This is a genomic window from Amphritea sp., assembly GCF_048266285.1.
In the GTDB taxonomy this organism is placed as follows: domain Bacteria; phylum Pseudomonadota; class Gammaproteobacteria; order Pseudomonadales; family Balneatricaceae; genus Amphritea.
Map to the genome: position 1 here is coordinate 57,672 of NZ_JBLWZV010000013.1, position 44,986 is coordinate 102,657.

A 44,986-nucleotide genomic window follows, 5' to 3' on the forward strand; every position below is an offset into this window, starting at 1 on the left:
CCGTTACGGTTAGTCAGCGATATTAACATGCCATACTTAGTAGCCTTTCAGATGATCAATATATTCCGGTAGGAACAGTGATATCTGCGGCACATAGGTAATCAGCATCAAGAACATCAGTAGCAGGCATAACCATGGCAGACAAGCCTTGATCACCCAGATCATATTCTTCCCGGTGATACCCGCCGTAACAAACAGGTTGAGCCCCACCGGCGGTGTCAGCATCCCGATCTCCATATTCACCACCATGATGATACCTAGGTGGATGGGATCGATACCCAGCTTCATGGCGATAGGGAACAAAATAGGTGCCATGATCAACAAGATCGCAGACGGCTCCATAAAGTTACCGGCGATCAACAGCAGAATATTCACCACGATCAAGAAGCCCCACGCAGGTAAGCCCCACTGTACAATCGTTTCAGCGATATGGTGTGGAATCCGCTCAGTGGTCAACACATGCGCAAACAACATAGCATTAGCGATAATGAACAGCAGCATCAGCGATACTTTTGAGGCATCCAGCAAAACTTTGCGCACTTCTGGGTGACGAACCGATTTTGGAATCGCCCACAGCATCTGCAAAGTATTCCGAATAGCAGCCGCACCAAAGGATTCATCATCATTGCGCCAGGCAACCCCTTTCATCGGACCGATATCGCGATAACCTAACACCGACACCATATAGGCATACACCGCGGCGACCGCAGCAGCTTCAGTAGGGCTGGCAATACCACCATAGATCGAACCCAGTACGATGATGATCAACATCAACCCACCCAGCGCAATCAGAAAGGATTTACCCAGTTTAGCAACACCGGGGAACGGTTCTGCTGGCAGTTTCATAATCCGCGCCGCGATATAAATCGCGATCATCAGAATACCACCCATCATCAACCCGGGAATAAAACCGGCCATGAACATCCGTGATGCAGACACTTCAGTAGCCGCCGCATACACCAACATAACGATGGAAGGCGGAATCAAAATACCCAGCGTACCGGCATTGGCGATAACACCGGCAGCAAACGATTCGGGATAACCAGAACGCACCATGCCGGCAATAACGATCGTACCAATCGCTGCCACCGTTGCCGGTGAAGAGCCCGATACCGCGGCGAACAACATACACGCCAGTACTGACGCCATCGCCAGACCGCCACGAATATGCCCGACACTATCAACCGCAAAGTTGATTAGACGCTTGGCCACGCCCCCGGTTGAGAGGAATGCAGACGATAGAATGAAGAACGGAATCGCCAACAGGGTGTAATGTTCCGAGGTGGCTTCAAACAACTTCAAAGAAATAGAGGCTAATGAATCGTTAGAAAACATCAGGATCGTTGCCACACTCGACAGACCCAGCGCTATCGCAATCGGCATGCCCATAAACATACAGGCAAACAGGATGATAAATAATGCAGCAATAGTCATGGCCGCGTCTCCTTGTTACGTGTATCGGCATCGGCACTCGCCGCTTTCGATTCGAGTTCTTGAATCTCCTTAGCGATCTCCATGCTGTCCTCAGCTTCATCACTGAAGTGAAAACCATCGATCTCTTTCGTGACCACCTTCCAGCCTAGCTGTAAAAAGCGCACGATCAGCATGACAAAACCGATCACCAAAATACTCATCGCCAGCCATTTCGGCACCGGCATATCTTCCAGTTCGATACCGATCATCTTCATTTTGCTGAGATAGATCCATGAACCGTACAGAAACAGACCACAATAAATCAGGCAAAGCACAATCGCCAAAAGCGTAAAAAACCGCTGTGCTTTGGTCGGCAATAGCTTAACGAACACATCAACGCCGATATGTGAACCGACTTTGACACCGTAAGATGCGCCATAGAGAACAAACCAGGCTGCCATCAAAAGCGTCAGCTCTTGCGCCCAGTGGATTCCGGAATTAAAGCCAAAGCGCATAACAACCTCGGCGAACACCAGCAGCGTCATCGCTACCAGCAGCAAGGAAAGAAACGCTTCTTCCAGTTGTGTGACTAGATTACGAACCATAACGGCCCCCTTAAAACAGCAGAGACAATGAATATCGCTCTGCAATTTTTCAGTATGTGTGCTTCACAGGACAACCTTGCAGCTATTCAGCAAGACTCGCCGAGCCATCGTGACTCTCCTGTGTAACCCCACAGACAGTATTTAATCAATCGAGAGATACGGCGGCGCGAATAGTGTCCGCCGTAGCATAAGAACCTGACCCTCATTAAGGGTCAGTGATGCAGATTACTGATTAGATGCTTCAGCCGCTTCAATCAGGTCAGCACCGATATCATCGGCAAACTGAGCCCATACTGGCTTCATAGCACTTACCCACAAGGCGCGTTCTGCGGCTGTAATTTCCAGCACTTCAGAGCGTTTAGAATCAATGATCGCCTGACGATCGCTATTAGCTTTTTCAGCCGCGATGTTGTTACCAAAGGCAATCGCTTCATCCAATGCAGTTTTCAGCTCAGAACGGACATCAGCATCTAAGCCATTCCAGAACTCAGCAGAGGTAACCACCATGTAATCGAGCAAACCGTGATTAGATGCAGTGATGTAAGGCTGAACTTCGTAGAATTTCTTCGAAAAGATGTTAGACCAAGTATTTTCCTGACCATCAATGGCTTTCGTTTGCAGCAGGGTAAACACTTCTGAGAAAGGCTTTTTCAGCGGTACGGCATTAACGGCTTCAAACTGCGCCTGCAGTACATCAGAGGTCATGATGCGGAATTTTTTACCATCGACATCAGCAGGGACTTTAATTGGGTTGCTGGCAGACAACTGCTTCATACCATTGTGCAAATAGCCCAGACCAACAAGTCCTTTAGATTCCAGAGAGGTCAGCATTTTTTGACCTTCAGGCCCTTTCTGGAAACGCTCTACCGCTTCCATATCCTTAAACAGGAACGGCAGGTCAAACAGCTGCAAACTTTTAGTATATTTCTGGAACTTAGACAGCGCCGGTGCTGCCATCTGCACATCACCTAGCAGCATCGCTTCGAGCACTTTGTTATCGCCAAACAGCTGTGAGCTTGGGAAGACATTAACTTCAACCTTACCGCCTAAACGCTCGGCAACCAGCTCTGCAAATTTGTTGGCCATCTGGCCTTTTGGGGTATTTTCAGCGACGACGTGTGAGAATTTAATTTCAATCGGTGCAGCCATAGCAGACGTTGCACCAAAGGTAAGAGCCATTGCCGTAACGGCAGCAGATAAAAGACGCATATTGCTTCTCCAGTTTTGTAATTATTCAGGCGCTTTTTCGGGTCTAACAGCAGAACCCACGCTCAGTTATTAACTCAACTAGATAAAAGCAAACTTCAGGCCAATGGGTAAAAATCAAATAATTATTTTTTAAATCCCTAAAAAACAGTAGCTTAAAAAATACACCATCATTAACCAATACAGGTGAACCCGCCATAATGGATGGATTCTCACCCGTTACAATGAACACTAACGGGTGGATTTCCACTCATTTAACAAAAGGTACCGTCAATAACGATTCAATTTAATACTCAAAATGCTGACATAGGCAGTCGCTCCACTCATCACAGCAAGGTATATTAGGAACAAATCAGAGACGATAACCATCCGGATAATAAAACATGGCGATTCAAACAAAAGTAAACCTCAGCCTAGCATTTGTTTTTTTAATCGTGCTCATCACATCAGTATCTGTTATCTATCAAAGCGAAACGAATCTATCCTCCGATATTGCTCTGCAAAACACCCAAAACACCGCCGACGCCTATTTTGACAGCATCAACATCATGATGCTCAGCGGCGCGATGGCCAACCGACAAACACTGCAAACAAAAATTCTCAGCAATCCTGAACTCACCGAAGCGCGTATTATTCGCGGTGAGCCGGTGGCATCTATGTACGGTGAAGGCACCCCAGACTCACATATTCAGGATGACTTAGATAAACGCGCCATGGCTGGCGAGGCGATCGCCATTGAATTGGATGACGATCAAGGCCATCGAATGACTGTCGTGCGCCCAATGCGCGCCAGTTCAAACTATAAAGGCACCAACTGCCTGACCTGCCACCCGGTTGAAGAGGGCACCATTCTCGGCGCAGTGCGAGTCACCTATAGCTTCGACAAGATTGATCAGCATATATTCACCAATATTCGTAATATTGCCCTAGTCGAATTGGCACTATTTATTGCCGCACTCCTTCTGGTTGGCTGGATGATTCACCGGATCGTGCTTAAACCGATCAACAACATGAACCAGACTATCCGGGATATCGAACAAAATTCCGACCTCACTCAGCAACTACAGATTAACTCAAATGACGAGATCGGCCAGATGTCCGCCTCGTTCAACAGCATGCTTAGAACCTTCCATGACAGTATCAGCCATGTGGTGCATTCGATTGATATGCTAGGCCAATGCAGTCAGCAAGTCTGCGACGTTTCTCAACTGGCCAACGCGGGCACCGCAAAACAGATCAGCCGTGCCGAAGCCGTCACTAATGCCATGGTAGCGATGGATGGTGCGACACAAAATATTTCCGCCATCGCCGACGTCACCACTAAAGCCTCAGACCAAGCCTTGCAGGAAACCCGTGCTGGGGTCGACATCACCACCGGGACGGTGAAGAAGATTGAAGCGTTACAAAAAGAGATCCAACATGCCACCGATGTTATCGTTCAGCTAGAACAGCAAAGCTATAATATTGATGCGGTATTAAGCGTTATTCAAGATATCGCTGAACAAACCAACCTATTGGCACTCAATGCCGCCATTGAAGCCGCCCGAGCGGGCGAACAGGGCCGAGGATTCGCCGTCGTTGCGGATGAGGTTCGCACCCTTTCCTTACGCAGCCAGAACGCCACTATCGAGATCAATAATATTATTGCTTCGCTACAGCAGAATGCGAAAGGGGCTGCTCAGGTGATGGGGCAAGCGAGCATCGAAACCGAATCGAATGTTAAAGAGATACAGGAAACCTCAAAAGTTCTCTTCAATATTCAAAAAGAGATGGAGTCGATTGCCGAAACTAACCACAGCATCTCCGAATCCGTCAAACAGAGCGGTGTCGCCACACTCGAGATCGAAGGCGCGGTGAGTGAAATCAACGCTGGTAGCGAGCAAGCAAAAGAACGAGTGCTGCGCCTATCTTCCATCTCAACACAGATCAACACTCTGGCCGATGAACTCGAAAAGCGCGCTCGACAGTTTAAACTCTAAACGACTTGCCTCTCGGGTAACCACAGAACGCAAACGGCGGCCAATTGGCCGCCGTTTACTATTAGGCTCCGAGCAAAGCGCTTATTTGAAGTCGTCTTTACTCAACTCGTATTTCTTCATTTTGTCGTACAGCGTCTTACGCGGTAACCCTAACTTTTCCTGAGTCAGTTTGAGCGAGCCATTATTGCGCGACAACTCCTCCTCCAACACCAGCTTTTCAAATCGCTCCACCTGCTCCGGCAAGGTCATCTGCTTGGTCGACATCCGCTCACCCGCATCTCCCACGGCAAAATTGTACGCGGGCCCAAGCAGCACATAACGCTCAGCAATATTGCGCAATTCCCGCACATTACCCGGCCAGTGATGCGCCACTAACGCACTGAGCTTATCAACACTTAATTGAGGCACCTCTTTCTGATATTGAACCGATGCAATCAAGGCAAAATGTTGAAACAACATAGGAATATCCTCACGCCGCTCTCGTAGCGGCGGAATCTCAAGACTGACAACATTAAGGCGATAATAAAGATCGGCCCGGTAGTCACCCTGTTCACTCAAATCCTTCAGATCAACCTTGGTGGCGGCGACAATACGAATATCCAGTGGAATCAACTCATTAGAACCCAAGCGCTCGATCTGCCGCTCTTCCAGCACCCGCAGCAGCTTAACCTGCAATGATAACGGCATGCTCTCAATTTCATCGAGAAACAGCGTACCGCCATTGGCGTGCTCAAACTTACCGATACGACGGCTCTTGGCATCGGTAAAGGCGCCTTTCTCATGGCCGAACAACTCACTCTCGATTAGATGCTCTGGCACCGCACCGCAGTTAATCGCAACAAAATTTTTGTCCCGTCGGTTGCTGTGCTCATGGATATAACGCGCCACCAAATCTTTACCGGAGCCGGTTTCCGCCTGAATCAGAATATCTGCCGGGGTATCGGCAATATGTTGAATCATCGAGCGCAACTGCTGGATGCCGGGCGAGTTACCGATAATCCGCGGGCCGATACCACCCTGCTGCTCCAGCGCCTTACGCAGCACGCGGTTTTCTAGGGTTAATCGACGTTTCTCCGCGGCTCGGCGCACCACATCATTTAATAGCTCAGATGAAAATGGCTTTTCTATAAAGTCATAAGCGCCATCACGCATGGCACTCACCGCCATCGAGATATCCCCATGCCCGGTAATGAGAATAACCGGCAGATCTGCGTCGATGCTCATAATCCGCTGCATCAACTCTAAGCCATCGATCCCCGGCATATTGATATCACTCACCACCACCCCGGGCCAATCCCGATCCAACAGACTCAGAGCTTTCTCGGCACAGTCGGCGGTGACGACATCATAACCGGCCAGCTCGAGGGTTTGCCCTGCAGCCAAACGGATATGTTTTTCATCATCTACCAGGAGAATCTGATGAGGCTGTAGCACCTCAACCGGAGTATTCGCATTCATCGGCGGTTCGTTTTCCTGTCTAGTTTTAATTATTCTAACCCGACGACCGAAGCGGACGCATCCGCTGCCGGCAAATTAATGGTAAACACAGCACCACCGAGCGGGTGATTACTGACATTTAACTGCCCTCCCATCGATTCAATAATTCGATGGGAGATTGACAGCCCCAGCCCCAATCCCTGACCGGCTTTCTTGGTGGTATAGAAAGGTTCAAACACTTTACCTAGCTCAGACGCTGGAATACCCGGCCCATGATCCCGAAAAGCGATGAGTAAACGCTCCCCCTGACGCGCAATGCTGATCTCGATCCATTTCTCAGCCCCGCCTTCCATCGCCTGCAGCGCATTACTAATCAGGTTAACCACCACCTGTTCAAGCCGCAGCATATCCCCTAAAACAAACTGCTGATCGAGTCGCTCCGGCCACTCAATTTTGACATTCGCTTTATCCAGTCGGCCATACATAATAGACATTGCTCCATCACGCACCGCCTTTAAACTCACCATCGTCTGCTGACCGGAGGTCTTACGCGAAAACTCTTTCAGCGGCGCAATGATCTTTGACATCCGCTCGGTCAAACCGCTGATCTCCTGAAGATTACTGTTAACCGGATCAGTTTTGCCCAACTTCAAAAACGATAAGGCATTATCGGCATAGCTTCGAATTGCGGTTAGCGGCTGGTTCAGTTCGTGATTAATACCCGCAGACATCTGCCCAAGCACCGCCAACTTAGCCGTTTGAATCAACTCATTCTGGGTGTGTTTGTGCTCTTCAACCTCCTGCAGCAAACGGGCATTCGCTCGAGTCAGATCTTGAGTACGTTCACCCACGCGCTGCTCTAACTGATCTCGCGCCTGACGCAACTTCTCTTCATTCTCTTTTCGTTCGGTAATATCATGAATCGTGACAACAAAGCGACTGGCATTACTGTCGCTCATGCGGCCAATAATCAATTCTACTGGAAACTGTGAACCATCGGCTCTGACACAAGCCACCTCGACCATCAACTCATCCGACGAAGCATCACTCTCCTGATGTGAAATATGCTGCCAACACACCGCCCGATCAGGTTGGCTAATCAATTTGCTAAAATACTCCCCCGCAATCAGATCGGTACGATAGCCGAACAGTTTTTCCGCGGTCGGATTAAACGACTCAATAATCCCATGATCATCAAGCGTGATCAGGCCCGCATGGGTATTGTCGATAATCGCACGAACTCTCGCCTCGCTACTTTCTAACGCCAGTGTTTGCTGTCGCTTAAAGCGGGCCCGTTCCTGCAAGATCCGCCGCCGCGCCAATACCAGCAGCACCAAAAAGACTAAGGCACTGTAAACAAACCCGGTGAGCAGAACATTGCTCAGCACCCGTCGATCGACGGGTTTGAGGTCCGCCAGAATAGACACATTAAACCCCGCATCAGGCACTGCGCGAGTCTGCTGCAAATATTGTCGTGTCTCGACGCCATCAAGCGCCTGATTATTGATCCGGTCCCCCTCGAGAAGCGTCACTACCTCGCTGCCCCCCTGAACTTTACGTTCGATAATCGGCAACGAGGTTAACTCATGATCACCATAGCGGAGACTCGAAACAATCCGCTGTAGATCCACCTGAGGCAACGGCTTTAAGGTGCGAAATTTCCACTCGGAACGGGTACTGATAAAGATGACACCATCTTCATCGGTCACAACAATATCGGTCATCGGGTCGCTCCAATCGGTCTCAATATCATTAAGATCGATCTTAACCACAATCACACCCAGAATATTGCCCCGATACTCGACCGGATATGAGAAAAAGTAACCGCGTTTATTAGATGTTGTCCCCAGTGCAAAATAACGCCCTGGGTGGCCCTTAATCGCGTCTCGAAAATAGGGCCGGAAAGAAAAATTGCGGCCCACAAAAGTGTGCTCTTTCTGCCAGTTACTGGCCGCAAGCGTTGTCCCCTTGGTATCCATCAAATACGTGTCTGACGCGCCCACTGTATCGTTTACCTTTTGCAGATAAAGGTTCGCGCGATAAACACCTTCACTCCCATCGAGTAATAACAGATTCACCAACTCAGAATGCGACGACAATAATTTGGGCAAGTCTTTATACCGATCAAGCTCCTGCTGTAGGTTCAAGATATAACGATTTAAATCCGCCGAAACACTTTGTTGCAGATCATGGGTTGCACGACTGTGGCTAATTAAGATCGTTTGAAAGATCACCACAATGAATAAGGCGACCAATGACAATAATAGTAGCGGACGTAACCGTGTTTTAGTCACCGCGCCTCCTGTAACTAAATTACAAAAAATTCATTTACACTAACAAATAAAGCTAAAAAGCAGTAGAATGCGATCCATCAAAACAATTCTTGTAATATATTTACAAGATAATATTACCCAGAGACAGCTGAACAAGCTGATCAACCGCTGGCTGATTGCTTGAAATACTATTGCCACCCGCTTATCTTGCAATAGATAACACAGTTTAAAGTCTAACAGGTAAACCCATACCGTCTACCGGATAAACACATCATGCTAAAACGTACCAAAATTGTTGCCACTTTAGGTCCATCAACGGATAAACCCGGCGTACTCGACCAAATGATCCGCGCCGGCGTCAATGTTGTGCGACTCAACTTCTCTCACGGTAGCGCTGATGATCATCGCCGCAGGGCTAACGAAGTTCGTGAAATATCTAACAGGTTGTCCATTCCGGTGGCAATCCTAGGCGACCTGCAAGGTCCGAAAATCCGTATCGCCCGCTTTAAAGACGATATGAAAATCAAACTGGCCGTGGGTGACCACTTTGCACTCGACTCCGCTTTAGACACCTACGCAGGCGATCAGACCCAGGTGGGTATCGATTATAAAGCACTACCAAAAGACAGTCGCCCCGGCGATGTACTGCTGCTAGATGATGGCCGAGTACAGTTCAAGGTTATCGATGTTCAAGGTACTCGAATCAACTGCGAAGTGATCATCGGCGGGCCGCTGTCCAATAACAAGGGCATCAACCGTCAAGGCGGCGGCCTTTCCGCCGCCGCACTCACCGAGAAAGACAAGCGTGACATTCTCGTCGCCGCTGAGATCGATATGGACTATGTCGCAGTATCTTTCCCTCGCAGCTCGTCTGATCTGCATGAAGCGCGACAACTACTCGATGCCGCCGGCAGCAATGCTGAAATTATCGCTAAAGTAGAACGTGCCGAAACGGTCAGCTCTACCGAAGCGCTCGACGATATCATCCTCGCCTGTGATGGCGTCATGGTGGCCCGAGGCGACCTCGGTGTCGAAATCGGCGATGCTGAGCTGATCGGCGTGCAAAAACACCTGATCAACCGCGCCAGAGAACTGAATCGCGTGGTTATTACCGCCACCCAAATGATGGAAACCATGATTCAAAATCCAATGCCAACACGGGCGGAGGTATTTGATGTGGCCAACGCCATTCTGGACGGCACCGATGCAGTCATGCTCTCCGCCGAAACGGCTGCAGGTGACTACCCGGTTGAAGTTGTCGAAGCGATGACCAAAATTTGTCAGGGCGCCGAAAAGCACCAGTTATCCCGTCCGGCCCCCACTGGCATCTCCCAACGCTGCGAACACTTCGATGAAACCATCGCCCGTTCAGCCATGTATACCGCTAACCACTTAGTCGGCGTAAAAGCTATTGTCTGTCTAACAGAATCAGGCTCGACCCCGCGCTGGATGTCTCGTATCCGTTCCGGCGTGCCGATCTATGCACTAACCCGCAATGAACGCTCAATGCGTCGTATGACGCTGTTCCGTGGCGTACACCCGATGTTGTTCGATGCCACCGGTATTAACAATGACGTGCTAAACGAGCAGATCCTCGAAACCCTGAAGGCAAAACAGCTGCTTGAAACGGGTGATCTGATCCTGCTAACCCGAGGCGCAATTATTGGCAGCGGTAGCGGCACCAACTCAATGCAAGTACTGCAAGTACCCTAGCCAGTAACGCCTCAAATAGGCGACACAAAAAAGGCTCGCTAACGCAGGTTAGCGAGCCTTTTTTACTATAATTAATCCCTGTTTTTTTACGGGGTTATGTTTAACGCTTGCTGCGCTATAATAGCGCTCTTTTTTCCGCTAAAAGGTACCCGGTTGTGTCAAAAGCACTGGAACAGAATCTGCAATTAATTATAGAAAAGGGTCAGATTCTGGCGCTTGACGGCATCCTTCACGGTATAGAGAAGGAAGGCCTGCGGGCTGACTCTCAGGGAGCCATCAGCCAAACAGGACACCCGGTTTCGCTCGGCTCTGCGCTGACTCACAGCCATATCACCACCGATTACTCGGAAGCCCTGCTTGAATTCATCACGCCAGCATTCGCAAAATCCGCTGATGCACTGCACTTTCTTCAGCAGTTACATTGCTACACCTATCAGCATCTAGGTGATGAAGAGCTTTGGAACGCCAGCATGCCTTGCCAGATCGACAACGAAGATGCGATCCAAATCGCCCGCTTTGGCAGCTCGAATGTTGGTCAGTTAAAATATATTTATCGCGTTGGCCTAGAGCATCGTTACGGCAAGATGATGCAGACCATCGCCGGTATCCATTACAACTTCTCACTACCAGAAAGCCTCTGGCCCGTACTACGAGATCTGCAAGGCAGCCAAAAGAGCCTGCAGGCTTTTCGTTCGGCCGGCTATTTCAAGCTAATTCGTAATTTCCGTCGTTCATCTTGGCTACTGCTCTATCTGTTTGGTGCCTCGCCAGCGTTATCCTCTAGCTTCATGCGCGGCCGTGAACACGATCTAGAACAGTGGGATGAGAACACCCTGTATCGCCCTTATGCGACCTCTTTGCGGATGAGCGACCTCGGCTACTCAAACAAAGCCCAGTCGGCCCTCAATATCTGTTTTAACCATCTTGAAACTTACATTGAGAGTCTCACTCAGGCGATCAACACCACCTATCCGCAGTATGAAAAAATCGGTGTGAAAACGGACCAGGGCTACAAACAGCTCAACAGTAATGTGCTGCAAATCGAAAACGAATATTACAGCGACATCCGCCCTAAACGAGTCGCACTGTCCGGTGAAAAGCCGGTGCATGCCCTACGTGAACGCGGCGTAGAATATATCGAAGTGCGCAACACCGATATCAACCCTCTACTGCCCGTCGGTATTGATCAACAACAGGCCGACTTCCTTGATGCATTTCTGGTCACCTGCCTGCTGTCAGATCCAAGTGATATTGATAGTCATGAGTGCGATGTCATCAATAGCAACAACAATTTGGTGGTCAACCGAGGCCGTGAACCGGGCTTAATGCTGACAAAAAATAATCAGCCGATCTCAGTGCCCGAATGGGGCGCACTCATTCTGAGTGATATCCACAAAACCGCCGCAGTACTGGATCAAGTATCCGGTGATAACCGTTATTCCGACGCCGTCTCCGCTCAGCAAGCCAAGTTGGATAACCCACACCTGACGCCATCGGCGCAAATCCTAGATAGCATGAAAACAGCCGGGTTGGGCTATGAAGCCTTTGCGCTGCAACAAAGCCGCAAGCACCGGCAAACCATCACCGGCGAGGGACTGGATGCAGGGCAGCAGCAATATCTTGACGAACTCGGCATCAGCTCAAGAGATGAGCAACAGCAGATCGAGATGAGCGACACCTTAGATTTCGATACCTATCTCGCGAACTATCTCGCACAGTAGATCAGGTAAAGACTCAAGCCATAAAAAAAGCCCTGTCAGCAGACAGGGCTTTTTTATATTTTCGCGTCAAGCGAAGGAAGCAAACAAAGCCTAAGCCTCAATTGCCCGCCAGTTACTGCAACACAAAGCTGGTAAAGAACAGGTCGGCAACATAGGCTTCCCCTTCTTCGGCTAATAACACGCCCTGCACTTTTTGTAACGCCTCTTGCGCAAGAATATGCTGTTTATCAACCGTTTTCAGCTGTTCATCCGTTTTAGAACTCAATAGCATTAGAATTTCGTGACGAATCTCCGCCTTATGATAATTCACCGCGTGGTGAGCCGCCGGACTAGTGACTTGAATGGTAATTTCACACTTCAAAAAACGCAGAGTACCCGGGCTGACAAAGTTAGCAACGAAAGGCTTCAGCTCGATGTAGTTTACATAATCCTCTACGGCAGGCTCATCAGCGGCCCAAACAGGCTGCAGCATCGCGCCTAAAAACAGTACCAGTAAAAAACGTTTCAGCATGCTTAAGTTTCCCAATCTGATATCAGAGATACACCCCTGACCTGAAAACAATGAATTAGACAAAATCATAGCGTTAACAAACAAAGCCTGTCGACATAAGCCTTTTTTCAGTCGGCCTGTTATCGGCTCGATCATAATAACAGCGCCAGACAATAACCAAACCCTTGATACGCCCTTCTGTTGTATCATCTTTCGCAAAAAATATCAGCGCCACACGACTAAGATTAGCTATCTCAGGGTGAAAAGCCCTCCGCTATTGCCTCTTTAACAACGATAGGATTAGTATTGAGACACTCAGTCAGCAAGTGCTGAACATAAAAGGAGGCCTGCTATGCTAGAAAAATGCCGTAACGCCCAGGAACGCTGGGGAGGTGTGAGCGACATTATTGATAACTGGCTCGACGGACGTCAAAAACTGATTAGTTTTTTTGTGTCTCTGCCGCAACAGAATGTTCAGGAAACACTGAATGATAAAATTCAGGAATTCTGTCAATTGATGATGGATTATATCTCTTCAGGCCATTTTGAAGTTTACGAACAACTGCTCAAGCAGGGAAGTGAGTTCAATGACGGTAGCCTGGAAAAGGCTCAAGCCCTGTTCCCTAAAATTCAGGACAGCACCGACGCCTCGCTCGACTTCAATGATATTTATTCCAACTTTGAAGGACAGACCCTGCAAGAGATGTATGAACTGATGTGTCAGCTATCATCTCTTGGTGAAGCCCTCGAAGAGCGCTTCGCTCTCGAAGATAGAATGATTGAAATTCTCCATATCGCTCACCGTGAGCGAGTATTTTCTGAACCTCAGGTATAACAACCGTATTACGCAGTTAAGGTAGGAACGCTTTATGGAGAACAGGTTTCGTGCTGCGAGTTGTGCCCTTTTGGTTACAGCTCTACTGGCCGGTTGCAGTAACAGCGATGAACCCGCTAACTATGTTGAATATGCACTTCAAGGCGCCTATTCAGCCACGCTGTCGCCGCAATCAACCTATGCCACCATTGGCTCATTTAATCATGGTGGCAGTCTGTGGAATGTGACCCAACATGAGCGACTCTATAATTGGAACCATCGCGCAGGGGAATACAGCCTCATCGCCGCCAGTGCATTCTCACCTGACGAACGTTATGCCGCCACCGCAGAACAACAGGACCTTGTGCTATGGAATCTAAGCACAGGCAAGCCTGAAGGATTCTGGAGCTCACCGGCCGAAATTCTTGCGATGGACCTGTCCCCTAATGGCGATTTCGCACTACTTGGGCTGGCAGATCATACCGCTGTCTATTTTGATATTAAGCAGGGCGGCGTTATCCAAACGTTCCGTCACGATGCCCGTGTTAAGTCTGTCGACCTGAGTGACGATGCTTTAATCGCCCTAACTGGTGATGACGCCTACAATGCCCAGCTCTGGGATATGCAAACCAATAAAGTTATCCACAGCCTGAAATTCGGCAATATTGTCGATACTGTCGCGCTCTCTCCCAACAAACAGTTGGCCTTCAGCTCAGGCACCTTAGACAGAGCCGTTATCTGGAGCACTCAGGATGGTAGTGTTCAACACACCCTCTCGGACAACCAAGATCTGTTTGGCAAGCGACTCAGCTTCCTCTCCGCCCGCTTTTCACCGGATAACAGCCAACTACTCACCGGCACCGCCTCCGGCTCAGTGCAGCTATGGAGCACCAGCAGTGGTGAAATGTTACGCAGCTGGACGGTTCACAAACGTGATCCATACGGCCCCACCAGCACCGGTATATACTCCGTCGGCTTTGGCAACGGCGCCTATTATGCGATCGGCTCTAACGGCATTATCAACGAGCTGAAATAACCTTCGCGGGTCAGACCAAACCACTCTATAAATAACATCTCGCTGAATCGACCTTGGCTCGTATAAGCAATCGCATTGCTGGGTATTCAGCGAATGTATTCGCCTGCCATGCAATACCCCCCATAAACAGCTGATTCGCGCGCTCCAGCAAACAAGCGAGCTGCGACTAATTTATACGGTCTCCGACCGAAGACAACAAAAATACTTTAAAATCAGATAGTTATAAAAAACACGAGTTCTGCCGACTGATTCTAGAGACAGTTAGCCTCTACATTAAATAGAAAACAAAACATAAGCGATTGATTTATAAGATAAAATAAACATTGGCACAATGCCTGCTCTATAGAGACTATTCCGATCGACTTTGCGGCCGACGGATCGATTACCCTTAATGAAATAATCTAGGAGCTTTAATATGAACATCAAAACCTTGTGTGCCATCGCCCTGACTGCCGTTTCAGCAACCGCTTTTGCCGTAGAGATGCCTGAGTTTAAAGCAGTCGACAGCAACGCTGACGGCGTTATCAGCCAAGAAGAAGCTAAAGGCGTTGAAGGACTGGAAGCCGTTTTCATGGCCGCTGATGTTAATAAAGATGGTCAGCTGGACGAACTTGAATACACAGAAGCGTCTATCAAGTAATTCTCATTCTGGGAACTCACCACACCGGTGGTTCCCAATACGCTTTACGAGCCAATAAAAAACCGCCAATCGGCGGTTTTTTTGGATGCATTGTCTAGCGACGCAAATTAATGCTGCAAGATCTGGCTGAGGAACAACTGCGTCCGTTCATGCTGGGGATTATTAAAGAACTCATGAGGCTCGTTCTCTTCAACAATCTGCCCGCCATCCATAAAGATAACGCGATCGGCCACGGTCTTAGCAAAACCCATTTCGTGGGTCACACAAAGCATTGTCATACCTTCGGTGGCCAGCTCAATCATAACGTCGAGCACTTCCTTGATCATCTCGGGATCAAGGGCAGAGGTTGGCTCATCAAATAGCATCACATCAGGGTTCATGCAAAGTGAACGAGCAATAGCAACACGCTGCTGCTGGCCACCGGACAACTGCCCTGGGTACTTGAGAGCTTGATCAGGAATTTTCACCCGTTCAAGTAACTCCATCGCCTGAGCTTCAGCCTCTTTACGCGGCATTTTTTTCACCCAGATAGGCGCTAGTACACAGTTTTCTAACACCGTCAGGTGAGGGAACAGATTAAAGTGCTGAAACACCATCCCCACTTCCTTACGGATCGCTTCGATATTTTTAATATCTTCATTCAAGGGAATATCATTAACAATAATATCGCCCTTTTGATGCTCTTCCAGATGGTTAATACAGCGAATCATCGTTGATTTACCGGACCCAGATGGGCCACAGATAACAATCTTTTCGCCCTGTTTAACTTCCAGATTAATATTTTTCAACACATGAAACTCGCCGTACCACTTGTTTAGGTCGCGTAGTTCCACCATCAATTTATCAGTCGCTTGTGAATGGCTCATATCAAAATCTCTCTGTAATCAGGCACGGTTGCCATGGCCGGTATTTAATGCTTTTTCCAGATGCTGCGAATAACGCGACATACTGAAACAGAACACCCAGAACAACAGGGCAACAAATAAATAACTCTCGGTGGAATAACCAATCCATTTAGGATCCTGGTTTGCCGCCTGACCAATCGCCAACACATCAAACAAACCGATAATCAGTACTAAGCTGGTATCCTTGAACAGAGCAATAAACGTATTAACGATACCCGGTATCATCAATTTCAATGCCTGCGGCATAATGATCAGAATCATCTTCTGCCAGTAGCCTAAGCCTAACGCATCCGCCGCCTCATACTGCCCTTTAGGAATCGCCTGCAGGCCACCCCTGATGACTTCCGCCATATAGGCAGACTGGAACAGGGTAATACCGATCAACGCCCTCAGCAGCTTGTCAAAGCTCATCCCTTCAGGGAAGAACAATGGCAACATCACCGATGCCATAAACAGCACGGTAATCAATGGAACGCCACGCCAAATTTCGATAAAGATGACACATACCGATTTCACGATTGGCATATCCGACTGCCGTCCTAGCGCTAGCAAGATACCCAGCGGTAGTGACGCCACAATACCCACCACGGCTAATACCAACGTCAGGCTCAGGCCGCCCCAAAGATGCGTTTCGACCGTTTCTAAGCCAAAGACATTACCGTACAACAGGAAGTAAGCAATCACCGGATAAACAACTAATAGCAACGTGGCCACCAGACCTTTTTTCGGTGTTTGCGGCATGACTAACCAGATAATGGAGCCAATCAGCAAAATAAAGGCTGCCTGTACCCGCCAATGCTCCTCTTCTGGATAGAAACCGTACAAGAACTGGTCAAGTCGATTACTAATAAACACCCAGCAGGCACCGCCGCTGGTACAGGCATCACGACTATCGCCGACCCAATCGGCATCGATAAACACCCATTGCAGTACCGGTACCAAGAAGCTAATCAGGAAATAGCCGACCACCAAGGTCGCTATTGAGTTGATAGGCCCATTAAACAGACGCTTACGCATCCAGCCGATCAGCCCGACCATATTCGCTGGCGGGGGTAGCGTGGGTTGAATTTCATATTTCATAGTGTCCCCTCCTAACGTTCGGTCAACTGAATTCTGGCGTTATACCAGTTCATAAAGAATGAGGTCAGCAAGCTCAGGGTCAGATAAACCGCCATGGTCATCGCAATCACCTCAATCGCCTGCCCCGTTTGATTCAATGTGGTGCCCGCAAACACGTTAACCAGGTCAGGATAACCAATCGCGGTAGCCAAAGAGGAGTTTTTAGTTAGATTCAAATACTGACTGGTCAACGGTGGTATAACCACTCGCAACGCCTGTGGAATAACGATTAACCGCAGGGTTTTCGCTTTAGACATACCCAACGCTGTCGCCGCTTCAGTCTGCCCGTGAGACACCGCCAGAATACCTGCTCGCACAGTTTCAGCAATGAACGCCGCAGTATAAATACTCAGTGCAAACCAAAGCGCTATCAACTCAGGAATAACAGTGATGCCGCCTTTGAAGTTAAAGCCTTTCAGTTCTGGATGATCGAGCCCTAACGGCATGCCACTCAACAGGAACAACACCAGCGGTACACCAACGATTAAGCCTAGACAGGTCCACAGCACAGGAAACTGTTGTCCGGTTAACTCTTGACGCTTCTTCGACCAACGGGAGATAAACCAGCTACCCACGATGGCAGCTAAGAAACCAATCATCACCAAACCAAAGCCATCTTCGGCAATCGGTGCGGGCACGATCAGACCACGGTTATTAAGGAAAGAGCCAAAGAACTCCATACTCTGACGAGGATGAGGCAGAGTTCGTAGCACCGCGTAATACCAGAAGAATATTTGTAGCAGCAACGGTATGTTACGGAAGGTTTCGATATAGATAGCAGATGCTTTAGAGATCAACCAGTTATCGGATAGTCTTGCCACACCTAATAGAAAACCAAGAATCGTCGCAGCAATAATACCCATCGCGGCAATCAAAATGGTATTCAACAAACCGACCAGAAAGGTCATGCCATAACTGGATGCTTCGGTGTAATCGACGAGGCTCATGGCAATACCAAAGCCAGCCTCACGTGTAAGAAAATCAAAGCCAGTGGTGATACCGCGCTGTTCAAGGTTGGTCAGGGTATTATCAATGATGGAATAGAAAACAAATCCCAGTGCCGATAACAATATCACCTGGAATAGTAACGACCGTTTTTTGGGGTCGTTCCAGAATTTTGGTTTGTCCAGCGGAGGAGCTTTTGGCTTGGCTGAACCGCCTTCAGGGGTGTGACCCGAATTCGAAATGTCTGAGGACATTGTTAACTCCAGAAATCAGTACAGATCTTTCTGTCCCAGGCAATACGCCTAAGGACAGAAACAAAAACGGCCAACCCTTAGGCCAGCCGTTGATCAGTATGTTTAACGCATTGGTGGAGCGTACTGCAGTCCCCCTTGGTTCCACAACGCGTTTAAGCCGCGATCCAGACCCAGTGGAGAATCTTTACCTACGTTACGCTCGTAAGCTTCACCGTAGTTACCAACCTGCTTAACGATCTGGTATGCCCAGTCATCCGCGAGGTCTAGACCTTTACCTTTAGGTCCGTCGATACCAATCAAACGCTTCACGTTTGGATCAGTGCTTTCAGCCTTCATCTTATCAATATTAGCCGAGGTCAAACCAAGCTCTTCAGCGTTCAGCATCGCATTGTGAGTCCACTTAACGATGTTAAACCACGTGTCATCACCCTGGCGTACAACCGGGCCCAGTGGCTCTTTAGAGATAACCTCTGGCAGCGCACCAACGCTTGACGGATCTTGCATACGGGTACGCAGGCCTGCCGCTTGTGACAAGTCAGTGGTGAATGAATCACAACGGCCACTATCAAATGCCTGAGCCGCCTGATCATTAGTATCGAATACGACTGGCGTATAAGAGATACCCTGTGCACGGAAGTAATCCGCCATATTCAGCTCGGTTGTTGTACCGGACTGAACACAGACCGTTGCACCATCAAGATCTTTAACACTCGACAGTCCAAGCTCTTTCTTCACAAGAAAGCCCTGACCATCGTAGTAGTTAACGCCCGCAAAGTTGATACCCAGTTGCGTATCACGCGTTTGAGTCCAGGTAGTCACACGAGACAAAACATCAATCTCACCAGACACCAGCGCGGTAAAGCGCTCTTTTGCGTTTAATGGAATAAATTTCACTTTGGTTGCATCGCCCAACACTGCAGCGGCGACGGCGCGACATAAATCAACGTCTAGGCCTTTCCAATTACCTTTATCATCTGGCACTGAGAAGCCTGGTACACCACTCGTTACGCCACACTGAACAGCACCGCGCTCTTTTACAGTTTCTAAAGTACCGGCCATAGCCGTACCTGTCATAGTAACCATCAGGACGGCAGCAGAGATCAGGGTTTTCTTCATTGGGTGCTTCCTCTTTTTTGTAACAAATAAGTGAATAATAAAAGTAGCAACGCATTAGCAACAGTGCCATACGCTTTACATAGCAAAGAGTGTTCCACTTTTTTATTCTTGTGATCCAATTGTTTAACGATAAGTGTAGCCACAATTTCTAATCTGTACAGAAACCGTTACTCCTCGTTAAGTCGCCCCTTAATAATGTTGAAATAAAACTACAAAATAACTGTCAAAAACGCTCGCAGTTAATAACAAATTCAATCAGCGGGGTATTTTACGCACCAAAAAAAACCACCCAGGTGGGTGGTTTGAATATTTTTGACCAACTTTAGGGCTTTATTCTGCTGGGTTAATTTCTAGCAGCTCAACCTCAAATACCAATGTTTCATTGGGGCCAATTGCATCACCCATACCACCGGGACCGTAAGCCAGCTCAGCAGGAAGGACTAAGCGGGCTTTACCGCCAGTTTTCATCAACTGCAGACCTTCTGTCCAACCAGGAATAACGCCATTCAGAGGAAACGAAACCGGCTCGCCACGGCTATATGAACTATCAAAATCAGTACCGCTGATTAACGATCCACGATAATGAACTTTGACCGTATCTTCTGCTTTAGGACTCTCACCTTCACCGGCAGTCAGCTCTTCATATTGAAGTCCAGATTCGGTTGTTACAACACCCTCTTTTTTACCGTTTTCAGCGAGGTACTCTTGACCTTTTTTCAGGTTATCCTCGGAAATTTTAGTAAACTCAGCTTGCTGTTCAGCCATTTTAGCCTGTTGGAAGGCCATCATTGTCGCTTCAACTTCTTCTGGTTTCAACAGTGGCTCATCACCGGAATAGACAGTTTCAACAGCCCGACGCAAGGCATCAACATCCAGTTCTTCGACATCTGCTTTAAGGCGCTCACCCAGCATCAGACCTAAGCTATAACCCAACTTCTGCTGATCTGTTTCCAGCGTGTAAGGCTTTTCTGTCTGTGCTACGGCCTTCTCTTCATCAGGGCCACAACCTACCAATACGATACTTGCTACGGCCACGGCCACCAGCGTCTTCTTCATTGTCATTCCTTAAATTCAGGGGTCAGTTATGTGCTGTTAGTAAGCCATTAAACTGAAAAGTTCAGCTAATTACTACCGCACTTGTGGCTTTATCGCCTAAATGTGCTAAAAGAGCCTGTAAATCCTCGTCTTTATCAAACTCAGCCGCGGCACTTTTAGTAACGCTAGTTGCCGCAACACATAGATTACAATAACTCAATTTTTTCCAAGCATCCTCGCCAGAAGCCAGATCCGCTTCGGGGCACCGCTCTCTGAGTTCATAGAGCAGTCCAATTTCTACCTTTTCTGCCGCTAATTCTGCTTGTTTCAGTGCCTCATAACAGCAATACTCCTCCCCGGACTGTTTTGTCTCACGTAACGTAAAACGCAGCTGCCGCAGAGGCTCAAGCATCGTTTTACGCCACTGACAAACCTTTTGATCGGAAAGATCGGCAGGTAAATACCGACCCTCGTGAGCCAACCATAACCCAAAAAGTAGATAATTAACGCTCAGTTGATAGCGGTTTTGTAGCGTCAAACAAAGCGCCGCCACATCAGGCACAGAATAGATCTGCACTGCATAGTTCCAAAACACATTATTATCTAACATCTGTGATAAAATCCGCCGCCATGATTCAGTTAAACCAGTTAAGCTTACAACGTGGACCCCTGCGCCTGCTAGACAGAGCGCAATTAACGATCCACGCCAATCAGAAAGTGGGCATTGTCGGCGCCAACGGTGTCGGTAAATCCTCGCTTTTCAAACTTATTCTTGGCCAGCTGCAGCCTGATGAAGGTGACCTGCAACTGCCCGGCAATCTTACCATTGCCCACATGGCACAAGAAGTTGCCGACAGTGATGGTCGGGCAATTGACTATGTGCTCGATGGCGATCACCGCTTACGGGCGGTACAGCAAGGGCTGGCCGACGCAGAGGAATCCGGCAACCACCACCGTATAGGCGAATTACATGCGCAGTTGGATGCCATCGACGGCTATAGTGCCGAAGCCCGCGCCCATCAGCTATTAAATGGCCTGAGTTTCTCGACCTCTGATGCCCAGCGGCCCGTGAATACCTTTTCCGGCGGCTGGCGGATTCGACTCAACCTCGCGCAAGCGCTGATGAGCCACTCCGATATTCTCCTACTTGATGAGCCCACCAACCACCTCGACCTTGATGCGACGATCTGGTTGGAACAATGGTTACGTAATTATCAGGGTACGTTACTGCTGATCTCCCATGACCGAGATTTCCTCGATGCGGTCAGCACCCATATCGTGCACATGGCTCAGCAGAAAACAGAACTGTATAAAGGTGGTTACAGCGACTTTGAAAAACGTCGCGCCGAACGGCTTGCCCAGCAACAATCTCAGTTTGAAAAGCAACAGGTACGCATCGCTGAGATTGAGAGCTTTGTTAATCGCTTTAAAGCCAAAGCCACTAAAGCCAAACAGGCCCAAAGCCGAGTTAAAGAATTAGAACGCATGGAGCTGATTGCCCCAGCCCATGTCGACAGCCCATTCAGTTTTACCTTTCAATCATCGGATAAAATATCCTTCCCGTTAATGAGCCTTAACAATGCTCAGCTCGGTTACAGCCAAGCGATTTTGAAGGATGTAAAGCTGACCCTGTCGCCCGGCGACCGTATTGGCCTACTCGGGCCGAATGGCGCAGGTAAATCGACACTGATCAAAACCCTGACCCAAGACCTCCCCCTAATTGATGGCATCTATCATGCGGGTGAGCATCTAAAAATCGGCTATTTCGCCCAGCACCAGCTCGAAGCCTTAGATCTGGAAGCCTCGCCGGCACTGCATATTCAGCGTATTTCGCCGAAAGCCAGTGACCAAGAGATTCGTAATTATTTAGGTAGCTTTGACTTTAACGGTGACCGCGCCCTAGAACCGGTAAAACGCTTCTCCGGCGGCGAAAAAGCGCGGGTAGCCCTGGCCCTCATCGCTTGGCAGCGGCCCAACCTGCTACTGCTCGATGAGCCAACCAACCACCTAGACTTAGAAGTCCGTCATGCCCTCACGTTGGCGCTGCAAAACTTCGATGGTGCCTTGATTCTCGTCTCCCACGATCGTCACTTGCTGCGTAATACCGTGGATCAGTTCTGGCTGGTTGCTAATGGTCAAGTATCACCTTTCGATGGAGATATGGATGATTATCAACAATGGCTAGCGGCGCAACGTCGGACCCAAAACCAAGCGGTCGAAGAGCCAAAAGAGAACCGTTCACTTAGCGCTGCGGAAAAGAAAGAGCAAAAACGACTTGAGGCGGAAAGACGCAATGCACTTCGGCCACTGCGCAAAGCCATTGATAAGCTTGAAGCGACGCTCGATAAGGTGACTCAGGAACTACAGCTGATAGAAACTTCACTAGCAGATGTCGGCTTGTATGAAGAAGGCAATAAAGAGCAGCTCAAACGCCAGTTGCAATTACAGGCCGAGCTGCAACAGAAGGCAGATGCCATTGAATCGGAGTGGATGGAAAAACTCGAAGAACTGGAACAGTTAGAAAGCGAAACCACTCTCTAACAGCCAACAATAGTGACAAGTGACCCACTTAATACGCACGATTATGGCGACGTATTAAGTGGATTTATCTGCGGACTTATCTATAAAGATAGCCTAGACCACCTAAATCAAACCTTCGCGCTAGTGGCCATGCGCAATCGTATGCACTAACGCGTCCAGCTCATCTCTATTCTCGATTATCCGCGTAATAGCCTCATCCACCTGAGCCTGACTCAACTCAAGCTGCTGCAACAAGCTATCCGCAATCTCTTCGATAGGGCCGTCAGCCAAACCGTGACGACGCAGACTCCGATTGACGATATAGATCAGCTTTGCTTCATCACTGGCAATCCCGTCATAACCTAAATCATTGTGATGACGCACGGCGTCAACCACAACCTCAGGTAAGCCCCAGTTATCCAGCAACCAAGCACCTATCTGCTCTCGAGTCACATTCATAACCTGCTTCTCGACATATTCCAACGCCATATGGGGATTCGCCTCGATATAACGAGACAGCAATGAAAAATGCGGTGGAAATAGATGCGCCAAGACCAAATAACCAAAGTTTTGTAACAAACCGGCGAGATAGACCAAGCCGATCCTAGGCCGATGCTGGGCGGGAATTTTTTTGCACACCAACTCGGCTGCAGCGGCAACATACACCGATTGCCGCCAATAAGGGATACCATCTCGAGGTGTATCATCAGGCACCGACAGCGTTTTCCCCATCGCCACCCCTAACGCCAAATTCACCACAAGATCAAAACCCAGCACCCGGATTACTGCATCATCCACCGAATGAATATCACCCGGCGCTGCATAATAGGGAGACGCAGCCCAACTCATCACCTGAGCGGCGAGACTGGCATCGTTACGAATGAGTGGCACAAGATCATCGATACCCGCGGAAGGGTCTGAGCGTAGTTCAACTAAACGCTTCATCGACGCAGGCAATGGCGGTAACCCGAGGGTATCCTCGAGCCGCTGCTGAATACGCAAGGTGGTAAAGCGCTCAACCGCACGGGTGATCACCTGCTCATCATTACCACTAGGCTGATGCGTTTCGATCGTATGAGGGCTTAGCCCCAACGCACAATGGGACAGATGATCCTTAAACCAGTCTTTGTGCGCTTCAAAAGCCAATCCCGTATACGCTTCAACCACGTTAAAACGTTCGTAATCAACCAGTGATCGGTCGATAAATACCGGCAAGCGAAACAGTTTCTCTTGGCCGACCTCAACCTTCAAAGCCGCCTGACTAAAAAATTTAGTGGCATCCGAGCCCCTCACCGGTTGCAGATGCCGGCCCGAATGTTTCCAGATGCTAACCAGATTTAACAGCATATTCGCCGGCAACAAGACCAGCGCTTTGCCTTCATGGTCATTCAGCAACACCATTCTGATGGTTTTAGCATCATCATCCGCGCTAGAAATAGATTTTACCGCTATGGACAAGGTGAATCTCCAGGTTCCTAGTGAGTCTTTACCGGGATGCTATCGGCCTCAACAGCCTCATCTTTAACAGATGTTACTATAAGGCTGTTGGTTCTTAGCCAACATGGCACCGTTACTCATGCCGAGTCATCCCTGAAATACCCTGTTAATGTCGGTTGTGCTAGCCGTGAATAGCGTTCTAAACACGGATACTGCGACGACAGTGGCCGATCGATTATCAGCGGATTTTATGGCCACTAACGAACTCACCGTCTACATCAATTTAGCTCAATCAAGCTGTATTATTCAAATCTCACGTTAAAAATCTGCTTTAATATCATTTCACACCCTACCCGACTATCAGCGACAGGCGCTGCAGGACTATAGTTATGCGTACATCATCTCTCTCGGTCATCTTCGCAACCCTTGCCCTCTTTTCATCCTTAACCTACGCCATCAATGAGGATCTAGCACCGGAATCCGCTACCGGTACGCTAAACCAGAAACCCATCTTAGCGAAGCATCAATTGGTAGTGACCGCGCACCCTCTGGCCACACAGGCGGGTTATAAAGTGTTGCAGCGCGGCGGCAGTGCAGCCGATGCCGCCGTGGCGGTTCAGGCGATGCTGACACTGGTAGAGCCTCAGTCTTCAGGCATCGGTGGTGGCGCTTTTATGCTCTATTGGGATAACAGTCAGCAACAACTCACCGCCTTTGACGGTCGTGAAACAGCTCCTGCTGCTGCCGACGAAAACCTATTTTTAACCGCAGAGGGGACACCGATGAGTTGGTGGGATGCGATGGTCGGTGGCCGTTCCGTTGGCACACCCGGCGTGCTCGCCATGTTAGAACTTAGTCAGCAGCAATACGGTAAACAGCCTTGGGCCTCACTGTTCGATGAGGCAATTAAAACATCAGAATCAGGTTTCAACGTCAGCCCCAGGCTACACAAATTACTCGCATCTAATATCAACCCAGGATTAGGGCGCTACCCTGCAGCCCATGATTATTTCTTTACCTCTAAGGGAGAACCCCTGCCGGTGGGTCATCGTCTCACCAATCCGGCACTAGCAAACTCGCTGCGTCAAATTGCTCAGCAGGGCGCCTCAGCGTTATATCAAGGCCCTATTGGGGAACAGGTGATTGCCGCCGTTAAGCAAGCCACCGATAACCCCGGCAAGCTACAACTAAGTGATCTACAAAACTATCGACCGGTCGCACGGCAAGCCATCTGCCGACCCTTTCGGCAATATCGCGTTTGCGGCTTTCCTCCACCAACCTCCGGCGGTGTGACAACCCTACAAATTATTAAACTCATGGAACTGGCGGAATCACAGCCACAACAACCGGACAGCGTAGCTTTTTATCATCTGCTAACCCAAGCAAGTCGGCTCGCCTATGCCGATCGCGCCCGTTTTCTGGCCGACAGCGACTTTGTCGATGTGCCCGTTGACGCCCTGCTAGACGAAACCTATTTGCAACAGCGTAGCCAACTGATCAGCCCACTTAAAGATATGGGTCAAGCCAGCCCCGGCGAGCTGCCAAAAACGATCAGCCAGGCCGACGACCGCTCCCCTGAACTCCCCTCCACCAGCCACTTTGTCATTGTCGACAAGTGGGGCAATGCCGTATCGATCACCAGCAGTATCGAAATGGCCTTCGGCTCAACCCTGATGGCCGGTGGCTTCTTACTCAACAATCAACTGACCGACTTTTCCTTTATCGCCGAGAAAGATGGCAAACTGGTCGCCAACCGGGTGCAAGCCAATAAACGCCCCCGTAGTTCGATGTCGCCCATGATGGTGTTTGATCAGGATAACCAGCTAGTTGCCGCCCTTGGCTCTCCCGGTGGCAGCCGTATCATCAGCTATGTTGCGAAAAATCTGTACCTTAAACTCAGCACAGACCTCAGCCTACAAGAGGCCTTCAATAGCCCCCATGTGGTTAACCGCAACGGCGTGACCGAGCTGGAAGCGGGCACTCTCGCAGAAACACTCGCTGCCCCCTTACAAGCCCTAGGACACCAAATCAAAGTGAAAGACCAAAACAGCGGCCTGCATGGTTTTTTCCGACAGCCTGATGGCTCGTGGCGAAGTGCCGTCGATCCCCGCCGAGAAGGCACAGCAATGGGTGATTAATACCGCACACGGTTACGTCAGATTCTTTTCAACTAATCACTCGACCTAACACACAAAAACACCGCGATCAACGCGGTGTTTTATTGGCCAATATCACTCAACGCCAGTATTTAGTCGATCTGTGCAGCGCTCAAATCGCTAACAGTCGACGCTTCAGCAACCGCTTCCTTTTCGCCCAGCTCCTCTGGCAAAAGCAAACTTAGAATAATCGCTGCCATACCGCCGGTCGTAATCGGCGAACCAAACACGCTTTGCACCATCTTCGGCAGTTGATCCAGCAGACCTGGCGTCATGCTAACACCTAACCCCATACCAAACGCCACAGCCATAATCAGCAGCTTACGGCGATCAAGGTGTTCCGATGCAATAATTTTGATCCCCGCCGCTGCCACCGTACCAAACATCACCAAGGTCGCACCACCTAAGACGGGCTTAGGAATCTGCTGCAAGATACCGCCAATCATTGGAAACAATCCGAGCAACAGCAAAATAGCGCCGATATACAGCGCAATATACCGACTGGCAACACCGGTTAATTGAATCACACCGTTATTCTGACTAAAGGTGGTGTTTGGAAAGGTATTAAACACCGCCGCCAACAGAGAGTTAAAGCCATCGGCAAACACGCCACCGCGAACCCGCGCAATATAGTCGTCCCCCGCGATCGGCTGTTTGGAGACCATGCAGTTGGCAGTGATATCCCCGGTCGATTCAATGGCGGTAATCATATAGATCAACGCAATCGGTAAGAAAGCACTCCAATCAAAAGCAAAACCATACTTAAACGGTACCGGAATGCTGATCACGGGCAAGCTACTCAACGAAGCGAAACTAATTTTGCCCATAAATCCGGCAATGACCATACCGATCGCCAAGCCAATCACGATCGATGACAAACGGATCCAGCTATTACTGGAACGGTTTAGTGCAATAATACTCACCAACACAATCCCGCCAAGCATCAAGTTGGCCGGATCACCGAAATCTTTCGCTTTAAAACCACCGGCCAGATCGGTCATACCCACTTTAATTAGACTGGCACCAATAATAGTAATCACAATACCGGTAACTAACGGGGTAATAATACGTTTAAGCTTATGGATAAACTGGCTGAGAAAAATCTCAATAAACGCGCCGAGCAAACACACACCAAAAATCAGCGCTAGAATCTCTTCTGGGCCACCGCCCTGTCCTTTGGCAATAAACCCGGCCGCGAGCACCGAACTTAGAAAAGCAAAGCTAGTTCCCTGCACGCAGATCATCCCAGCGCCCATGCCTAATGGACGACGAGCCTGAATAATCGTCCCCACACCGGATACCATCAACGCCATACTAATCAGGTAAGGCACATGCTCGCCTAACCCAAGCACACCACCGATAATCAGTGTCGGTGTGATAATACCAATAAAGCTGGCCAGCACATGCTGCAACGCAGCGAAACCTGATTCTAAAACACCGGGTTTAGCGTCCAGTGCGTAGATCAAATCATTCGAGTTCTGTGTAGACATAAGACCTCCTTATGCGTTGCGGGACATGCCGCCCGCAACAATACGATGAACGATCAGAAATGCCATTTCAGCAGTAATGAAGCGTTACGCTCATCGATAGTGCTACCGTATTTATTGTTCCAATAGGCATACTCAACCCCGACATAAAGAGGCGATTTCAGCCCCATGTTTTTTCCAGCATTCCATTTAAGCTGCGGCGTAAAGTTCATCTCAGATTCGTTAGTGTCACTGCTCGTGCTCCAATCAAGGAAACCATCAATCAGAAACTCTTGATTGCCCGCTTCAATCGGGTATGCCCAGGTCAACGTTAGCTGCTCATCGTTATCCGACAAATCGTTATGGGCTTTATACACACTAGCGGTGAAATATCTGAACCCAGGCACATCCAAGTTAACACTCAGACCATAAAGGTTATTATCAAAACCATCACCCGCTTCCCAAGTACCCGCCAGATAAACATCTTTAATAAAACCAAAAGAAAGATCACTCCCGGTGGCATAACTCAAGCTCAAACGTGGTGAAAACTCACCATAAAAACTGCTGTCGCCGTCTTCAGGCATGGTGCGGTCAACAAAGAGGAAGGTATCACCCCAGTTATGGCCGGTAGCATTTTCCAGTGTTACCACATCCATATTACCGGTAGGGGTAAACTTGTAATCATCGCCTTTCAAGTAACTCAGGCTGGTATTGGTCCACAGCATCTCGGCGGATGCGGGAGTAGCGATAAAAGCACTTGCGGTTAGAGCGGCCAATGCGAGTTTACGTTTCATAGTGATCATCATCCCATTCTTTCATTATTTAATTATCGGACTGCGTGACAGAACCCTTTACCCTACTTCAGCAAAAAGCTGGCCAAGTGGTCAGAAAAATTAAGAAACGAAATAGATAGTGTTTTAAAACAGCGAGTTAAATAGGATAAATTTTATTCAAACGATCGTTTACTGGAAAAATTTCGTGCCTCATTACAAGGCAACGCCTTCAACCTATCTTCAAAAATGATTACTTTTAGTGCGAAAACCAACACAATAATCAATCATTATTGTATACAACTTTATTGACTATTTGAGAGCCTTAAATCACCAAGGTACTTAATTTGACACAAGGCTGAGAAAAAATGGTGCCCAACTCGGAGCGATGGCCCGAAGGGAGAGAAGCGTAGAGACGAATAATCGAACAGGTTCGTGTTCCGAGCTGCGATATTCCAGACGTAAAAAAGCCCCAGCTCTCTTTTTACAAGATGAGTGAGGCTCTTTTAACTAAATAAATGGTGCCCGGACTCGGAGCGATGGCCGCAGGCCATAACAACATCGTCGCCCTTTGACGATGGCCCGAAGGGAGAGAAGCGTAGCGACGAATAATCGAACCGGTTCGTGTTCCGAGCTGCGATAGTCCAGACGTAAAAAAGCCCCAGCTCTCTTTTTACAAGATGAGTGAGGCTCTTTTAACTAAATAAATGGTGCCCGGAGCCGGAGCAATGGCCGCAGGCCATAACAACATCGTCGCTCTTTGACGATGGCCCAAAGGGTGAGGAGCGACGAATAATCGAACCAGGTTCGTGTTCCGAGCTGCGATATTCCAGACACAAAAAAGCCCTGCATTTGACTGCAAGGCTTAAAAGTATAAATGGTGCCCGGACTCGGAATCGAACCAAGGACACGAGGATTTTCAATCCTCTGCTCTACCGACTGAGCTATCCGGGCACACAAGAGAGGCGTATTAAACACGGCCAGCTAAAAAAAATCAACCGAATTACTCACACACCTTAAAAATATTTCGTTATTGATCAATCAGTAATCGATCAGATGCCATATTGTGAGCGATACGCCGAAATAGCGGCTATCTGCTCGTCCATACCGCCCTTCTCACTCAGATAGGTCAGCAGGTCATTGAGCGACACAATACTGGCAACCGGCATATTATAATCACGCTCGACTTCCTGAATGGCAGACAATTCACCTTTACCCTTTTCCTGACGATTCAGTGCGATCACCGTTCCCGCGGGAGTAGCGCCGGCCTTAGCAATCAAATCCATCACTTCACGAATCGCCGTACCCGCCGTAATCACATCATCAATAATCAGTACACGGCCCTCCAAAGGAGCGCCCACCAGATTACCGCCTTCGCCGTGGGTCTTGGCTTCTTTACGGTTAAACACATAGGGCACATCCTGACCAAATTCGGTGGCCAGCGCAACACAGGTCGCCGCCGCCAAAGGAATGCCCTTGTAAGCTGGCCCAAGCATCACATCATACTCAATACCCGACTGCTGAATCGCCGCTGCATAGCATTTACCTAGACGGGCAAGAGCAGCGCCACTGTTAAATAACCCAGCATTAAAGAAATAAGGGCTAGTACGGCCCGATTTCAGGGTGAACTCGCCGAATCGCAACACCTCTTTATCAATCGCGAACTCGATAAACTCTCTCTGATAGTCCTGCATATGGGCTCTCCGCAACGCTGTTTAAAAATTGGCCGTATAATACAGGGTTTCTTCCTGCCCCTCCATTGTGAACAATATTAAACTCTGATTTACCCATCCTGAGATTAATAGTCCGCGCTTTAGATTTAAATTTCCTTAAACACCCAGTACAATGCGCCTTTCGCTACAAATTGCGTTTTTCACAGGTTTATAAGCTATGCGCGTCATTACATTCAATACTCAGGGTATTGAGCAGGCTACAGATAACGGATTCTTCCAATGGATGGTTGAACAGGATGCTGATGTAGTATGCCTTCAGGACCTGCGTGCCAAAGACTATCAACTGGATGATAAGCGCTATCATCCGGATGGCTATGAAGCTTACTTCTTCGATGCATTTGAAGATGGCTATAGCGGTGTCGCCATCTATACCCGGGTGATGCCAAAAGCCATCATGACCGGCCTTGGCTTTGAGCAATGCGACTTCCATGGCCGCTTTATACAGGCAGACTTCGACAACGTCAGTGTCGCCTCCTTCAGCGTGCCCTCTGGCCTTAAAAGTGCTGAAGCACAACAGGCTAAAGAGGAATATCTGCAGCTACTCAAGGGCCACTTCACAAAGACCCTGCGTAAACGTCGTGAATTCATTTTCTGCGGCCCGTTACTGATTGCCCATAAACCGCAAGATCTAAGCAACTGGTATGTAAACCAGAAAGTATCCGGATTTTTGCCACAAGAGCGCGAATGGGTAGAAGAGCTGTTTGGCGATATGGGTTATGTCGATGCCTTCCGACAGGTCAACCGCGTTGATCAGCAGCACACCTGGTGGCCGGACTACAACAAGGCCCGCGAACTCAATGAAGGCGCCCGCCTAGATTATCAGATTACCACCGCTAACCTGCGTAAAACCATCAAGTCCGCCTCGATCTATCGCGGGCAAGTGTTTTCTGCACACGCACCGCTGATTATTGATTACGATCTCTAAGGTCGTTTAAACCGAAGCTCGATAAACAAGCATGAAAAAAGGGAGCCGAGGCTCCCTTTTTTACGCCCTAACCTATTAGGCTAGTGCTTTCTCCTGCATCTCGCACAATTCAGAGATACCTTTCTTCGCCAGTTCCAGCATAGCATTCAGCTCATCCTGTGAATAAGGCTCGCCTTCAGCGGTGCCCTGCACCTCGACAAAACCACCTTTGCTGGTCATGATCACATTCATATCGGTTTCGGCAGAGGAATCTTCAGCATAGTCCAGATCCAGCACCGGCTGACCTTTATACACACCCACGGAGATAGCCGCCAAACCACACTTAATCGGATCGCCTTTCATTGCGCCATGCTTATCTTTCTTAAGAAAGCTGATCGCGTCACGCAGCGCCACATAGGCACCGGTAATAGACGCCGTACGCGTACCGCCATCGGCCTGAATCACATCACAGTCGATAGTGATGGTATTCTCACCCAGTTTTTTAAGATCCATACAGGCCCGTAAAGAACGGCCAATCAAGCGCTGAATTTCAACCGTACGACCACCTTGCTGGCCTCGCACCGCTTCCCGGCCATTACGGCTACCGGTGGCCCGTGGCAACATACCGTATTCCGCTGTGACCCAACCAGAACCTGAGCCTCGCAGAAAGCGCGGCACGCCCCGCTCAACAGACGCGGTGCAGATCACTTTGGTATCACCAAACTCCACCAGCACGGAACCCTCTGCATGCTTGGTGAAATGACGAGTGATACGGACTTCACGCATCTGATCCGCCTCACGATTGCTCGGACGAAACGTCGTGACGCCAAGGTTTTGCAACTGATCTGAAATTGTTGAACTCATGAACTTAAGGATCCTGTTCGGAACCCCGGACCGGACGCATAGAGGAAGCGATCGAGGGCTGTTAGAATAAAGCGTAAACTCGCCGGCACCGGTTCAGTGTCGACAACGAAACCTGCATTCTAAACGAGAACAGACAATATGACACGTAGCATGACCGCTTTTGCCCGCCAGGAAGCGCAACATGAATGGGGCAGCTTGATTTGGGAAGTCCGCTCAGTCAACCACCGCTATCTCGAGCCGCACCTACGCCTGCCCGAAAGTCTGCGTGAAATTGAAGGCCCTCTAAGGGAAGCGCTGCGTAAAAAGTTGAGTCGCGGGAAAGTTGAATGCACCCTGCGCTTTGTCGCAGAGGCCCAATCCCAGACCTTAACCGTCAATGAAGCTTTTGCCCGAGAACTGCTAGACGCCGCGCAACAAATGGAAAACCTACTGCAGGTTTCAAAACCGATCGACACCATGGACCTACTCCGCTGGCCCGGCGTACTGCAAGACACCAGCCTCGATATGGATGCCGTTAAAAAAGCCGCCCTCAGCCTTTTCCACACCGCCCTCGATGAACTGATCGAAAGCCGCGACCGCGAAGGCGTAGAACTGGCAGCCCTTATTGATCAACGCCTCGACACTATCACCGAGATCGTCGTCGATGTGCGCAGTAAACTACCGGGCATCCTGCAGGCCCAGCGAGACAATCTAAAGGCTCGATTAGAAGAGTTTAAAGCAGACCTCGATCAAAGCCGCGTAGAACAAGAGATGGTCATCCTCGCGCAAAAAGCCGATGTCGACGAAGAGATGGATCGCCTCAATACCCATGTACAGGAAGTCAAACGCGTCCTCAAATCCAAAGGCCCGATAGGCCGTCGCTTAGACTTCCTAATGCAGGAGCTCAACCGCGAAGCCAACACCTTATCATCCAAATCCATCGTGACCGACACCACTCAGAGTGCGGTAGAGCTTAAGGTTTTAATTGAGCAGATGAGAGAACAGATTCAGAATATTGAGTAAGATCCACCAATATCCACAAAAGAACATTAAGCCTTGTTATTACAAGGCTTTTTATTTTTAATAATCCACTAACGTCTATAGAGATACACCTAAAGCCATAGATTTACGGGTAGTAAACTGGGTAGAGACTTAGACCTTCAATTGCTTTTTACTCAAAAATTCACATATACTACCCACCCAAAAGCGCACAACGTTTGAGATAATTAACCGGACATGAGCCGATAAAGAGGAAAACGTGGGTAAACTGACGGTCAAGGAAGTACAAAGCATCATTAAAAAATCAGAACCTGGACGCTATGGAGATAGTGGAGGGCTGTATCTAATGATACCTAAAAGTGGTGCGCCTTACTGGATGCTCAGATATACCCAACATAAGAAGCGCAGAGCCCTCACCCTTGGCAAGCATTCTCACCTGACACTGGCAGAGGCAAGAACAGCCGCTGAAGAATTCAAAAAGAAAATCAGAAGCGGAGAAGATCCGATTGCTGAAAGAAAACGCGAAGAACAGGCCGTTATTAATACAGTAGAAGATCTCTTTACCGACTGGCATCAAGGGCTTGTGAATAGGCTCAAGCATCCGAACATCCCCAAACGTATTTTCATCAAAGAAATAGCGCCACAAATTGGACGACACCCTCTAAACAAAGTATCCCCAATGGATGTGCGATCTATAATACAAAAGATCGCCGAGAGTAATAGACCCTCGATTGCTAACGATACGCTTATGTATCTAAAACAACTGTTTAATCATGGTATTAAGTTAGGTCTTATCACATACAACCCGGCTTCCGCCTTCAATGTTAACGATGCTGGTGGAGTGGAAAAAAGCCGCATAAGAATGCTGACCCTTGATGAGTTAGCGCATGTATTTCAGGTTTTCAGAGATCACCGAGATAACTTTACTCGTGATAACTACTTAGCTTGTGCTCTTCTCGTCGTGCTTGGTGTACGCAAGAGTGAGCTAACGGAATCGAAGTGGACCGAATTTGATCTAGATAAGAGCCTCTGGGCGCTTCCTGCCGAGCGCAGCAAGTCTGGCGTAGCCATCACTATCCCTCTCCCCCCACAAGCCATTGAGTGGCTTAGAGAGCTTAAAGTTCGAGCTTGCGGGTCTGAGTATGTGTTTCCTAGCAGACGGACCAGCAAGCGTCCTCACATGGGAAGCGATACCCTCAATAGAGCCATTTCAAAGCTATTTGGTCGGGAGCCTGGCAGGAAACTTCAGCCACCTAATCACATGGGAGAATTAGAGCACTTTACCGTCCATGATTTACGCCGGACTTGCCGAAGCCTACTAGCAGCCCTAGGCGTGCCGGGGCATGTTGCCGAGCGATGTTTAAATCACAAGCTGAAGGGAGTCGAAGGCATCTATGACAGGTATGATTACTTTGATGAGCGCAAGATAGCTCTGAATCAAGTTGCCACAGCAGTTGAGCCTCTGATTAATGCCTGAATTTTGAACAGTCTCTCAGTCTTATTCTTTTATTGCCCAGCAATACAGGTATACAAAAGTTGTCGGACTATACAACAAGATTGGAGACTGTTTAACGCTTTCCTTACCTATACAAAGACTTCCGGTCTCCATTTGGATAACTCAGCTTAATATTTACTGATGTACCTTCATGTCTCTGATATGCAGTGATAGCACAGATGTAATATTCAAGTGCAGATTGGATTCGAGCTTATTTTGTATTCTTTCTCTTTAAAGTTATCATTTTTACCTCTCTTTTTCCTTCATGCTGATTTTCCTGAGCTGATTCGCCAGCGCCCTTATCTACACAAGATTGGTTCTCTATCTTTGAATGCAACTGCTCGAATTCATTGGCTAATTGATCATATCGTTCTTGAAGCTTATCTCGCTCTTCTAGCGCCAGTCGGAGTTCTTCTGCTGGTTTAACGTCCGTAAGCTTATTCATAAGTTCTTGATTTCTAATACGAGCGAGATCCTGATTTTTCTTCAATTTTAATTTCGCACGATCCTCTTTCGCCTGGTGTAGTCGATCCCTTACCACCTCATATTGCTTAGAGATCAAAAGCGCCAAGGTCTCGTTACGTGGACGATCAACATGTTTGGATAAGTTGTCGAGTTCCTTACTGACATGTCTACTTAGCACAAAACTATATTGCTCTTTTGACTTCGCTTTATTTGCCCTTCTATAGCGCTCTTGCCTCCAAGCAGATCTCATCCTCGAAATAAGCTCCCTGTTAGCAGGAGTATCGTCAAAACTATTAATGATGTATCTAACAAATGAATTGGCTTCACGATTGCTGGGCTCCGGCATAAGTACCGGGGATGGATAGTGATTTCTTTTTGCCTTTTTTAGATATGTCATAACCCACTGACACATTATTTGATCATTTAAATCTATCCACTGAGTTAACTTGTTACGCTCATCCATACTTGGCTCTTCGATAATATTTGACCTAGAGGGATGATAGCATAACAGCGTGACATGTAACGTTACATGTCACGTATATTAGATTTAACCTAGGGGTTAAACTGAGGATATAATACTAAAAATAACACTCATCCCCATAGGGTAATGCATCATGTTTATGAAGTTATTAGCGTTAGAGCTGAAGGAAGCACGTCCAAAAACGAAGTACTTCCTAGCTGCGTTTGTACGTGAGTTTGGTGTTAACGATCCAGTCCAAAAGCTGGTAAAAGAACTTTCTGTTACACTTGGCATCTCAACTTCTGAGATAACTAAAGCCACTAATTTTTTAGTTGAAAATGATTTTTTTACTCGAGGAGAGATGCCCTCGGTGCGAGGTCGCCCCAAATGGTATTATGGCTGTTCGACCAAGTTGGTAGAGATGTTAGAGCAACAACAGCATCCTCTGTGTAGCCAGCACCATAAATCACTAATAATTGAAATGTTTCATAGTGAGCTCAATCAGTATAAAAAGAGTGATTGCCAATCCCTCCAAATCTCAAATAAATTATTGCTTGCAGTAATGCTCGCTCATGCAGATGAGAGCGGCGTAGTCAGAACTCTTGGCCGCTCTAACTTACGAAAGCTTACCGGAATGAGCGATGACCTGCTGAAAGCTCAGATAGGTAAGCTATTAGATAAGGGATTCATCCGATCCTATGTACCAGGTGGAACTAATAGCTTGTTATTTGGGGCTGGAGTCGGAGCATATTTCTTAAATTTGACAAAAATCCGAACTGAAAGCGCATCGCAAGGAACAATATTATTTTACGAAGATATGCACCTCGATATCGTGCTTATTAAATTGTATCGTGAGATGAATCAACAGCCTGACAAGACTGACCGGGAGACTCCAGAATGGTTGGCAAAAGCTGGGATGACACACGAGGATCATGAAAAACTGGCGCACTATTTCTCTCAGAAGCCGACTCATGGATTCAAGCTTTTCTTTATACTAAAGATAAACGAATATGCTTCATATTGTCTTTCTAAGCATTGGCGGAATTTATTTGCAGATAACTTGACGGATAATGAGCTAATAAAAAAAATCCGAAGCGATGTGCTTCCTAGCTCAAGAAAGACCAATGAGGCAGACAGCAATGCTGCTGATGTGTGGAATACCTTAGCTAAACTGCTCCACAATATCGCATTTATGGCTGCCAAGAACATTGCTAATAATCAGTTTAGGACCGCAAAAGAAATAGACTACGAAGAAATGAATCATGTGATACTCCCAGATCCCGAGCACTTCGGATTCAGAACAGTTGAGCTTCACTCAAAGAAAAAATCAAAAGGGCCTAACCACTGGTTCATATCAGAAGGCAAGCCAATTGAGGAAGCCGAAATGACCCTACATGACAAATACTCATATGGCCTTTTAACAAAACCTCGTAGGACATCCTCAGCGAAGAGCTTAATTCCAGAGTGAATTGACCCACATTCACATAAGTGAATGCCTGGAACCATAAGGTCTTGGCTTCAAGCCACCGCATCATTCAGTGTTGGTATAGTAATATTATGTAAGTAAAAAAATATAAGCACTGCCATTCCTATGACAACTTCATAGGAGTAGATGTATGTGTAAGCTGATAAACAATCATGGTCCTTTGAACATGAGATACTTAGATAAGATTAAAACAACAATTGATAAAGCCATTTGCCAGTACCCTAGAACTATAGCTATTCGAGTCGACTTGAGGCTGCCTGCTCTAGAAAAAGATTCTAAAGTCCATTCAAGCAATGACAGTCCTTCTTACTTTGCAGATACCGATTCCAAGGTGATATCTAGGTTTTTTAGTTCACTAGATGCCCAGATCGATGCCGATTTGATGAGACGAAACATAAAAGATGAAAAGACTTTGAGATATGCCTGGGCCAAAGAGCAAAGCAAAGAGCACAGAGACCACTACCATGTATTGATTCTGCTAAACAAAGACCATTATGCATATTTAGGGAGATATAATTCTATTGGTGCCAATCTTGCTAATAGGATCTCTAGAGCTTGGACAAATGCTCTTAGAGTAGACTTTGAAACATTTAAGCATCTCGTACATTTCCCTGAAAATCCTCTGTATCGTCTCAATAGGAACGAGCTCGGATGGGAATATGGGCAAGTATTTGAAGACCTCATATTTCGGGCCAGCTATTTGGCAAAAAAAGAAACGAAGCAGTATGGAGATGGGTTCCGCTCATTTGGCTGCAGCCGTCGGTAGGAAAGCAGATTGGTTGGCGGGTATATACCCGCCATTGATCACAAGACTAAATCCCTGAAGTCTTTATCCACCTCCTGCTGAGTAATCCCTATATATCTCAGCGTAACGCCCTCAGAGCTGTGCCTAAGCATTTTCATTACCCGAGCAATATCCTTTGTTGCCTGATAGAGATGATACCCCCTGGTCTTTCTCATGGAGTGTGTGCCTAGTGGGATATTCAGCTCTTCACCTATAGCGGCAAATGCTTTGCTCACCGCCCGCCTAGACAAAGGCTGAGCTACCCGGTTTATCGCCTGCTTATTTCGGTAAGACTGGAAAAGATAGATATGCGTAGGATGCTCTTCACGAATACGCTGAATGATTTCCTCCGATTTAGCATTTAGAAGAATGCTAGCGGTCTTACCCGTCTTAGACTCCTGGATAGTCAGTCGATTTGCTTCAACATCTGTAAACTTAATCGATAACAAATCAGAGATACGCAACGCCAAGTTGATCCCGATATTCCAAATATCCGACATCTGCTTACTATGACGAATTTCCAGAAGGTGGCTAATCAACTTGATGGTGTCAGTATCTTTGACCGCTTGAACTTCAGCCATAGCGTGTTCCTTTTTTCGATTGAAATGAGTATTTCGAGTACCTCAGAGAGGAGGATTCCTGCAAAGCCCCATGTGGTAAGGGTTTGCAAGTTCCCAAAAGACTAAAATGGGAACCTGAATAGGATCCCCTGACAGTAAGCGTCTAAAGCAAGCCTCGTTCAGCAAAAGAAACACTCTCATGGCCAACAACAATATGATCGAGCACTTTTACATCTATCAACTTAAGAGCATCCACCAACCTATCAGTTATCTGCTTATCCGCTTGAGATGGCTCCGCAACGCCTGACGGATGATTGTGAGCAAAGATCACGGCAGCTGCGTTCTCTTTCAATACGGCCTTCACAACCTCTCGTGGATAGATGCTCGCGCTGTTGATAGTGCCGAAGAAAAGCTCTTGGTAGTCGATTAAGCAATGTCGGTTATCGAGCAGCATCACGCCAAACACTTCTCGCTCATAATGAGCCAATTTAAACTCAAGATAAGCCTTTGTCTTATCAGGATTACAGTACGCGTCAGAGTTAACTAGCTGTTCCGCCAATATTGAAGAAGCCTTTTCCAAAACCTGATGCTTTGTGAGTGGACCATCTGTTACATAGCTCATTAGCTTTTCATTGTGCATGAAGCACCTCCTGCGATTTTGCTATCAATCATATCTATTTAATTCACAATCAGAAAAACAGAGGGGGCCGAAGCCCCCTCTGTTTAGACCTACTAACGTTATATTCAGGAGCCTAACTAAAGCCCTTCACCTCTTGCCCAGTTGTACCCGGCAATCACCCCTAATACGAATATCTGAACGACAGGCTTAGCTGCCAAAATAGCAAACATCGCATTCCTCCTTTAGAGCACGATAGATCCCTACCCCGACACAAAAACCTGCGATAAAAATCAAAGGCATAAAAACCTCCTATACATGATCAGATTGATGATGAGCTGCAACAAAAAGCTGCTTAGCCAGCTCTCAACAGTGACTAATGTAGTCATTGCATAAACGTTATATAGGCTTTCAGAACGTTTGAGATTCAGCGGTTTCGTCATGGACTCTTAATTTTTACAAACGGAATTCATCTTATGAACGATAACGAGGAACACGTCATGAGATTAATCAAACTGAAAGCTGTAATGGACACCACAGGCTTAGCCCGCTCTACCATCTACAAGTACATTTCTGAGGGGATCTTTCCTAAGCCCGTTTCATTGAGTGAGCGAGCAGTTGCCTGGGTGGAAAGTGAGGTTCAAGACTGGATTCTAGATAAGATTGAACAGAGGGACCTTGGCAGAGGAGCTTGATTTTCAAGCTCCTCACTAAAAGACTTTGCAAGAACGCACTATAAAAATGCCTATCAATGCGCTATTGATGATGGGAAGTGGTGCTTAATATCATTAAGAACCTTCTGAACAGCTTTTGACTTGAAATGCTTGGCAATTTCCCAACAATCAACCTTCTTCCCTGATCTTGGGTCTACGTAATGCTTAGCAGGATTTCCGCCTTTTATTAGCATATACTCGAACAGCTCCCTTTCGTTGAGTTCTGCGGCAAGCATCAGAGGCGTATAACCTTTTAAGGGGCTCGCGTGCTCGGCGTTAGTGTCTGCACCATAATCAATCAACAATTTAGCTATCTTTCGCATATTCTCTAATAATATTCGTTCCCTCACTCTGTCCATTTTCATCTTTTGAATGATATCAATGCACTTTGCATATAGCGGATCTCCCTTGGAATTAATCATAAAGGACTGTTGTTGCTCAAGAGTAAACCCTGTCAAACCGGCACCATATCTTCTAATTGAATCTAAAACCTCTGGTGTAATAGGCATAGTTTCCTGATTGTGCCAAAAGCGATCCGGGTCTTTGGCAGCACCTAGCCATTTCATGCATAAATTCAAGGCAGTTTGTTCGTCAGTCTCACCTCGGCCGTTAGGGTCTGCTCCCAACTTAAGGACTTTTTCCACCACATCAAAACGGGCTGTTTCTACAGCAGACGTAATCGGTAATAAGCGCCGCTTCTGCGTTCTTTGATTTATGGTTTTGTGATTATGTTCTAGTTCACTAATCAAATAAAAAAAACGATCATCTAGTGATTTATATGGGACATCGACAACATTCAATGACCCCAGAGCCATTAAAATTGGTGTATCTCCAGCATCTGAAAATACATTCGCACTGGCGCCATTATTGACCAACTTCGCTACAACCTCGTAATTTTCCTGCATCAAAAACCACACCAGTTGAGGCATAGATTTTTTCCAAGTATCGCCCACCTTTATTTTACGGTTAGGATTCCGATAATCAGGCTGTACCAACTCTAGACTCGAAAGAAGTAAAGGCCCTTTTCTTAACTCTTTAACATCAATACTGAAATCAGGGAAGAAACCTTCTGCAGGAAATACAGTGCTAAAGCTTGCTTTCCAAACATCGACTTCCCAGTCCTCGATGTTGTCGGAGAACTTGTTAGATGGTTGTTTGCTCGAGATTGATGGGAGATCATACCCAAATGTAGTATTGGCCCACTTCAGATGTTTCAGAAATACTTTATTGGGAGACTCCACACTGGCAGCAATGACTATCGCTTCTTCAATAATCGCCTTCTGATTCTCGCCTGCCCGATAGAGGCAATCGCTAAAGGCCTTCCGGTATAACTCATCAGCTTTTTCTAGGTTTCCCGAAAATACATGCCAACGCGCATCCATCCAGTCTAACCAATAGTTAGTTCTGTTGAAATAAGCTCTTGCTTCATCAATACATCCTCTCAATAAGTCCCGGTCTTGGCCACTCTTAGGAATTGTTCGCATACAGCGGTGTTGTATTTTGGCAATGCTTTGATAAATTTCCGCGTATTCTCTCCTAGCTTTTCGTTGTGCGCTCTCAATTTCTTGTAAGAGATCAGATGCATCGTTTGAGTTCCATAGAGCAAGTCGAACGTTTTCTATAAAATCGCTCATGGATTCATCTCGTTTTAACGATTCGATAGCACGAGCAATAAGTAACAAAAGTCTGACGCGTGGCCAATTGATATATTCTGGCCAAGGGCCTTTAGACCAGCACTGTAGCAAAAGCAGGTACTGACATGAAGGTAAGTCGTCACCTCTAGACCAAGCTGAAATTCTATCCTGCTGCTCTTTATCTAAGTTATGCAGATAGCTTTCCCAGCTATATTCATTCCTCTGAATCCAGTTAAGCGTTATGGTGACCGCTTGATCATTTGGTGAAAGCAAAGTGACTGGACTAGGTCCATCAAATTGATCTGATATTTTGTTCAGTAACTTGACCACATGATATTTAAAGAAGTATCGCAAAAGTACCGGGATCATTTGAGCCCGGGATACACCATCTGCAGGGATGTTACTTACTATCTTTATGTAGTCTGACAGATTTTCGTAGAATGCTTCGGTAATCAGGTCAGCAGCGTCTGGGCCCATGTATTTATTGATTGGTTTAGTGATTGATTCATTTATAAGCTTCTCTATTTGACGGTAATCTATAGTTCTGTCTAAAGCCTTATCATCCAGGGCTTTGTTAGCACCTTTCAAATCGAGATGCTTTACGAATGATCGAATAATTTCGATAAGCGTCGGATATGGAAAATTACTTTTAGATTGCATAAAACACTCCTTTGTTCATTACGCGTCTAACGTCACGACAGAAATTGTAGAAAGCACGCCTGTCACTGGGGGTTGAAGGAATGATAAGTCTCCAGCCATCAGGTGATATAACTGATGGATGCTTCTTGCCGGAGCGGTAAGACCACCCCTGCTGTATTAGCTCTCGTACTTTACTATTTATCTCTTTGTTATGACTAAATTTTTTCATCTGCTCGCCTTCACAGTGGGATGGTGGGGCTACTTATCAAGCAGCCTCACCACTTGTTCATTGTTGTGATTTAAACCAAGAGGCCTATCTCAAACGCTATTTCCCTTTTGGTGTCGCGTTCCCACGACCACCCCCTGATGGTTTTCCCGTCGTGCTAGGCCAATTACCACCGGTACCCGGGTGACTTGATGAACCGCGATTACCGCTATTTGATGTAGGTTGGGTCATGTTTATCTCCTTTAAGTGATGAACCCTTATTGGGTTGTCCACACAATAATGAATCCCAAACTACAAGTCGGCTGGGCCGGTGGCGAAAAAAAATATATTTTTAAATCATCATAAATAACAAAAGGTTATTTAAGCATTTGAAGGAAAAAAGGTAAGCATGAGCTTTCCGCCCATGACCCCCCAAGCAACCCAATCGTATGATTCTGGGTTGAACGGCAAGGTTATAACTCGTATAAGCCTCGGCCTGGAGGATCCCGCATTATCCCTCTATCGGCACGTTGAAGATAGAAAGGCGAAAATCCGGAAAAGACTGCGCTTGCATTGTGAGTTGATAGAAACAGAAAAGGGCTATAGCGCAGTCAACATCGAATTAATTTAAGATGTTATTGAATATCCCATAGTGATCCGCCCGACTATTTATGGACACCGAACTAAGCGAGTAAAATCACTTAATGAGGAGAACAATGAAATCCAAGGTCAAACGTAAACAGTACTCCTCAGGAATTCGGTAGTGTTCAGAATTAAAGTCATAAGCCTTAAAGAGCGTCGTTTCAGCAGCCCCAGAGCTCGCATTTATGAGTCGCAGTGCTATAACTGGCGGGCGGCAGCATCCTAACAAAAGCTCAGTGTCAGCGCACGCGAGCCTGAGTTGCCGAGCAGGCGGAGGAACTCGAAATCATAAAAAAGGCGGATGTAGCTACTTTGCGAAAAACTAAAAACAGAGCGGTTCTCTTTCATGCTGGCGCACACTTGCCAGCTCTCGGTTATCCGAATGGTCTGTGTGTTGAGCGTCCGTTTTTCTATGATTGTTGGCAATAGTTTCCTATTCATGCGTGGAAACCGGATAGAGATCTATAACAGTTCAAAACTTAAATCTATTGATAACCTGAGTCAGGCGGATATTCAATCCGCTCTTTGGAATCGATGTGGGCGCGCTTTTACAACGCCCATGAAAGCGTAGGCGAGTACAGAGAAGTCTGGTTTGTCCCTTAATAACTTCTATGAATCATATCAGTGCCATTTCCAGTTTATGTTTTCGCTTCACCCAATCTGGTAGAGAGCGTTCGAGCAAACGATAAAACTCAGGGCCGTGGTTGTGGTGCTCTAGGTGGCACAGTTCATGAATGATCACGTACTCAATGCACTCTTTCGGTGCCTTAATTAAGTCGCGGTTTAAGGTCAGCGTTCCGCTTTTTGATAGACTGCCCCAGCGTTTTTTGAGTTGCATTATTTTAATGGTTGGCTTGTTGTCATCTGAATGTGTGAACTTCTCCCAACAATCCGAAAATACCTTGTTTAAATGAAAATCGGCCTTTTCTCGATACCAATCACTCAGTAGCGACTCCACATGGTCTGGTTTACCATTGGCAGACGTTACCCAAAAAAAGCCCGCTTTCAGCGCTACACCGTTGTCAGTGCCTACTTCAATTTTTAGCCGATACTTCTTACCAAGATACAAATGGCTTTCACCACTTACGTATTTGCGAGAAGGAGTTCTTGGGTCAAACTGGTCAAAGTAGCGAATTTGGCGCTTGATCCACCGAGCACGCTTCTTCACCTTAGCTTCAATGGCCTCACGGTCGGTGCCTTCAGGGGCTTTCACAAAAACTGATTTATCAGGGTGAACTGATATTTCCAGCGACTTGCGTTTAGAAAAAGCCAGCTGGAAGGGGATTTCCCCCCCTCCGTATACAACGGCTAGCCTTTCAGCATTTGCCGTTGGTATCTCGGCCTGCTTGATGGTTGACGACATCAAGAATGCCTCCGGTGCTTCGCAACTTGCATGGTTTTCTCAATGATTTCATCCATTTGCTCTAAGCTCAGCGTCACGCCGTACTGCTCTTTGACTTCGTCATAAAGAAAATCGTCAATATCATTCATCGCCGTTTTTTGAGCGTCGGCATCGTCCCCAAAATCGACCTTCCAATGAGCATCAATGATCTCTTGGATTGCTAACGATGTTTGTGCCGCAATGGCATCAAGTTGAGCATCATCTAACTCGTTGAGTGTTGCTACTTGCTGAAACTGCGGCTTAATCAAGCCAAAGTAGGCACATGCCTCGTCGTTTTCTCGAATGCAATCAGGCATATCATCATGCTGCTTCGTGGCCACTTTGTTACGAATATCAATCACTCGGTTGAGATATTC

At 47.5% G+C, this 44,986-nt stretch carries 36 protein-coding genes, 1 tRNA gene and 1 pseudogene; 14 read left to right on the forward strand and 24 right to left on the reverse strand.

The window, feature by feature from the left end; translation table 11 throughout:
- Positions 1–36 precede the first annotated feature (36 nt).
- The 3 genes from ACN0T0_RS13915 to ACN0T0_RS13925 form a co-directional block, all read right to left on the reverse strand.
- Complete coding sequence (locus ACN0T0_RS13915; RefSeq protein WP_417227063.1) at positions 37–1,434, reverse strand: TRAP transporter large permease; 1,398 nt, start codon at positions 1,432–1,434, stop codon at positions 37–39.
- Entirely contained in the window at positions 1,431–2,018 is a 588-nt protein-coding gene (locus ACN0T0_RS13920) for a TRAP transporter small permease (RefSeq protein WP_417227065.1), read from the reverse strand. The genes ACN0T0_RS13915 and ACN0T0_RS13920 overlap by 4 nt, the downstream gene beginning before the upstream one ends.
- Positions 2,019–2,243: 225 nt before the next feature.
- Positions 2,244–3,227, reverse strand: coding sequence for a TRAP transporter substrate-binding protein (locus tag ACN0T0_RS13925; protein ID WP_417227067.1), 984 nt, complete (start codon positions 3,225–3,227; stop codon positions 2,244–2,246).
- A 380-nt stretch (positions 3,228–3,607) separates the two neighbouring features.
- Here ACN0T0_RS13925 and ACN0T0_RS13930 point away from each other — a divergent pair, with 380 nt between their 5' ends.
- Positions 3,608–5,203 carry a methyl-accepting chemotaxis protein gene (locus ACN0T0_RS13930; protein WP_417227069.1) on the forward strand — a complete coding sequence of 532 codons (1,596 nt, stop codon included), beginning with the start codon at positions 3,608–3,610 and terminating at the stop codon, positions 5,201–5,203.
- Positions 5,204–5,284: 81 nt separating this feature from the next.
- On the opposite strand, the gene ACN0T0_RS13935 is transcribed toward ACN0T0_RS13930, so the two are convergent.
- Positions 5,285–6,661, reverse strand: coding sequence for a sigma-54-dependent transcriptional regulator (locus ACN0T0_RS13935; protein ID WP_417227071.1), 1,377 nt, complete (start codon positions 6,659–6,661; stop codon positions 5,285–5,287).
- Between the two features lie 29 nt (positions 6,662–6,690).
- Complete coding sequence (locus tag ACN0T0_RS13940; protein ID WP_417227073.1) at positions 6,691–8,934, reverse strand: ATP-binding protein; 2,244 nt, start codon at positions 8,932–8,934, stop codon at positions 6,691–6,693.
- Between the two features lie 252 nt (positions 8,935–9,186).
- On the opposite strand from ACN0T0_RS13940, the gene pyk reads away from it, so the two are divergent.
- Positions 9,187–10,626, forward strand: coding sequence for a pyruvate kinase (pyk, locus tag ACN0T0_RS13945; protein WP_417227075.1), 1,440 nt, complete (start codon positions 9,187–9,189; stop codon positions 10,624–10,626).
- 155 nt (positions 10,627–10,781) lie between these two features.
- The gene (gene gshA / locus ACN0T0_RS13950; RefSeq protein WP_417227077.1) at positions 10,782–12,347 is read left to right on the forward strand and encodes a glutamate--cysteine ligase; all 1,566 of its coding nucleotides are present in this window, start codon (positions 10,782–10,784) and stop codon (positions 12,345–12,347) included.
- 112 nt (positions 12,348–12,459) lie between these two features.
- Here gshA and ACN0T0_RS13955 read toward each other — a convergent pair whose 3' ends face one another.
- Entirely contained in the window at positions 12,460–12,858 is a 399-nt protein-coding gene (locus ACN0T0_RS13955; protein ID WP_417227079.1) for a flagellar basal body-associated FliL family protein, read from the reverse strand.
- 331 nt (positions 12,859–13,189) lie between these two features.
- On the opposite strand from ACN0T0_RS13955, the gene rsd reads away from it, so the two are divergent.
- The 3 genes from rsd to ACN0T0_RS13970 all read left to right on the forward strand — a co-directional run bounded on the left by rsd (position 13,190) and on the right by ACN0T0_RS13970 (position 15,327).
- The gene (rsd, locus tag ACN0T0_RS13960) at positions 13,190–13,672 is read left to right on the forward strand and encodes a sigma D regulator (protein WP_417227081.1); all 483 of its coding nucleotides are present in this window, start codon (positions 13,190–13,192) and stop codon (positions 13,670–13,672) included.
- 34 nt (positions 13,673–13,706) lie between these two features.
- Entirely contained in the window at positions 13,707–14,687 is a 981-nt protein-coding gene (locus ACN0T0_RS13965) for a WD40 repeat domain-containing protein (RefSeq protein WP_417227083.1), read from the forward strand.
- Between the two features lie 415 nt (positions 14,688–15,102).
- Positions 15,103–15,327: a hypothetical protein gene (locus ACN0T0_RS13970; protein ID WP_417227085.1), complete on the forward strand. Its 225-nt coding sequence runs from the start codon at positions 15,103–15,105 to the stop codon at positions 15,325–15,327.
- 107 nt (positions 15,328–15,434) lie between these two features.
- Here the strand turns inward: ACN0T0_RS13970 and ACN0T0_RS13975 are convergent, their stop codons facing one another.
- The 6 genes from ACN0T0_RS13975 to ACN0T0_RS14000 all read right to left on the reverse strand — a co-directional run bounded on the left by ACN0T0_RS13975 (position 15,435) and on the right by ACN0T0_RS14000 (position 21,311).
- Positions 15,435–16,163 carry an amino acid ABC transporter ATP-binding protein gene (locus tag ACN0T0_RS13975; protein ID WP_417227132.1) on the reverse strand — a complete coding sequence of 243 codons (729 nt, stop codon included), beginning with the start codon at positions 16,161–16,163 and terminating at the stop codon, positions 15,435–15,437.
- Between the two features lie 48 nt (positions 16,164–16,211).
- A complete protein-coding gene (locus ACN0T0_RS13980) occupies positions 16,212–17,312 on the reverse strand; it encodes an amino acid ABC transporter permease (RefSeq protein ID WP_417227087.1) in 1,101 nt (366 codons plus the stop codon).
- A gap of 11 nt (positions 17,313–17,323) precedes the next feature.
- The gene (locus tag ACN0T0_RS13985) at positions 17,324–18,550 is read right to left on the reverse strand and encodes an amino acid ABC transporter permease (RefSeq protein ID WP_417227089.1); all 1,227 of its coding nucleotides are present in this window, start codon (positions 18,548–18,550) and stop codon (positions 17,324–17,326) included.
- A gap of 102 nt (positions 18,551–18,652) precedes the next feature.
- Positions 18,653–19,666 (reverse strand): amino acid ABC transporter substrate-binding protein, encoded by a 1,014-nt coding sequence (locus ACN0T0_RS13990; RefSeq protein ID WP_417227091.1) that lies wholly within the window; start codon positions 19,664–19,666, stop codon positions 18,653–18,655.
- Positions 19,667–19,996: 330 nt separating this feature from the next.
- Complete coding sequence (locus tag ACN0T0_RS13995; protein ID WP_417227093.1) at positions 19,997–20,722, reverse strand: FKBP-type peptidyl-prolyl cis-trans isomerase; 726 nt, start codon at positions 20,720–20,722, stop codon at positions 19,997–19,999.
- Between the two features lie 61 nt (positions 20,723–20,783).
- Positions 20,784–21,311 carry a TIGR02444 family protein gene (locus tag ACN0T0_RS14000; protein ID WP_417227095.1) on the reverse strand — a complete coding sequence of 176 codons (528 nt, stop codon included), beginning with the start codon at positions 21,309–21,311 and terminating at the stop codon, positions 20,784–20,786.
- Positions 21,312–21,331: 20 nt separating this feature from the next.
- Here ACN0T0_RS14000 and abc-f point away from each other — a divergent pair, with 20 nt between their 5' ends.
- The gene (gene abc-f / locus ACN0T0_RS14005) at positions 21,332–23,242 is read left to right on the forward strand and encodes a ribosomal protection-like ABC-F family protein (protein WP_417227097.1); all 1,911 of its coding nucleotides are present in this window, start codon (positions 21,332–21,334) and stop codon (positions 23,240–23,242) included.
- Between the two features lie 120 nt (positions 23,243–23,362).
- Here the strand turns inward: abc-f and ACN0T0_RS14010 are convergent, their stop codons facing one another.
- On the reverse strand, positions 23,363–24,679 hold the full coding sequence (locus tag ACN0T0_RS14010; protein ID WP_417227099.1) for an HDOD domain-containing protein: 1,317 nt from the start codon (positions 24,677–24,679) through the stop codon (positions 23,363–23,365).
- 368 nt (positions 24,680–25,047) lie between these two features.
- Here ACN0T0_RS14010 and ggt point away from each other — a divergent pair, with 368 nt between their 5' ends.
- Positions 25,048–26,796: a gamma-glutamyltransferase gene (ggt, locus tag ACN0T0_RS14015; RefSeq protein ID WP_417227101.1), complete on the forward strand. Its 1,749-nt coding sequence runs from the start codon at positions 25,048–25,050 to the stop codon at positions 26,794–26,796.
- A gap of 110 nt (positions 26,797–26,906) precedes the next feature.
- On the opposite strand, the gene ACN0T0_RS14020 is transcribed toward ggt, so the two are convergent.
- The 4 genes from ACN0T0_RS14020 to pyrE all read right to left on the reverse strand — a co-directional run bounded on the left by ACN0T0_RS14020 (position 26,907) and on the right by pyrE (position 30,744).
- Positions 26,907–28,304: a uracil-xanthine permease family protein gene (locus ACN0T0_RS14020; protein WP_417227103.1), complete on the reverse strand. Its 1,398-nt coding sequence runs from the start codon at positions 28,302–28,304 to the stop codon at positions 26,907–26,909.
- A 53-nt stretch (positions 28,305–28,357) separates the two neighbouring features.
- Positions 28,358–29,074 carry an outer membrane protein OmpK gene (locus tag ACN0T0_RS14025; RefSeq protein WP_417227105.1) on the reverse strand — a complete coding sequence of 239 codons (717 nt, stop codon included), beginning with the start codon at positions 29,072–29,074 and terminating at the stop codon, positions 28,358–28,360.
- 854 nt (positions 29,075–29,928) lie between these two features.
- Positions 29,929–30,004 (reverse strand) — tRNA-Phe (locus tag ACN0T0_RS14030).
- A 98-nt stretch (positions 30,005–30,102) separates the two neighbouring features.
- Entirely contained in the window at positions 30,103–30,744 is a 642-nt protein-coding gene (gene pyrE / locus ACN0T0_RS14035; protein WP_417227107.1) for an orotate phosphoribosyltransferase, read from the reverse strand.
- Positions 30,745–30,940: 196 nt separating this feature from the next.
- Between pyrE and ACN0T0_RS14040 the strand changes: the two genes are divergently transcribed.
- Positions 30,941–31,708, forward strand: coding sequence for an exodeoxyribonuclease III (locus ACN0T0_RS14040; protein WP_215953443.1), 768 nt, complete (start codon positions 30,941–30,943; stop codon positions 31,706–31,708).
- Between the two features lie 75 nt (positions 31,709–31,783).
- On the opposite strand, the gene rph is transcribed toward ACN0T0_RS14040, so the two are convergent.
- Positions 31,784–32,551: a ribonuclease PH gene (gene rph / locus ACN0T0_RS14045; RefSeq protein WP_417227110.1), complete on the reverse strand. Its 768-nt coding sequence runs from the start codon at positions 32,549–32,551 to the stop codon at positions 31,784–31,786.
- 138 nt (positions 32,552–32,689) lie between these two features.
- Here rph and ACN0T0_RS14050 point away from each other — a divergent pair, with 138 nt between their 5' ends.
- Together ACN0T0_RS14050 and ACN0T0_RS14055 are read left to right on the forward strand one after the other, a co-directional pair.
- Complete coding sequence (locus ACN0T0_RS14050) at positions 32,690–33,553, forward strand: YicC/YloC family endoribonuclease (protein WP_417227112.1); 864 nt, start codon at positions 32,690–32,692, stop codon at positions 33,551–33,553.
- A gap of 235 nt (positions 33,554–33,788) precedes the next feature.
- Entirely contained in the window at positions 33,789–35,006 is a 1,218-nt protein-coding gene (locus ACN0T0_RS14055; protein ID WP_417227114.1) for a tyrosine-type recombinase/integrase, read from the forward strand.
- Positions 35,007–35,235: 229 nt separating this feature from the next.
- Here ACN0T0_RS14055 and ACN0T0_RS14060 read toward each other — a convergent pair whose 3' ends face one another.
- Positions 35,236–35,952: a hypothetical protein gene (locus ACN0T0_RS14060; protein ID WP_417227116.1), complete on the reverse strand. Its 717-nt coding sequence runs from the start codon at positions 35,950–35,952 to the stop codon at positions 35,236–35,238.
- 151 nt (positions 35,953–36,103) lie between these two features.
- On the opposite strand from ACN0T0_RS14060, the gene ACN0T0_RS14065 reads away from it, so the two are divergent.
- Both ACN0T0_RS14065 and ACN0T0_RS14070 read left to right on the forward strand, forming a co-directional pair.
- Positions 36,104–37,417, forward strand: coding sequence for a hypothetical protein (locus ACN0T0_RS14065; RefSeq protein WP_417227118.1), 1,314 nt, complete (start codon positions 36,104–36,106; stop codon positions 37,415–37,417).
- Positions 37,418–37,565: 148 nt separating this feature from the next.
- Complete coding sequence (locus ACN0T0_RS14070; protein ID WP_417227120.1) at positions 37,566–38,201, forward strand: inovirus Gp2 family protein; 636 nt, start codon at positions 37,566–37,568, stop codon at positions 38,199–38,201.
- Between the two features lie 38 nt (positions 38,202–38,239).
- On the opposite strand, the gene ACN0T0_RS14075 is transcribed toward ACN0T0_RS14070, so the two are convergent.
- Complete coding sequence (locus ACN0T0_RS14075) at positions 38,240–38,800, reverse strand: tyrosine-type recombinase/integrase (protein WP_417227122.1); 561 nt, start codon at positions 38,798–38,800, stop codon at positions 38,240–38,242.
- A gap of 142 nt (positions 38,801–38,942) precedes the next feature.
- Entirely contained in the window at positions 38,943–39,419 is a 477-nt protein-coding gene (gene radC / locus ACN0T0_RS14080) for a RadC family protein (RefSeq protein ID WP_417227124.1), read from the reverse strand.
- A gap of 476 nt (positions 39,420–39,895) precedes the next feature.
- Here radC and ACN0T0_RS14085 point away from each other — a divergent pair, with 476 nt between their 5' ends.
- Positions 39,896–40,090 carry an AlpA family transcriptional regulator gene (locus ACN0T0_RS14085; RefSeq protein WP_417227134.1) on the forward strand — a complete coding sequence of 65 codons (195 nt, stop codon included), beginning with the start codon at positions 39,896–39,898 and terminating at the stop codon, positions 40,088–40,090.
- A 53-nt stretch (positions 40,091–40,143) separates the two neighbouring features.
- On the opposite strand, the gene ACN0T0_RS14090 is transcribed toward ACN0T0_RS14085, so the two are convergent.
- The 3 genes and pseudogenes from ACN0T0_RS14090 to ACN0T0_RS14100 all read right to left on the reverse strand — a co-directional run.
- On the reverse strand, positions 40,144–42,402 hold the full coding sequence (locus ACN0T0_RS14090; RefSeq protein ID WP_417227126.1) for an ankyrin repeat domain-containing protein: 2,259 nt from the start codon (positions 42,400–42,402) through the stop codon (positions 40,144–40,146).
- A 1,442-nt stretch (positions 42,403–43,844) separates the two neighbouring features.
- Positions 43,845–44,591, reverse strand: a complete 747-nt coding sequence (locus ACN0T0_RS14095) for a M48 family metallopeptidase (protein ID WP_417227128.1) — start codon at positions 44,589–44,591, stop codon at positions 43,845–43,847.
- Positions 44,591–44,986, reverse strand: a pseudogene (locus tag ACN0T0_RS14100) (restriction endonuclease subunit R); the annotation flags it as partial. The pseudogene ACN0T0_RS14100 and the gene ACN0T0_RS14095, both read right to left, overlap by 1 nt.

Excerpts from the sequence above, each read along its gene's own strand:
- ACN0T0_RS13915 (WP_417227063.1), bottom strand. The coding sequence starts at position 1,434 with ATGACTATTGCTGCATTATTTATCATCCTGTTTGCCTGTATGTTTATG.
- ACN0T0_RS13920 (WP_417227065.1), bottom strand. The coding sequence starts at position 2,018 with ATGGTTCGTAATCTAGTCACACAACTGGAAGAAGCGTTTCTTTCCTTG.
- ACN0T0_RS13925 (WP_417227067.1), bottom strand. The coding sequence starts at position 3,227 with ATGCGTCTTTTATCTGCTGCCGTTACGGCAATGGCTCTTACCTTTGGT.
- ACN0T0_RS13930 (WP_417227069.1), top strand. The coding sequence starts at position 3,608 with ATGGCGATTCAAACAAAAGTAAACCTCAGCCTAGCATTTGTTTTTTTA.
- ACN0T0_RS13935 (WP_417227071.1), bottom strand. The coding sequence starts at position 6,661 with ATGAATGCGAATACTCCGGTTGAGGTGCTACAGCCTCATCAGATTCTC.
- pyk (WP_417227075.1), top strand. The coding sequence starts at position 9,187 with ATGCTAAAACGTACCAAAATTGTTGCCACTTTAGGTCCATCAACGGAT.
- ACN0T0_RS13955 (WP_417227079.1), bottom strand. The coding sequence starts at position 12,858 with ATGCTGAAACGTTTTTTACTGGTACTGTTTTTAGGCGCGATGCTGCAG.
- rsd (WP_417227081.1), top strand. The coding sequence starts at position 13,190 with ATGCTAGAAAAATGCCGTAACGCCCAGGAACGCTGGGGAGGTGTGAGC.
- ACN0T0_RS13965 (WP_417227083.1), top strand. The coding sequence starts at position 13,707 with ATGGAGAACAGGTTTCGTGCTGCGAGTTGTGCCCTTTTGGTTACAGCT.
- ACN0T0_RS13970 (WP_417227085.1), top strand. The coding sequence starts at position 15,103 with ATGAACATCAAAACCTTGTGTGCCATCGCCCTGACTGCCGTTTCAGCA.
- ACN0T0_RS13975 (WP_417227132.1), bottom strand. The coding sequence starts at position 16,163 with ATGGTGGAACTACGCGACCTAAACAAGTGGTACGGCGAGTTTCATGTG.
- ACN0T0_RS13980 (WP_417227087.1), bottom strand. The coding sequence starts at position 17,312 with ATGAAATATGAAATTCAACCCACGCTACCCCCGCCAGCGAATATGGTC.
- ACN0T0_RS13985 (WP_417227089.1), bottom strand. The coding sequence starts at position 18,550 with ATGTCCTCAGACATTTCGAATTCGGGTCACACCCCTGAAGGCGGTTCA.
- ACN0T0_RS13990 (WP_417227091.1), bottom strand. The coding sequence starts at position 19,666 with ATGAAGAAAACCCTGATCTCTGCTGCCGTCCTGATGGTTACTATGACA.
- ACN0T0_RS13995 (WP_417227093.1), bottom strand. The coding sequence starts at position 20,722 with ATGAAGAAGACGCTGGTGGCCGTGGCCGTAGCAAGTATCGTATTGGTA.
- ACN0T0_RS14000 (WP_417227095.1), bottom strand. The coding sequence starts at position 21,311 with ATGTTAGATAATAATGTGTTTTGGAACTATGCAGTGCAGATCTATTCT.
- abc-f (WP_417227097.1), top strand. The coding sequence starts at position 21,332 with ATGATTCAGTTAAACCAGTTAAGCTTACAACGTGGACCCCTGCGCCTG.
- ggt (WP_417227101.1), top strand. The coding sequence starts at position 25,048 with ATGCGTACATCATCTCTCTCGGTCATCTTCGCAACCCTTGCCCTCTTT.
- ACN0T0_RS14020 (WP_417227103.1), bottom strand. The coding sequence starts at position 28,304 with ATGTCTACACAGAACTCGAATGATTTGATCTACGCACTGGACGCTAAA.
- ACN0T0_RS14025 (WP_417227105.1), bottom strand. The coding sequence starts at position 29,074 with ATGAAACGTAAACTCGCATTGGCCGCTCTAACCGCAAGTGCTTTTATC.
- pyrE (WP_417227107.1), bottom strand. The coding sequence starts at position 30,744 with ATGCAGGACTATCAGAGAGAGTTTATCGAGTTCGCGATTGATAAAGAG.
- ACN0T0_RS14040 (WP_215953443.1), top strand. The coding sequence starts at position 30,941 with ATGCGCGTCATTACATTCAATACTCAGGGTATTGAGCAGGCTACAGAT.
- rph (WP_417227110.1), bottom strand. The coding sequence starts at position 32,551 with ATGAGTTCAACAATTTCAGATCAGTTGCAAAACCTTGGCGTCACGACG.
- ACN0T0_RS14050 (WP_417227112.1), top strand. The coding sequence starts at position 32,690 with ATGACACGTAGCATGACCGCTTTTGCCCGCCAGGAAGCGCAACATGAA.
- ACN0T0_RS14060 (WP_417227116.1), bottom strand. The coding sequence starts at position 35,952 with ATGGATGAGCGTAACAAGTTAACTCAGTGGATAGATTTAAATGATCAA.
- ACN0T0_RS14065 (WP_417227118.1), top strand. The coding sequence starts at position 36,104 with ATGTTTATGAAGTTATTAGCGTTAGAGCTGAAGGAAGCACGTCCAAAA.
- ACN0T0_RS14070 (WP_417227120.1), top strand. The coding sequence starts at position 37,566 with ATGTGTAAGCTGATAAACAATCATGGTCCTTTGAACATGAGATACTTA.
- ACN0T0_RS14075 (WP_417227122.1), bottom strand. The coding sequence starts at position 38,800 with ATGGCTGAAGTTCAAGCGGTCAAAGATACTGACACCATCAAGTTGATT.
- radC (WP_417227124.1), bottom strand. The coding sequence starts at position 39,419 with ATGCACAATGAAAAGCTAATGAGCTATGTAACAGATGGTCCACTCACA.
- ACN0T0_RS14085 (WP_417227134.1), top strand. The coding sequence starts at position 39,896 with ATGAGATTAATCAAACTGAAAGCTGTAATGGACACCACAGGCTTAGCC.
- ACN0T0_RS14090 (WP_417227126.1), bottom strand. The coding sequence starts at position 42,402 with ATGCAATCTAAAAGTAATTTTCCATATCCGACGCTTATCGAAATTATT.
- ACN0T0_RS14095 (WP_417227128.1), bottom strand. The coding sequence starts at position 44,591 with ATGTCGTCAACCATCAAGCAGGCCGAGATACCAACGGCAAATGCTGAA.